The organism is Pseudomonas sp. AC211 (genome assembly GCF_979258055.1).
Map to the genome: position 1 here is coordinate 5,044,216 of NZ_OZ409830.1, position 56,951 is coordinate 5,101,166.

The 56,951-nt window shown below is 60.6% G+C and carries 44 protein-coding genes and 17 pseudogenes (2 of these 61 only partly in view); 36 read left to right on the forward strand and 25 right to left on the reverse strand.

Going from position 1 to position 56,951, the window contains the following annotated elements:
• Positions 1–833 carry the 5' portion of an oxygen-dependent coproporphyrinogen oxidase gene (gene hemF / locus ACZZZP_RS23435; protein WP_463384306.1) on the reverse strand. Its footprint begins 88 nt before the window's first position, so only the first 833 of its 921 coding nucleotides appear in the window; it begins with the start codon at positions 831–833; the stop codon falls past the left edge of the window.
• 181 nt (positions 834–1,014) lie between these two features.
• Between hemF and ACZZZP_RS23440 the strand changes: the two genes are divergently transcribed.
• Positions 1,015–1,992, forward strand: a complete 978-nt coding sequence (locus tag ACZZZP_RS23440; protein ID WP_463384307.1) for an NADPH:quinone reductase — start codon at positions 1,015–1,017, stop codon at positions 1,990–1,992.
• Positions 1,993–1,996: 4 nt separating this feature from the next.
• Here ACZZZP_RS23440 and tsaC read toward each other — a convergent pair whose 3' ends face one another.
• The 3 genes from tsaC to ACZZZP_RS23455 all read right to left on the reverse strand — a co-directional run bounded on the left by tsaC (position 1,997) and on the right by ACZZZP_RS23455 (position 4,818).
• Entirely contained in the window at positions 1,997–2,554 is a 558-nt protein-coding gene (gene tsaC / locus ACZZZP_RS23445) for an L-threonylcarbamoyladenylate synthase type 1 TsaC (protein WP_463384308.1), read from the reverse strand.
• Between the two features lie 50 nt (positions 2,555–2,604).
• Positions 2,605–3,696 carry a DNA-processing protein DprA gene (gene dprA, locus ACZZZP_RS23450; protein WP_463384309.1) on the reverse strand — a complete coding sequence of 364 codons (1,092 nt, stop codon included), beginning with the start codon at positions 3,694–3,696 and terminating at the stop codon, positions 2,605–2,607.
• Positions 3,697–3,792: 96 nt separating this feature from the next.
• Positions 3,793–4,818, reverse strand: coding sequence for a LysM peptidoglycan-binding domain-containing protein (locus ACZZZP_RS23455; RefSeq protein ID WP_463384310.1), 1,026 nt, complete (start codon positions 4,816–4,818; stop codon positions 3,793–3,795).
• A gap of 153 nt (positions 4,819–4,971) precedes the next feature.
• Between ACZZZP_RS23455 and def the strand changes: the two genes are divergently transcribed.
• From def to ACZZZP_RS23480, 5 genes are all read left to right on the forward strand, one after another.
• On the forward strand, positions 4,972–5,478 hold the full coding sequence (def, locus tag ACZZZP_RS23460) for a peptide deformylase (RefSeq protein WP_122492264.1): 507 nt from the start codon (positions 4,972–4,974) through the stop codon (positions 5,476–5,478).
• A 63-nt stretch (positions 5,479–5,541) separates the two neighbouring features.
• A complete protein-coding gene (fmt, locus tag ACZZZP_RS23465) occupies positions 5,542–6,492 on the forward strand; it encodes a methionyl-tRNA formyltransferase (protein WP_463384311.1) in 951 nt (316 codons plus the stop codon).
• Positions 6,489–7,817, forward strand: coding sequence for a 16S rRNA (cytosine(967)-C(5))-methyltransferase RsmB (gene rsmB / locus ACZZZP_RS23470; protein WP_463384312.1), 1,329 nt, complete (start codon positions 6,489–6,491; stop codon positions 7,815–7,817). Before fmt ends, rsmB begins: the two co-directional genes overlap by 4 nt.
• An 84-nt stretch (positions 7,818–7,901) precedes the next feature.
• Positions 7,902–9,275, forward strand: coding sequence for a Trk system potassium transporter TrkA (trkA, locus tag ACZZZP_RS23475; RefSeq protein ID WP_463384313.1), 1,374 nt, complete (start codon positions 7,902–7,904; stop codon positions 9,273–9,275).
• Positions 9,276–9,305: 30 nt separating this feature from the next.
• Positions 9,306–9,626 carry a tetratricopeptide repeat protein gene (locus tag ACZZZP_RS23480; RefSeq protein WP_463384314.1) on the forward strand — a complete coding sequence of 107 codons (321 nt, stop codon included), beginning with the start codon at positions 9,306–9,308 and terminating at the stop codon, positions 9,624–9,626.
• 14 nt (positions 9,627–9,640) lie between these two features.
• Here ACZZZP_RS23480 and ACZZZP_RS23485 read toward each other — a convergent pair whose 3' ends face one another.
• The 3 genes and pseudogenes from ACZZZP_RS23485 to ACZZZP_RS23495 all read right to left on the reverse strand — a co-directional run bounded on the left by ACZZZP_RS23485 (position 9,641) and on the right by ACZZZP_RS23495 (position 11,599).
• Positions 9,641–9,907 carry a PilZ domain-containing protein gene (locus tag ACZZZP_RS23485; protein WP_122449912.1) on the reverse strand — a complete coding sequence of 89 codons (267 nt, stop codon included), beginning with the start codon at positions 9,905–9,907 and terminating at the stop codon, positions 9,641–9,643.
• A 93-nt stretch (positions 9,908–10,000) separates the two neighbouring features.
• The gene (locus tag ACZZZP_RS23490) at positions 10,001–10,888 is read right to left on the reverse strand and encodes a lysophospholipid acyltransferase (RefSeq protein ID WP_463536884.1); all 888 of its coding nucleotides are present in this window, start codon (positions 10,886–10,888) and stop codon (positions 10,001–10,003) included.
• Positions 10,889–11,039: 151 nt separating this feature from the next.
• A pseudogene (locus ACZZZP_RS23495) lies at positions 11,040–11,599 on the reverse strand (DNA-3-methyladenine glycosylase I).
• 88 nt (positions 11,600–11,687) lie between these two features.
• Here ACZZZP_RS23495 and glyQ point away from each other — a divergent pair.
• From glyQ to phoA, 5 genes are all read left to right on the forward strand, one after another.
• On the forward strand, positions 11,688–12,635 hold the full coding sequence (glyQ, locus tag ACZZZP_RS23500) for a glycine--tRNA ligase subunit alpha (RefSeq protein WP_108095231.1): 948 nt from the start codon (positions 11,688–11,690) through the stop codon (positions 12,633–12,635).
• Complete coding sequence (gene glyS / locus ACZZZP_RS23505) at positions 12,632–14,686, forward strand: glycine--tRNA ligase subunit beta (RefSeq protein ID WP_463384317.1); 2,055 nt, start codon at positions 12,632–12,634, stop codon at positions 14,684–14,686. Before glyQ ends, glyS begins: the two co-directional genes overlap by 4 nt.
• Positions 14,687–14,689: 3 nt before the next feature.
• Positions 14,690–15,226: a D-glycero-beta-D-manno-heptose 1,7-bisphosphate 7-phosphatase gene (gene gmhB / locus ACZZZP_RS23510; protein ID WP_122492272.1), complete on the forward strand. Its 537-nt coding sequence runs from the start codon at positions 14,690–14,692 to the stop codon at positions 15,224–15,226.
• Positions 15,227–15,256: 30 nt separating this feature from the next.
• A complete protein-coding gene (locus ACZZZP_RS23515; RefSeq protein WP_463384318.1) occupies positions 15,257–16,030 on the forward strand; it encodes a lysophospholipid acyltransferase family protein in 774 nt (257 codons plus the stop codon).
• Positions 16,031–16,262: 232 nt separating this feature from the next.
• Complete coding sequence (phoA, locus tag ACZZZP_RS23520) at positions 16,263–17,708, forward strand: alkaline phosphatase (RefSeq protein WP_122492274.1); 1,446 nt, start codon at positions 16,263–16,265, stop codon at positions 17,706–17,708.
• Between the two features lie 99 nt (positions 17,709–17,807).
• On the opposite strand, the gene gyrB is transcribed toward phoA, so the two are convergent.
• The 4 genes and pseudogenes from gyrB to dnaA form a co-directional block, all read right to left on the reverse strand.
• The gene (gene gyrB, locus ACZZZP_RS23525) at positions 17,808–20,225 is read right to left on the reverse strand and encodes a DNA topoisomerase (ATP-hydrolyzing) subunit B (protein WP_463384319.1); all 2,418 of its coding nucleotides are present in this window, start codon (positions 20,223–20,225) and stop codon (positions 17,808–17,810) included.
• 4 nt (positions 20,226–20,229) lie between these two features.
• A pseudogene (recF, locus tag ACZZZP_RS23530) lies at positions 20,230–21,332 on the reverse strand (DNA replication/repair protein RecF).
• Between the two features lie 16 nt (positions 21,333–21,348).
• Positions 21,349–22,452, reverse strand: coding sequence for a DNA polymerase III subunit beta (gene dnaN / locus ACZZZP_RS23535; protein ID WP_463536885.1), 1,104 nt, complete (start codon positions 22,450–22,452; stop codon positions 21,349–21,351).
• 36 nt (positions 22,453–22,488) lie between these two features.
• Positions 22,489–23,963, reverse strand: a pseudogene (gene dnaA, locus ACZZZP_RS23540) (chromosomal replication initiator protein DnaA).
• Between the two features lie 534 nt (positions 23,964–24,497).
• Here dnaA and rpmH point away from each other — a divergent pair.
• From rpmH to ACZZZP_RS23650, 22 genes and pseudogenes are all read left to right on the forward strand, one after another.
• Positions 24,498–24,632 (forward strand): 50S ribosomal protein L34, encoded by a 135-nt coding sequence (rpmH, locus tag ACZZZP_RS23545; protein ID WP_002551315.1) that lies wholly within the window; start codon positions 24,498–24,500, stop codon positions 24,630–24,632.
• A gap of 16 nt (positions 24,633–24,648) precedes the next feature.
• Positions 24,649–25,050 carry a ribonuclease P protein component gene (gene rnpA / locus ACZZZP_RS23550; protein ID WP_463384321.1) on the forward strand — a complete coding sequence of 134 codons (402 nt, stop codon included), beginning with the start codon at positions 24,649–24,651 and terminating at the stop codon, positions 25,048–25,050.
• Positions 25,043–25,290, forward strand: a pseudogene (gene yidD, locus ACZZZP_RS23555) (membrane protein insertion efficiency factor YidD). Before rnpA ends, yidD begins: the two are co-directional and overlap by 8 nt.
• A 2-nt stretch (positions 25,291–25,292) precedes the next feature.
• Positions 25,293–27,037: pseudogene (gene yidC / locus ACZZZP_RS23560) on the forward strand (membrane protein insertase YidC).
• Between the two features lie 104 nt (positions 27,038–27,141).
• A complete protein-coding gene (gene mnmE, locus ACZZZP_RS23565) occupies positions 27,142–28,509 on the forward strand; it encodes a tRNA uridine-5-carboxymethylaminomethyl(34) synthesis GTPase MnmE (RefSeq protein ID WP_463384323.1) in 1,368 nt (455 codons plus the stop codon).
• A 517-nt stretch (positions 28,510–29,026) separates the two neighbouring features.
• Positions 29,027–30,920, forward strand: a pseudogene (mnmG, locus tag ACZZZP_RS23570) (tRNA uridine-5-carboxymethylaminomethyl(34) synthesis enzyme MnmG).
• Positions 30,920–31,568 (forward strand): annotated as a pseudogene (rsmG, locus tag ACZZZP_RS23575) (16S rRNA (guanine(527)-N(7))-methyltransferase RsmG). The pseudogenes mnmG and rsmG overlap by 1 nt, the downstream one beginning before the upstream one ends.
• Before the next feature lie 18 nt (positions 31,569–31,586).
• A complete protein-coding gene (locus tag ACZZZP_RS23580; protein WP_122492283.1) occupies positions 31,587–32,375 on the forward strand; it encodes a ParA family protein in 789 nt (262 codons plus the stop codon).
• 9 nt (positions 32,376–32,384) lie between these two features.
• Positions 32,385–33,259 (forward strand): annotated as a pseudogene (locus ACZZZP_RS23585) (ParB/RepB/Spo0J family partition protein).
• 170 nt (positions 33,260–33,429) lie between these two features.
• Positions 33,430–33,835, forward strand: a pseudogene (locus ACZZZP_RS23590) (F0F1 ATP synthase subunit I).
• A 16-nt stretch (positions 33,836–33,851) separates the two neighbouring features.
• On the forward strand, positions 33,852–34,721 hold the full coding sequence (gene atpB / locus ACZZZP_RS23595; protein WP_122492286.1) for a F0F1 ATP synthase subunit A: 870 nt from the start codon (positions 33,852–33,854) through the stop codon (positions 34,719–34,721).
• A gap of 124 nt (positions 34,722–34,845) precedes the next feature.
• Positions 34,846–35,103, forward strand: coding sequence for a F0F1 ATP synthase subunit C (atpE, locus tag ACZZZP_RS23600; RefSeq protein ID WP_002555987.1), 258 nt, complete (start codon positions 34,846–34,848; stop codon positions 35,101–35,103).
• A 52-nt stretch (positions 35,104–35,155) separates the two neighbouring features.
• Entirely contained in the window at positions 35,156–35,626 is a 471-nt protein-coding gene (locus ACZZZP_RS23605; protein WP_122449894.1) for a F0F1 ATP synthase subunit B, read from the forward strand.
• Between the two features lie 14 nt (positions 35,627–35,640).
• Entirely contained in the window at positions 35,641–36,177 is a 537-nt protein-coding gene (locus ACZZZP_RS23610; protein WP_122449893.1) for a F0F1 ATP synthase subunit delta, read from the forward strand.
• A gap of 21 nt (positions 36,178–36,198) precedes the next feature.
• Positions 36,199–37,744, forward strand: a pseudogene (gene atpA / locus ACZZZP_RS23615) (F0F1 ATP synthase subunit alpha).
• A 40-nt stretch (positions 37,745–37,784) separates the two neighbouring features.
• A pseudogene (gene atpG, locus ACZZZP_RS23620) lies at positions 37,785–38,668 on the forward strand (F0F1 ATP synthase subunit gamma).
• A gap of 30 nt (positions 38,669–38,698) precedes the next feature.
• A pseudogene (gene atpD / locus ACZZZP_RS23625) lies at positions 38,699–40,076 on the forward strand (F0F1 ATP synthase subunit beta).
• A 44-nt stretch (positions 40,077–40,120) separates the two neighbouring features.
• Positions 40,121–40,546 (forward strand): F0F1 ATP synthase subunit epsilon, encoded by a 426-nt coding sequence (locus tag ACZZZP_RS23630; protein ID WP_122449889.1) that lies wholly within the window; start codon positions 40,121–40,123, stop codon positions 40,544–40,546.
• Between the two features lie 177 nt (positions 40,547–40,723).
• A pseudogene (gene glmU, locus ACZZZP_RS23635) lies at positions 40,724–42,085 on the forward strand (bifunctional UDP-N-acetylglucosamine diphosphorylase/glucosamine-1-phosphate N-acetyltransferase GlmU).
• Between the two features lie 241 nt (positions 42,086–42,326).
• A pseudogene (locus tag ACZZZP_RS23640) lies at positions 42,327–43,099 on the forward strand (DeoR/GlpR family DNA-binding transcription regulator).
• Between the two features lie 10 nt (positions 43,100–43,109).
• Positions 43,110–44,963, forward strand: a pseudogene (gene glmS / locus ACZZZP_RS23645) (glutamine--fructose-6-phosphate transaminase (isomerizing)).
• 161 nt (positions 44,964–45,124) lie between these two features.
• Positions 45,125–46,030 carry an SdiA-regulated domain-containing protein gene (locus ACZZZP_RS23650; protein WP_463384331.1) on the forward strand — a complete coding sequence of 302 codons (906 nt, stop codon included), beginning with the start codon at positions 45,125–45,127 and terminating at the stop codon, positions 46,028–46,030.
• On the opposite strand, the gene cobJ is transcribed toward ACZZZP_RS23650, so the two are convergent.
• The 4 genes from cobJ to cobG form a co-directional block, all read right to left on the reverse strand.
• Entirely contained in the window at positions 46,014–47,669 is a 1,656-nt protein-coding gene (gene cobJ, locus ACZZZP_RS23655) for a precorrin-3B C(17)-methyltransferase (RefSeq protein WP_463384332.1), read from the reverse strand. The two genes, ACZZZP_RS23650 and cobJ, sit on opposite strands and share 17 nt — an antisense overlap.
• 151 nt (positions 47,670–47,820) lie before the next feature.
• Entirely contained in the window at positions 47,821–48,567 is a 747-nt protein-coding gene (locus ACZZZP_RS23660) for a precorrin-2 C(20)-methyltransferase (protein WP_122492294.1), read from the reverse strand.
• Positions 48,567–49,193: a precorrin-8X methylmutase gene (locus tag ACZZZP_RS23665; RefSeq protein WP_463384333.1), complete on the reverse strand. Its 627-nt coding sequence runs from the start codon at positions 49,191–49,193 to the stop codon at positions 48,567–48,569. Before ACZZZP_RS23665 ends, ACZZZP_RS23660 begins: the two co-directional genes overlap by 1 nt.
• On the reverse strand, positions 49,193–50,521 hold the full coding sequence (gene cobG, locus ACZZZP_RS23670) for a precorrin-3B synthase (RefSeq protein WP_463384334.1): 1,329 nt from the start codon (positions 50,519–50,521) through the stop codon (positions 49,193–49,195). Before cobG ends, ACZZZP_RS23665 begins: the two co-directional genes overlap by 1 nt.
• 113 nt (positions 50,522–50,634) lie before the next feature.
• Here cobG and cbiE point away from each other — a divergent pair.
• The 3 genes and pseudogenes from cbiE (at position 50,635) to ACZZZP_RS23685 (ending at position 53,689) form a co-directional block, all read left to right on the forward strand.
• Positions 50,635–51,839, forward strand: a pseudogene (cbiE, locus tag ACZZZP_RS23675) (precorrin-6y C5,15-methyltransferase (decarboxylating) subunit CbiE).
• A gap of 3 nt (positions 51,840–51,842) precedes the next feature.
• Complete coding sequence (locus ACZZZP_RS23680; RefSeq protein ID WP_463384336.1) at positions 51,843–52,940, forward strand: cobalt-precorrin-5B (C(1))-methyltransferase; 1,098 nt, start codon at positions 51,843–51,845, stop codon at positions 52,938–52,940.
• Positions 52,937–53,689, forward strand: coding sequence for a cobalt-precorrin-6A reductase (locus tag ACZZZP_RS23685; RefSeq protein WP_463536886.1), 753 nt, complete (start codon positions 52,937–52,939; stop codon positions 53,687–53,689). The genes ACZZZP_RS23680 and ACZZZP_RS23685 overlap by 4 nt, the downstream gene beginning before the upstream one ends.
• A 30-nt stretch (positions 53,690–53,719) precedes the next feature.
• Here the strand turns inward: ACZZZP_RS23685 and ACZZZP_RS23690 are convergent, their stop codons facing one another.
• From ACZZZP_RS23690 to ACZZZP_RS23735, 10 genes and pseudogenes are all read right to left on the reverse strand, one after another.
• Entirely contained in the window at positions 53,720–54,607 is an 888-nt protein-coding gene (locus tag ACZZZP_RS23690; protein WP_463536887.1) for an aldehyde dehydrogenase family protein, read from the reverse strand.
• Positions 54,564–54,911: an aldehyde dehydrogenase family protein gene (locus ACZZZP_RS23695; protein WP_463536888.1), complete on the reverse strand. Its 348-nt coding sequence runs from the start codon at positions 54,909–54,911 to the stop codon at positions 54,564–54,566. Before ACZZZP_RS23695 ends, ACZZZP_RS23690 begins: the two co-directional genes overlap by 44 nt.
• A gap of 26 nt (positions 54,912–54,937) precedes the next feature.
• Positions 54,938–55,207: pseudogene (locus ACZZZP_RS23700) on the reverse strand (aldehyde dehydrogenase family protein); the annotation flags it as partial.
• A 50-nt stretch (positions 55,208–55,257) separates the two neighbouring features.
• The gene (locus ACZZZP_RS23705; RefSeq protein ID WP_463536982.1) at positions 55,258–55,950 is read right to left on the reverse strand and encodes an aminoglycoside phosphotransferase family protein; all 693 of its coding nucleotides are present in this window, start codon (positions 55,948–55,950) and stop codon (positions 55,258–55,260) included.
• Positions 55,922–56,257 (reverse strand): hypothetical protein, encoded by a 336-nt coding sequence (locus tag ACZZZP_RS23710; protein ID WP_463536889.1) that lies wholly within the window; start codon positions 56,255–56,257, stop codon positions 55,922–55,924. Before ACZZZP_RS23710 ends, ACZZZP_RS23705 begins: the two co-directional genes overlap by 29 nt.
• Positions 56,258–56,262: 5 nt before the next feature.
• Positions 56,263–56,421 (reverse strand): hypothetical protein, encoded by a 159-nt coding sequence (locus ACZZZP_RS23715; protein ID WP_463536890.1) that lies wholly within the window; start codon positions 56,419–56,421, stop codon positions 56,263–56,265.
• Entirely contained in the window at positions 56,375–56,491 is a 117-nt protein-coding gene (locus tag ACZZZP_RS23720) for a cupin domain-containing protein (protein WP_463536983.1), read from the reverse strand. The genes ACZZZP_RS23715 and ACZZZP_RS23720 overlap by 47 nt, the downstream gene beginning before the upstream one ends.
• The gene (locus tag ACZZZP_RS23725; RefSeq protein WP_463536891.1) at positions 56,488–56,610 is read right to left on the reverse strand and encodes a hypothetical protein; all 123 of its coding nucleotides are present in this window, start codon (positions 56,608–56,610) and stop codon (positions 56,488–56,490) included. The genes ACZZZP_RS23720 and ACZZZP_RS23725 overlap by 4 nt, the downstream gene beginning before the upstream one ends.
• 111 nt (positions 56,611–56,721) lie before the next feature.
• The gene (locus ACZZZP_RS23730; RefSeq protein WP_463536984.1) at positions 56,722–56,892 is read right to left on the reverse strand and encodes a cupin domain-containing protein; all 171 of its coding nucleotides are present in this window, start codon (positions 56,890–56,892) and stop codon (positions 56,722–56,724) included.
• A protein-coding gene (locus ACZZZP_RS23735) for a hypothetical protein (RefSeq protein WP_463537003.1) crosses the window boundary here: on the reverse strand, positions 56,820–56,951 show its 3' portion. 129 nt of this gene lie beyond the right edge of the window; only the last 132 of its 261 coding nucleotides appear in the window; its start codon lies off the right edge, out of view; it ends in the stop codon at positions 56,820–56,822. Before ACZZZP_RS23735 ends, ACZZZP_RS23730 begins: the two co-directional genes overlap by 73 nt.

A 56,951-nucleotide genomic window follows, 5' to 3' on the forward strand; every position in this document is an offset into this window, starting at 1 on the left:
TCATAGCCCCACTGCACATGCGGCGGCAGCGACATCAGAATCGACTCGGTACGCCCGCCCGATTGCAGGCCGAAGAGCGTGCCACGGTCGTACACCAGGTTGAATTCCACATAGCGGCCCCGGCGGAATGCCTGGAACTCGCGCTGCTCAGCGGTGAACGCGGTGTGTTTGCGCCGCTGCACGATCGGCAGGTAGGCGTCGATGTAGGCATCGCCAATGGCGCGGATAAAGGCGAAGCAGGTGTCGAAGTCCCAGTCGTTCAGGTCATCGAAAAACAGGCCGCCGATGCCCCGGGGTTCGTTGCGGTGTTTGATGTGGAAGTACGTGTCGCACCACGCTTTGTAGCGCGGGTAAACGTCGGCGCCGAACGGTGCACAGGCTTGTTCGGCAACGCGGTGCCAGTGCTGGCAGTCTTCGTCGTTGCCGTAGTAGGGCGTCAGGTCGAAACCGCCGCCGAACCACCACACGGCTTCTTCGCCTTCTTTCTCGGCGATGAAGAATCGCACGTTGGCGTGGGACGTCGGCACATGGGGGTTCGTCGGGTGCATCACCAGCGACACGCCCATGGCTTCAAAGCCTCGGCCGGCCAGCTCGGGACGGTGGGCGCTGGCAGACGGTGGCAGGCCAGTGCCGAACACATGGGAGAAATTCACCCCACCTTTTTCCAGCAACGCGCCGTTGGCAATCACCCGCGTACGACCGCCACCGCCCGCCGGGCGCTCCCACGCATCTTCAGCGAACGTGGCGCCGCCGTCTTCGGCCTCCAGGGCGGCACAAATACGGTCTTGCAGGTCGAGCAGATAGGCCTTAACGGCTGCGCTACGTTCACTCACAACATCACCTTCAACACGCAAAATTGGAAACGGTTTGGCGCCCAGAAGCCGCAGCGGGCGGGGCTCATAGCCCGAACAGGGGCGCAAGCATACCACCGCCGCAAGCGGATTCGCTGTTGACGGCCATCGGCTCGGGGCGTTGGATAGAGCCCTTTCGTTCGCGCAGCCACAGGAGTGTGCCATGCCCAAGCGTATTCAATTCGCCCGCCACGGCGGCCCCGACGTGCTCGAATACCTCGACTACCAGCCCGCCGCGTTGGGCGACAACGATGTGCGCGTGGCGAATCACGCCATTGGCCTCAACTTTATCGACACGTACTACCGCAGCGGCTTGTACAGCCCGGCTGCATTGCCCTCGGGCTTGGGTGGCGAGGGCGCCGGTGTGGTGGATGCAGTGGGCACGGCGGTCACCAACGTCAAGGTCGGCGACCGCGTGGCTTATGGCACCGGGCCGTTGGGCGCTTACAGCGAGTTGCATGTGCTGCCTGCCGCGCACGTAGTGAAACTGCCCGACAGCATCAGCTTCGAGCTGGCCGCCAGCGTCATGCTCAAAGGCCTCACCGTGCAGTACCTGCTGCGTCAGACTTTTCCCTTGAAAGGCGGCGAAACCATTTTGTTCCACGCGGCAGCGGGTGGCGTGGGCAGCATCGCTTGCCAATGGGCGAAGGCCTTGGGCGTCAAGCTGATCGGCACCGTTGGCTCCGCCGCCAAAGCCGAGCGCGCTAAAGCGTTGGGCGCCTGGGCGACCATCGATTACAGCCACGAAGACGTGGCCGCGCGCGTGCTTGAACTCACCGACGGCAAGAAATGCCCGGTGGTCTACGACTCGATTGGTAAGGACACGTGGGAAACTTCCCTGAACTGCGTGGCGCCGCGCGGCTTGCTGGTGAGTTTTGGCAATTCATCAGGCCCGGTCAGCGGCGTGAACCTGGGCGTGCTGGCACAGAAGGGTTCGCTGTACGTCACACGTCCAACGCTGGGCAGCTATGCCGACTCCCCGGCCAGCCTGCAAGCCATGGCAGATGAACTGTTCGCCATGCTCGCCAGCGGCAAGATTAGCGTGGACATCAATCAGCGCTTCGCGCTCAAAGATGCCGCCGCGGCGCACATTGCGCTGTCTGGCCGGCAAACCAGCGGCTCGACCGTGTTGCTGCCGTAGACACTTAGCTGGCGCGCAGCACGTTGCCGGTGGCCAGGTCTCGGATCACGCTGGGGTTTTTGCGCCCACCGAGCGACCCGGTCACCACGGCATCGAGCTGGTCGGGGAAGTACTGCTGAATGCGCAGGCTGTTGCGCGCCGGCAGCTTGCCTGCAGGGTTGGCCGAGGTGGACACCAGCGGTCCGACCATGGCGCACAATTCGCGCACCAACGGATGGTCGGACACGCGCAACGCCACGGTTTCATGGGCGCCGGTAATCCAGGCAGGCAACAGATTTTGATGCGGCACTAGCCAGGTGTTCGGGCCGGGCCAGGTGCTGGCCAGGCGGTCGAGCCACAATTCAGGGAAGTCTTCGAGCAGAAAGTCGAACTGGTGAATGGTGTCGGCCACCAGAATCAGGCCCTTCTCCACCGGCCGCTGCTTGAGCGCCAGCAGACGCTCCACAGCTTGCGCGTCCCAAGGGTCGCAACCCAGGCCCCACACCGCTTCGGTGGGGTAGGCGATCACGCCACCGTTGCGCACTACACGTGCCGCCTGTTTCACCCGCCAACTGCTGATCATGGCTAACCCTCGCTGTATTTCGAACTGCGCGCAGTGTACCCAAGCGCCGCTTAACGGCCCACCCAGACCCCGCCTTCGCTGGCGACTTTGCCTTCAAGCTCCAGCTCCGTCAGCGCAGCCAGCACACGCGGCAACGGCCAGCCACTGGCCAGGCTAAGCGCCTCGCTGCTCTGCGGGGCGGCGTGCAGCAATTTGAGAATAGGGTGTTTGGCCGCCTCGGGTTTACGCCGCGCTTTGGGCGCGGGGGCCACGTTCTGCCAACCGCGCAGACCTTCGAGAATGTGCTCGACCGACTCAACCAGTGCCGCGCCATCACGAATCAGCTGATGGCAGCCTCGCGCGCCCGGGTGGTGAATGGAACCGGGGATGGCGTACACCTCGCGGCCCTGTTCCAGCGCCAGACGCGCGGTGATCAACGAGCCGCTGGAGGGGCTGGCCTCGACCACCAACACGCCAAGCGAGAGGCCGCTGATCAGGCGGTTGCGCAAGGGAAAGTTCGCGGGGATGGGCGGACTGTCCAGCGGCAGCTCCGATACCAGCGCGCCTTCGCGAGCAATGTCGGCGGCCAGGCTTTTATGGCGCGGCGGATACAGCTGGTTCAGACCCGTACCCAGCACGGCCACGGTCTTGCCCGCCACTGCCAATGCGCCCTGGTGGGCGGCGCCGTCGATGCCCACCGCCATGCCGCTGGTGATGACAAAGCCGCCGCCGGCCAGGCTGCGCGCGAATGCGTTGGCGGTATCCATGCCGGGTTTCGACGCCCGCCGGCTACCGACGATGGCCAGTTGTGGTTGCTGCAGCAGGTCGGTGTCGCCGGCCACAAACAGCAGCGGCGGCGCGTCCGGCAACTCGGCGAGCAGGGCGGGGTAGTCGGGGTTGTCCCACATCATCAGGTGCTGGTTGGCGTGCTCGAGCCACTGAAGGGTGGCGGTTACGCGTTGGCGAACCGACTCGTCGCGCCGAGCTTCTGCGCAGGCGGCCGGCAACTTGAGCGCACGCCACGCGGAAGCCGGAGCGCTGAGGGCCGACGAGGCATTGCCAAAGGCATTTATAAGGGTGCGAAAGCGCTTGCCGCCCAGATCGGGCAGGCAGTGCAGACGGATTCGGGCTTCGAGTTCGGCGGGCGAGGTGGCGTGTGACATTGCGGATCATCCTTGATCGAAAAAGCTGCTAATTACGGGTCGTTTCCTACAAGACCCCAGAAACAAGAACCCCCGCTTTCGCGGGGGTTCTTGGTGTTACGGATTTCGTACCTTATCCATCGTTTCGAGCTGCCTGGTGGCTTGTAGCACCAGGCCGTAGCTGAGCTTGTCGTAGGTGTGGAACACCATCAACAGACCGGCGCGCTCGTCGGGGATTTTCACTTGTTCGCCAGTAACACGGTCGCGCACGGTTTCGCCGGTTTTGTACACGGCCAACACGTTGCCCTCGACCAGACCGTCACGCTTGCCCTTGTTCAAGGTAACCACGTCGAACTGACCAATCTGCGACACGCCACGTGGAACATCGAGAATCAGACCGCGAATCTCGTTGACCGGCGCGCTTGGCATAAAGGTGGAGTTAACCGGACGTTCTTCGGTGGGGAACAGACGGTCGCCGTTGCGCACTTCCTGAGTGGTACGGCTCAGGGTCAGCGTGGCAACGCCGTCTTCCTCAGCAATCACCTGGCCGGCACCGACGTCGTCGGCGTTGATGCCGAGGAATTCTTTGGTGTCGGGATCGGTGTAAGTACGGCCTTGGCGGAAGATGCCGTAAACCGGGTGCTGTTCATCAAAGGTGCCGCGCGCATAAACGCGATCGCCCGCGCCGCTCACCACGCGCTCGGCCGTACCGGCAACCACGTAGTTGGCTTTGGTGAAATCTTCGTCGCTGTTCACGATGCGGTTTTTCAGCAAGAAGCTGTTGATGGCTTCCAGCGGAATAGTCGGGATCGCTTGCGCCATCGGCGTGCTGCGAACCTGCGGCGACAGTTTGATGGTGCCACGCGATGCGCCACGGTTGAGGGTCAGACGCGGCTGGCCGCCAACGTACGTTAGGCTGAGTTGATCGCCTGGATAGATAAGGTGGGGGTTTTCAACTTGTGGGTTAGCGTGCCAAATTTCTGGCCACTTCCACGGTTCACTGAGGAACTTCCCGGAAATATCCCAGAGGGTATCGCCCTTGACCACGGTGTAGCGGTCCGGATGACCTTCCTTGAGCTGCACTTCGGCCTGAGCCAAGCCAGAGGCGGCTAGGAGTAGCAGGGCGAGTAGTGATTTCCTCATGCGGTGAATCCCTTTATTATGTGTCTTCACGTAGAACGCCCAAGGGCTGCTCCGAAACCCTCGGAAGCCGCGGCCTGAAGCCGTTTTTCAAAGCTGCTCAGCATATTAGCAGCGGATTTTGACTTTATTCCACAAGTGCATCACACAACGCATATGGCAATCCTAAACATCCTCGAGTTTCCCGACCCGCGCCTGCGTACCATCGCCAAGCCCGTAGACGTGGTTGACGACGCCCTGCGTCAGTTGATCGACGACATGTTTGAGACCATGTACGACGCGCCGGGTATTGGTTTGGCCGCCACGCAGGTCAACGTGCATAAACGCGTGGTCGTCATGGACCTCAGCGAAGAGAAAAACGAGCCGCGGGTTTTCATCAATCCCGAGTTCGAATCGCTGACCGAAGAAATGGACCAATACCAGGAAGGCTGCCTCTCGGTGCCCGGTTTCTACGAAAACGTCGACCGCCCGCAGAAGGTCAAAATCAAAGCGCTGGACCGCGATGGTAAGCCCTTTGAACTGATCGCCGAAGGCCTGCTCGCCGTGTGCATTCAGCACGAGTGCGACCACCTCAACGGCAAGCTCTTCGTTGATTACCTGTCTACGCTCAAGCGCGACCGGATCAAGAAGAAGCTGGAAAAGCAGCACCGCCAGCAGGCTTGAAACGCCGATCAAAGGCTTGCTCCGGCAAGCCTTTTTCTTTTCCACGTTTTGAAGTGAGCCCCCATGAGCCAAGCACTGCGCCTCGTCTTCGCCGGCACGCCCGAATTCGCCGCCGAACACCTCAAAGCCCTGCTCGCCAGCCAGCACGAGATCGTGGCGGTTTACACCCAGCCGGATCGTCCGGCCGGCCGTGGCCAGAAGCTCATGCCCAGCCCGGTCAAGCAGTTGGCCCTGGAAAACAACATTCCGGTCATGCAACCGCCGACCCTGCGCGACCCGGCCGCCCAAGCCGAGTTGGCCGCGCTGAATGCCGACCTAATGGTCGTGGTCGCCTATGGCCTGATCCTGCCGCAAGTCGTGCTCGATACGCCGCGCCTGGGCTGCATCAATAGCCACGCCTCGCTGCTGCCGCGCTGGCGCGGTGCCGCGCCAATTCAGCGCGCCGTGCAAGCGGGCGATGCTGAGAGCGGCGTGACTGTTATGCAGATGGAAGCAGGCCTGGATACCGGTCCCATGCTGCTCAAAGTGACCACCGCCATCAGTGCTGACGACACCGGCGGCAGTCTGCATGACCGCCTCGCCGAAATGGGCCCGCCTGCGGTATTGCAGGCGATTGCCGGCCTGGCTGCCGGAACCTTACAGGGCGAAGTTCAGAACAATGAACTGGCCACCTACGCCCACAAGCTCAACAAAGACGAAGCCCGTCTGGACTGGAGTCGCCCAGCCAACGAATTGGAACGTTTGGTGCGCGCCTTCAATCCTTGGCCGATCTGCCACAGCACACTTAACGGCGAAACGCTGAAGGTGCTCGCCGCTCAGCCGGCAGAAGGCCACGGCGCGCCCGGAGAAATCCTTCACGCCAGTCGCGACGGTTTGGTTGTGGCGTGTGGCACCGGCTCCCTTCGCTTGACCCGCCTGCAATTGCCGGGCGGCAAAGCGCTGAATTTCTCCGATTTGTTTAACAGCCGCCGCGAGCAATTTGCCGTGGGCACCGTGCTGGGGGCTGGCGCATGAATCCGCGTCTGGCGGCGGCCAATGCGCTTGCCACCGTGCTGTCTGGCAAAGCGTCCCTGAACAGCTCGTTGCCCAAGCAGCTGGATAAAGTCGAGGCGCGCGATAAAGGCCTGACCCAAGACTTGGCCTTTGGCACCGCCCGCTGGCAGCCACGCCTCAGCGCACTGGCTGAGCGCTTGCTGGAAAAGCCCTTCAAATCTGCCGACCGTGATGTGGAAGCGCTGCTGCTGGTCGGCCTGTATCAACTGCTCTATACGCGCATCCCGGCGCACGCCGCCATCGGCGAAACCGTCGGCGCCGCTGAAAAGTTGAAGAAACCCTGGGCCAAAGGCCTGCTCAACGCCGTGCTGCGCCGTGCCCAGCGCGAATACCAGGCGCTGCTGCCGGAGCTTGACCACGACCCCATGGCGCGGACCGCCCATCCGCGCTGGCTACAAAAAGCGCTGAAGGCGTTTTGGCCCGAGCAGTGGGAGGCCATCTGCGCTGCCAACAATGCCCATCCGCCTTTAATCCTGCGCGTGAACCGCCGGCTCGGCAGCCGCGATGACTACCTCGGCGAGCTTAAACGCGTGGGCTTCGAAGCCAGCGCCTGCCCATTCAGCCGCGACGGCGTGGTGCTGGCCGAAGCCTGCGACGTCACCACGTTGCCGGGCTTCGCTGAGGGACGCGTCAGCGTGCAAGACGAAGCCGCGCAGTTGGCGGCGGACTTGCTCGACCTGGCGCCCGGCCAGCGCGTGCTCGATGCCTGTTGCGCGCCGGGCGGCAAAACCTGTCACCTGCTGGAAGCCGAGCCTGCCTTGGCCGGCGTGGTGGCGATTGATCTGGAAGCCAAGCGCCTCGTCCGCGTGAAAGAAAACCTCGCACGCCTTGGCCTGAGCGCCGAGTTGATAGCCGCCGATGCGCGGCAGACCGACGCGTGGTGGGACGGCAAACGGTTCCAGCGCATCTTGCTCGACGCGCCGTGCTCGGCCACCGGCGTTATCCGCCGCCATCCCGACATCAAGCTGACCCGCCAAGCTGACGACATTCTCGCGCTCGCTGCGCTGCAAGGCGAACTGCTCGATGCCTTGTGGCCCACGCTCGAAGTGGGCGGCGTACTCGTCTACGCCACCTGCTCGACGCTGCCCACAGAAAATACCGAAGTAATCGGGGCCTTCCTGGCCCGCACTCCCGGCGCCCGCGAGTTGGATATCGCCGGTCAACTGGGTAACCCGCCACCGGGGCTGAAACAGCCCCACGGCCGCCAATTGCTGGCGCAAGAGGGCGGTCACGACGGCTTCTATTACGCCAAACTCATCAAGATCGCTGCCGCGCCACGGGCCTAGCCCTGCCTGTGCAGGCGCGGCGCAGGTCTGCTATTTTCGAGGCCGTTTTCGCTTGGCTATCTGCCGCTTTAGGAACGCACACGGATGAAGATCATTATTCTCGGCGCCGGTCAGGTAGGCGGCACGCTGGCTGAACACCTGGCCAGCGAACACAACGACATCACCGTGATCGACACCGACGGCGACCGCCTGCGCGACCTGGGCGACCGTCTGGATATCCGCACCATTCAAGGCAAAGGTTCGTTCCCCACCGTGCTGCGCCAGGCCGGGGCCGACGATGCCGACATGCTGGTGGCCGTGACCAACAGCGACGAAGTGAATATGGTCGCCTGCCAGGTGGCGTACACGCTGTTCCACACCCCGACCAAAATCGCTCGCGTGCGCGAAGCCGCGTATCTCACGCGCTCCGGCCTGTTCGATAACGACGCCATTCCCGTCGACGTATTGATCAGTCCCGAGCAGGTGGTCACCAACTACATCAAACGCCTGATCGAGCACCCAGGTGCTCTGCAAGTCATCGACTTCGCCGGGGGCAAAGCGCAACTGGTGGCCGTGAAGGCCTATTACGGCGGGCCGCTGGTGGGCCAGCAATTGCGCCAATTGCGCGAGCACATGCCCAACGTCGACACCCGCGTGGCCGCCATTTTCCGGCGTGACCGGCCGATTCTGCCGCGCGGCGATACTGTGATCGAAGCGGATGACGAAGTGTTCTTCATTGCCGCAAAGGCGCACATCCGCGCGGTTATGAGTGAAATGCGCCGGCTCGAAGACAACAACAAACGCATCGTGATCGCTGGCGGCGGCCACATTGGCGAACGCCTGGCCGAGGCGATTGAAAGCCGCTACCAAGTCAAAATCATCGAGATGAACCCGGCGCGCTGCCGGTATCTGTCCGAGACGCTGGACAGCACCATCGTGCTGCAGGGCAGCGCCTCGGACCGCGATTTATTAGTGGAAGAAAACATCAGCGACGCCGACATCTTCCTGTCGCTGACCAACGATGACGAAGCCAACATCATGTCCTCGCTGCTGGCCAAGCGTCTGGGCGCACGCAAGGTGATGACGCTGATTAACAACCCGGCGTACGTCGACCTGGTGCAAGGCGGCGAAATCGATATCGCCATCAGCCCGCAGCTCGCCACCATCGGCACCTTGTTGGCGCACGTGCGCCGCGGCGATATCGTCAGCGTGCATTCCCTGCGCCGAGGTGCAGCGGAAGCCATCGAAGCCATCGCCCATGGCGACGCGAAGTCGAGCAAGGTGATCGGCAAGGCCATCGGCGATATCGCCTTACCGCCGGGCACCACGATTGGTGCGCTGGTGCGCGACGAAGAAGTGCTGATCGCCCACGACGCGACGGTGATCGAATCCGGCGATCACGTGATTCTGTTTTTGGTGGACAAGAAATACATTCGCGACGTCGAGCGGCTGTTCCAGGTTGGCTTGACGTTCTTCTGATTGCTTGATGGCGAATAAGCCGAGGTCCGCGTGCTCGAATCTCTCGAAAAAATGCTCGGCAAAGGCATCGACAATGCCTTGCTGCGCTTTGGTCTCGGCAAGGGTTATCTGGACCTCAACGAGTACGCCAAGGCAGCCGAGCACCTGCAACGCTGCGTCGAATTCGACCCGAAGTATTCGGCGGCGTGGAAGCTCTTGGGCAAAGCCCATTCGGGCTTGGGCGACGCGGCGGCAGCGCGTGCGGCGTGGGAGCACGGCATCGCCGCCGCGCAGGCGCACGGCGATAAGCAGGCAGAAAAGGAAATGACCGTGTTTGTGCGAAAACTGGATAAAGCGCTGGGTTCGGAATAAACGGCCCGAGGTTCTCAGTCTTCGCGAATAAACCGCAGCCCCACCCCATCGCCGTTCACACGCATCACTTCCATCTGCAACACGGGCGCTTCGATGGGCAGGTCTTGCACCTGCCCGGTGACGATGTCGCCGAGAACCAGACTGGTGAGTTCGTCGTGTTTAACGAATACGCCACCATCTGAAAGATCGCGGGTTTGGGCGAGCAGCTCACCGAAGCTCGGGTGGCTGATTTTGATCCGGCACTTCAGTGAGGTGCGTGGCGATTGTCGCTGGTTGGACATAGGGCCCGGCTTCCTGGTCAACGGTCCCTGTTAATAACGCAAATTGCTGCGCTCGCCTAGTGTGGCGAGCCTTCGCAGCGCGCAATTGGCCGGTTAGTACCAGCGCTCTTCGCCTTCGGGGCGTTTCTTGAAGCGCTTCATCGTCCACATGTACTGACTTGGGTAAGCGCGCACATAGCGCTCGACGACCTGACTCATAGCAGCGACCGCCTCGCGGGTGTCTTCGCTGTAAATGCCTTCGGGTGCGGCTTCGAGAATCACTTTGTAGCCCGACCCGTCATCCAGGCGCAGCGCGTGAAGGAACACGCCGACCGCCTTACCGCCGGCGAGCATGCCGGGAACGAATTTGCTGGTGAGCGCTTCGATTGCGCAAAACGGCACGAACAAGCCAGCGGACAAACTCGGCTCGGGGTCGGCAGGAATGCCCACCGCGCCGCCTCGGCGAACTTCTTTGATGACGCTGAGGATGCCTTCTTTGGTCGACGGCGCCACGCGGTTGCCCAGCTGCACGCGCTGCTTGCGCAGCAAATCGTCGACCGCTTTGAGCTTCGGCGGACGGTAAAAAATGATGGGTTTGCACTGGTTGCGGTAGAAGTGATTGAGCACTTCCCAGTTGCCGAGGTGGCTGGTAATGCCAACCACGCCTTTGCCGGACGCCAGGGCCGCTTCGAGCACATCCAGGCCTTCGACTTCACGCACCAGCTTGAGTGATTTCTGCGCAGGCCAAACCCAGGCGCAGGCACTTTCGGTCAGCGTTTTGCCAATGTCCATCAGCGCTTTGCGCAGCAAACGGTCGTGGGCAGCGGCGTCCAACTCGGGAAAACACTTGCGCAGATTGATATCGGCAACAGCGCGGGAGCGGGTGGGGAAGCGCCACATGCACCAGCCGATCAGGTTGCCCAAGGCCTGCACCGCACGCCAAGGCAACAAGGCGAACAGACGCAGAAAGCCTACGATCAACGCACCTTTGAACTTCTCCACCATGTACTCCACGAATTCGAACAGGCGCGCATTGTAACCACCTTGAGCCGCTTCGGTTATGGCCCGGCAATTCCACGACCTGTAGGAGCCAGCTTGCTGGCGAACCCTGCGAACCCCGAAGCGCTGCGTTGCACCGCCAGCAAGCTGGCTCCTACCGATGGGGTGCGGTGAGTTCGGCGTAGCGGTCGCAATCCTGCGTGTGGTCCATGACCATGCCGGTGGCCTGCATAAAGGCGTAGCAGATGGTTGGCCCCACAAAGGTAAAGCCGGCTTTCTTCAGCGCCTTGCTCATGGCCTCGGCTTCCGGCGTTACGGCGGGCACCTGGCTGCGGCCCGGGAAGTGGTTGACCTTGGGCACGCCGCCGACAAATGACCACAGCAGCCCAACCGGATCGGGCAACCGCAACCAGGCCGCCGCGTTTTGCCGTGCGGCTTTGAGTTTGAGGCGATTGCGGATGATGCCGGGGTCTTGCATCAGCGCGTCTATTTCTTCATCGCTCAGTTGCGCGAGGCGCTGGGGGTCGAAACCAAACAGCACTTGGCGATAGCGTTCGCGCTTCTTTAATACGGTGATCCACGACAGCCCGGCTTGAAAGCCTTCGAGCAGCAGCATCTCGAACAGCGGCTGCGCGTTGCGTTGCGGGACGCCCCATTCCTGGTCGTGGTAGGTGATGTAAGGGGGTCTTCATTGCACCAGAAGCAGCGTGGCATAGGGCTCCGAGGGGAGGGCGAGGGTGGTTTGTAGGGTGAATCGGGTATACTCCCGCCCTTTCTGTCGCCCTCAGTACAGGTGAAATTAGTGAGCCAGCCTACGCCTGCCGTGCGCACCTTCCAAGATCTGATCCTCGCCCTTCAACAGTATTGGGCAGAGCAAGGTTGTGTGGTGCTTCAGCCTTACGATATGGAAGTCGGCGCCGGCACCTTCCACACCGCCACGTTTCTGCGCGCCGTTGGCCCGGAAACCTGGAACGCCGCCTACGTGCAACCCAGCCGCCGTCCCGGTGATGGCCGCTACGGCGAAAACCCCAACCGCTTGCAGCATTACTACCAATTCCAGGTAGTGCTCAAACCCAACCCGGACAACTTCCAAGAGCTGTACCTCGGCTCGCTCAAACGCATTGGCCTCGATCCGCTGGTGCACGACATCCGTTTCGTTGAAGACAACTGGGAATCGCCGACCCTCGGCGCCTGGGGTCTGGGCTGGGAAATCTGGCTGAACGGTATGGAAGTCACCCAGTTCACCTACTTCCAGCAAGTAGGCGGCATTGAGTGCTACCCGGTGACCGGCGAGATCACCTACGGTCTCGAGCGCCTGGCCATGTACCTGCAGGGCGTGGATTCGGTCTACGACCTGGTTTGGACCGACGGCCCGTTCGGCAAGGTCACCTACGGCGATGTGTTCCATCAGAACGAGGTGGAGCAGTCCACCTACAACTTCGAACACGCAAACGTCGACAAACTGTTCGAGCTGTTCGACTTCTATGAAAGCGAAGCCAATCGCCTGATCGAGTTGCAGCTGCCGCTGCCGACCTACGAAATGGTGCTCAAGGCCTCGCACACCTTCAACCTGCTCGATGCTCGCCGCGCGATTTCGGTGACTGCCCGTCAGCAATACATCCTTCGTGTACGAGCCCTGGCTCGCTCGGTAGCCCAGAGCTACCTGCAAGCGCGCGCGCGCCTCGGCTTCCCGATGGCGGCACCCGACCTGCGCGATGAAGTATTGGCCAAGCTGGAGGCAGCAGAATGAGTGCACGTGATTTTCTGGTTGAACTGGGCACCGAAGAGCTGCCACCCAAAGCCCTGAAAACCCTCGGCGACGCCTTTCTGGCCGGCATCGAGAAAGGCCTTAAAAGCGCGGGTCTGAGCTACAGCGGCAGCCGCGTATATGCCGCGCCACGTCGTCTGGCAGTGATCATTGATCAACTGGCCGAACAGCAGCCGGATCGTAGCGTCAATCTGGACGGCCCGCCCGTGCAAGCGGCCTTCGACGTCGACGGCAACCCGACCCAAGCCGCTCTTGGCTTCGCGAAAAAGTGCGGCGTCGATATTTCTGCCATCGACCGCAGCGGTGCCAAGCTCAAGTTCAGCCAAAGCATTCCCGGCCAACCTGCCGTGGGCCTGTTGGCCGGCATCGTTAGTGCCTCGCTGAATGACCTGCCGATTCCCAAACGCATGCGTTGGGGTGCGCGCAAAGAAGAGTTCGTACGCCCAACCCAATGGCTCGTCATGCTGTTTGGTGACGACGTGGTGGACTGCGAAATTCTGGCGCAAAAGGCTGGCCGCGAATCGCGCGGGCACCGCTTCCATCATCCCGAAAGCGTGCGTATCAGCTCGCCGGCCGGTTACCTGGAAGACTTGCGCAGCGCCTACGTGCTGGCTGACTTCGCCGAGCGCCGCAGCCTGATCAGCAAGCGCGTCGACACGCTAGCCGCTGAGCAGCACGGCACCGCCATCGTGCCGCCCGCGTTGCTCGACGAAGTCACCGCGTTGGTCGAGTGGCCGGTACCGCTGGTGTGCTCGTTTGAAGAGCGCTTCCTGGCCGTGCCGCAAGAAGCCTTGATCACCACCATGCAGGACAACCAGAAGTACTTCTGCCTGCTGGACACCAACGGCCTCTTGCTGCCGCGCTTTATCACCGTGGCCAACGTTGAAAGCAAAGACCCGGCACAGATCATTTCCGGCAACGAGAAAGTGGTTCGCCCACGCCTGACCGACGCCGAGTTCTTCTTCAAGCAAGACAAAAAGCAGAAGCTCGACAGCTTCAATGCGCGCCTCGCCAATGTGGTGTTCCAGGCGCAGCTGGGTTCGGTGTTCGACAAAGCCGAACGCGTTTCGCTGCTGGCCGCGTTTATCGCCGCCCGCATCGGTGGCGACAGCCGCTGGGCTGCCCGCGCCGGTTTGCTGAGCAAATGCGACCTGGCCACGGAAATGGTCGGTGAGTTCCCGGAAATGCAGGGTATCGCCGGCTACTACTACGCGCTGAATGACGGCGAGCCGCAGGACGTTGCTCTGGCGCTGAACGAGCAGTACATGCCACGCGGCGCAGGCGCCGAGTTGCCGACCACGCTGACCGGCGCGGCGGTGGCGATCGCCGACAAGCTCGATACGCTGGTAGGTATTTTCGGCATCGGCATGCTGCCCACCGGCAGCAAAGACCCCTACGCCTTGCGTCGTGCTGCGCTGGGTATTTTGCGCATCCTGATCGAGAAGAAACTCGACCTCGATCTGGTCGCCACCATCGGTTTTGCCATCGAGCAATTCGGCGCCAAGGTCAAACCGGCCGGCCTCGCCGCTCAGGTGCAAGACTTCATCTTCGACCGCCTGCGCGCCCGTTATGAAGACGAAGGCGTGGAAGTGGCGGTGTACCAGGCCGTGCGTGCAGTGGCGCCGGTGTCGCCGCTGGACTTCGACCAGCGCGTACAAGCGGTTCAGGCGTTCCGCAAACTGCCGGAAGCCGAGGCCTTGGCCGCGGCCAACAAGCGCGTGTCCAACCTGTTGAGCAAGGCCGAGGGCGCCGTTGCCGCGGGCATCGAAGCGCATTACTTCGATTCGCCTAGTGAGTTCTCGCTTTACGCCGCAATTCAGCAAGCTGACCACGCCGTGCAACCGTTGGCCCAGGCCCGTTTGTACAGCGACGCGCTGGCACAATTGGCGTCGCTGCGTGACCCGGTGGACGCGTTCTTTGCGGCCGTTATGGTCAACGCCGAAGACCCGTCGGTGCGTGCCAACCGCTACGCCCTGTTGGCCAAATTGCGCAGCCTGTTCCTGGGCGTCGCCGACATTTCGCTGCTGGGGTAAACCGTGAAGTTGCTGATACTCGACCGCGACGGGGTGATCAATTACGACTCCGACGCCTACATCAAAACGCTGGAGGAGTGGATTCCGCTCCCCGGCGCCGTCGAGGCCATCGCGCAACTGAGCAAGGCCGGCTGGACGGTGGCAGTGGCCACTAACCAGTCGGGCCTGGCGCGCGGTTATTACTCAGAAGCGGTGCTCGATTCCATGCATGCGCGGTTGCGTGCGCTGGTGGCCGAGCAGGGCGGTGAACTGGGACTGGTGGTGCATTGTCCACATGGGCCGCACGACGGTTGTGACTGCCGTAAACCCAAACCCGGCATGCTGCGAACTATCGCTGCGCATTACCACACAGATCTTGCAGGCGTGTGGTTTGTCGGCGACAGTCGAGGTGACCTGGACGCCGCGCTGGCCGTCGATTGTCAGCCTGTTCTGGTGAAGACCGGCAAAGGCGAAAGAACCCTGGGCAGCGAGCTGCCGAAAGGGACGTTGATATTTGACGATTTGGCGGCGGTTGCCGCGCAGTTACTCCACACCCAATAGGCGGGGATTGCCCGCGACGGATAACGCTAAATGTCGATCGTGCTGGCCATCAGAATCTTCCTCTTCTATATCCTCCTCGGCGGCAGCGCCTTGCTCTGGTGCACCCTGAGTTTCTTCGTCGCCCCGTTCCAATCGTTTGAAGCCCGCTACCGCTTTATCAACGTCAACTGGTGCCGCTTCGCCGTGAAGCTCACCGAAGTGATGCTCGGTATTCGCTATGAAGTACACGGCGCCGAGAACATGCCTACGCAGCCCTGCGTGATCCTCTCCAAACACCAAAGCACCTGGGAAACCTTTTTCCTCTCGTGCTACTTCGCGCCGCTTAGCCAGGTGCTCAAGCGCGAACTGCTGTACGTCCCGTTTTTTGGCTGGGCCATGGCCATGCTCAAGCCCATCGCCATTGACCGTAACAACCCGAAAGCTGCACTCAAAGAGTTGGCCAAGCAGGGCCATGAACGCTTGCAGCAGAATATTTGGGTGCTAATTTTCCCGGAAGGCACGCGCGTGCCGGCGGGGCAGATTGGCAAGTTCTCACGCGGTGGCGCCGCGTTGGCGGTCAATGCGAACCTGCCGGTGTTGCCAATTGCCCACAATGCCGGTGAGTTTTGGCCCAAACAAGGCTGGGGCAAAAAGCCTGGGACCATTCAAGTGATGATCGGCCCGGTGATGCACGCCGAGGGCACCGGGCCACGCGCCATTGCCGCATTGAACGATCGCGCCTTCGCCTGGGTGGAGCAGGCGCAACGGGATATGGGCGCGCTGTACGGCGAGCACCCGGTGACCGAGACGCCGGTTCAGCTTTAGCCTTAACCGCCTCGATCAAAACCCCGGCCACCGCGCCGGGGTTTTTGCATTCAGGGCTGCCAAAAGGATGGGCATGGCGCACAACGTTGCCGTTCGCTCGCGCGCTGTAACGCGACGTTAATCAAGCATCCCTACTCTCGGTTTGCTTGATTTTTTCTCGTCGGTCCAGCGTCGCTGGCAGTAGTCGCGAGAAGCAAATTCTCTCCTGCCCATCTGCATAAGGATTCTTCAGATGACTACCGCCTTACCGCTGGCTTTGTCCCTCGCCGTTTCCGCTGCCTTGCTGTCCTTCTCTGGCGTCAGCGCCGCCCATGACCATGACGAAAAAGAAAAGGTCAGCAAGAGCCTCTACAACCGTGAGGCCCGTGGCGACATTACCGAGTACGCCGGCGCTCGCCGCGTAGGCCGCGACCTGACTGATTCGATCAAAGCCTCGCTGTCCGACCGCAAAGCCAAGAACGTGATTCTGCTGATTGGCGACGGCATGGGCGACTCGGAAATCACCCTGGCGCGCAACTACGCCGAAGGCGCCGGTGGCTACTTCAAAGGTATCGACGCGCTGCCGCTGACCGGCCAGTACACCCACTACGCCTTGCACAAAGATACCGGCAAGCCGGACTACGTGACCGACTCGGCGGCCTCTGCCACGGCGTGGTCTACCGGCGTGAAAACCTACAACGGCGCGCTCGGTGTCGACATCCATGAAAAGCCGCACCAAACCATTCTCGAGCTGGCGAAACTGCGCGGCATGGCCACTGGCAACGTGTCCACCGCCGAACTGCAAGACGCCACCCCAGCCGCGTTGTTTTCCCACGTGACCGGCCGCAAGTGCTATGGCCCGGTGGCGACCTCGGTTCAATGCCCAAGCAACGCTTTGGAGAAGGGCGGCGCTGGGTCGATCACCGAGCAACTGCTGAACGTGCGTCCAGACATCACCCTCGGTGGTGGCGCAGCGACCTTCGCTGAAGTGGCTAAGGCAGGCAAATGGTCCGGCAAAACCCTGCGCGACCAGGCGGCCGCCCGTGGTTTCGTCCTGGTAAGCAATGCCGCCGAACTGAAGAAAATCCGCGTGGCCAACCAGAAGCAGCCCGTGATCGGTCTGTTCTCGCCAGGCAACATGCCAACCCGTTGGATCGGCCCAACCGCCACTTACCACGGCAACTTGACCCAAGCGCCGGTAACCTGCCAACCGAACGCCGCACGTACCGCCAGCACACCCACGCTGGCTGAGATGACGGTTAAGGCCATCGACTTGCTCAAAGACAACCGCAATGGGTTCTTCCTGCAAGTAGAAGGCGCTTCGATCGACAAGCAAGACCATGCCGCCAACCCGTGCGGCCAGATCGGCGAAACCGTCGACCTCGACGAAGCGGTGCAGATGGCCCTGGCATTCGCCAAGGCCGATGGCAACACCTTGGTTATCGTCACCGCCGACCACGCGCACTCCAGCCAGATCGTTGCTTTGGATACTTCGGCGCCAGGGCTTACCCAAGCACTCAACACCAAAGACGGCGCAGTAATGGCGGTCAGCTACGGCAACTCGGAAGGCAGCTCTCAGGAGCACACCGGCTCGCAACTGCGCGTTGCAGCGTATGGCCCGCATGCCGCAAACATCACCGGTCTCACTGACCAAACCGATCTGTACTTCACCATGCGTAATGCCCTGGGCTTGAAGTAACAGCCTCGGTTAAACCGCTAGGGAAGGCGGATTAGCGCGCTAAAAACAAAAACCCCAGCGATGTGCTGGGGTTTTTGTTTGTCGTGCGTAAAACCGGGCTTAAAAGTCCAGGTTCGACACCGCCAAGGCGTTGGCTTCGATGAACTCGCGGCGCGGTTCGACTTCGTCGCCCATCAGGGTGTTGAAGATCTGGTCGGCGCTGATGGCGTCTTCGATGGTTACCTTGAGCATGCGGCGCGCATCCGGGTCCATGGTGGTTTCCCACAGTTGATCCGGGTTCATCTCGCCCAGCCCTTTGTAGCGCTGAATGCTGTGGCGTTTGGTGCTCTCGGTGAGGAGCCAGTTAAGCGCTTCTTTGAAGGTGGTGACCGGCTTTTTGCGCTCGCCACGTTTCACATAGGCGCCTTCTTCCAGCAAGCTGTTCAACTGCTCGCCCAGCGAGGTAACGGTTTTGTAGTCGTTACTGGCGAAGAAGTCGCGGTTGAAGGTGACGAAGTTGGAAACGCCGTGGGAGATCAGTTCGACCTCTGGCAGCCAGAGGTGACGTTCCGGGTCTTCACGCAGGTTAGTTTTGTAAACCAGACCCGACTTTTCCATGGTGCGCAGACGCTCGTTGAGCTTCTCGAGCCAGGCTTGCATGCCCGCCTGGTTACCCAGATCGTCCAGGCTCACGGCTGGCAGATAAACGAAGTGCTCGGTGAGCTCTTGCGGGTAGATACGCGATAGGCGCTTAAGCGTCTTCATCACCATGCGGTAGTTGTTAACCAGACGCTCCAGCGGCTCGCCGCCGATGCCTGGGTCGTTTTCGTTAACGTGCAGGCTGGCATCTTCGAGGGCTGACTGGGTCATGTATTCCTCCATGGCCTCGTCGTCCTTGATGTACTGCTCTTGTTTGCCTTTCTTGACCTTATACAGCGGTGGCTGAGCGATATAGATGTAGCCGCGCTCGACCAGCTCCGGCAATTGACGGAAGAAGAAGGTCAACAGCAGCGTACGGATGTGCGAGCCGTCAACGTCGGCGTCCGTCATGATGATGATGTTGTGGTAGCGCAGTTTGTCGATGTTGTATTCCTCACGACCGATACCGCACCCGAGGGCGGTGATCAGCGTGCCGACTTCCTGCGACGAAATCATGCGGTCAAAACGCGCACGTTCCACGTTCAGAATCTTGCCCTTGAGCGGCAAAATCGCTTGAGTCTTACGGTTACGTCCCTGCTTGGCGGAGCCGCCAGCAGAGTCCCCTTCCACTAGGTACAGTTCGGAGAGGGCAGGGTCTTTCTCTTGGCAGTCCGCCAACTTGCCAGGCAAACCGGCGATGTCCAACGCGCCCTTACGGCGGGTCATTTCGCGTGCCTTACGAGCGGCTTCACGCGCGCGCGCGGCGTCGATCATTTTGCCGACGACGGCTTTGGCTTCGTTGGGGTTTTCCAACAGGAAGTCGGAGAAGTACTTGCCCATTTCCTGCTCAACCGCAGTTTTCACTTCGGAGGAAACCAGCTTGTCTTTGGTCTGCGAGCTGAATTTTGGATCCGGGACTTTTACCGAAATGATCGCCGTCAGGCCTTCGCGGGCATCGTCACCGGTGGTGGCGATTTTGTGTTTCTTGGCCAGGCCTTCCTGCTCGATGTAAGCATTCAGGTTACGGGTTAGTGCCGAGCGGAAACCAGCGAGGTGGGTACCACCGTCGCGCTGTGGAATGTTGTTGGTGAAGCACAGCAGGTTTTCATTAAAGCTGTCGTTCCACTGCAACGCCACTTCAACGCCCACGCCATCGTCACGCTGAACGTTGAAGTGGAACACCTGGTTGACCGGGGTTTTGTTGGTATTCAAGTACTCAACAAACGCACGCAGACCACCTTCGTACTTAAACAACTCTTCCTTACCACTGCGCTCGTCCTTCAGAACAATGCCGACGCCGGAGTTCAGGAACGACAATTCGCGCAGACGCTTGGCGAGAATGTCCCAGCTGAAGTGGATGTTTTGGAAGGTTTCAGCCGAGGGCTTGAAGTGAATCTCGGTACCGGTTTTATCGGTATCGCCCACGGTGCGCATGGGTGCCTGAGGCACTCCGTGCACGTAGGTTTGCTCCCATACTTTGCCGCTACGGCGAACGGTCAACAGCAGCAGCTCGGAGAGGGCATTTACAACGGAAACACCTACGCCATGGAGGCCGCCGGAAACCTTGTACGAGTTGTCGTCGAACTTACCGCCAGCGTGCAGCACGGTCATGATGACCTCAGCCGCCGATACGCCTTCTTCTTTATGCACGTCCACTGGAATGCCACGGCCGTTGTCGCGAACGGTGATGGATTCGTCTGGGTGGATAATGATGCTGATGTCGTCACAATGCCCGGCGAGTGCTTCGTCGATAGAGTTGTCGACCACCTCAAAAACCATGTGGTGCAGGCCGCTGCCGTCATCGGTGTCGCCGATGTACATACCGGGCCGCTTGCGTACGGCGTCCAAGCCTTTCAGCACTTTGATGCTGGACGAATCGTACGTTTGATTTTCGCTCATGCCTTCACTCCCGATGGTCGTGGGTCTGGGTGATACGGCCATGTTCCACGTGGAACATGGCGACCGGCGTATCCGTGCGCCAGCTACCCCGCAACAATTCATGGTCTACACAGGTGATAAATACCTGGCAGTTCAAATCTTCTAATAAACGGCACAACGCGTTTCGGTGCTGCTTCGTCCAACTCAGACGGCAAGTCATCCACCAGATAAATGCACTGGCCGCGCCGTGCCTGACTAACCAAATGCCCTTGGGCAATTCGCAAGGCACAAACCACTAACTTCTGTTGGCCTCGCGACAGAATTTCAGCCGCGTTGTGAGCGCCTAAGCGCAAACGTAAGTCGGCTCGCTGAGGTCCCGCCTGGGTATGGCCGAGTTGCTGGTCGCGCTGCAGTGTCGAGCTGAGCACCGTTTGCAAATCCCGGTCTTTGTCCCAACCTCGGTAATAACTGAGTGTCAGTCCTTCAAGCTCTACAAGCTCACGAAGTACTTCCTCGAATACCGGCTTCAGGGCATGTATGTAGCTGCGCCGATAGGTATCGATTTCGTCGCCTGCGAGACACAGCTCGCGGTCCCAAGCCGCCTGCGAAGCGGCGTCAAGTGTACCATGCCGCAGCCACGAGTTCCGCTGCCGGAGGGCCTTCTGGAGCCTCTGCCACGCGGGCATAAAGCGAGGTTCCACGTGGAACACTCCCCAATCCAAGAACTGACGGCGTATTTTCGGAGCACCTTCAAGCAAGCGAAAACTGTCCGGATTGATCAATTGCAGCGGCAACGCTTCAGCAAGCTGAGCAGCGCTACGCGCATTCTGACCATCAATTCGAATGTGAAACTCTCCCTGGCGGTCGCGTGAAACGCCCAAGTTGCTGGAGCCACCTTCCGCCAGTTCTACCTGGCCAAACACGGTGCACGCTTCCTTCTCGTACTGAATAACCGGCAATAGCCGCGCACTGCGAAACGAGCGCGCCAAACCAAGCAGGTGAATGGCTTCGAGCAGGCTGGTTTTACCGCTGCCGTTTGCGCCGGAAAGGATGTTGATGCGGGGAGGGAGAGAGTGTCACCGGGTGCAAGTTGCGCACCGCGGTGACCGTAACGCGGCTGAGGGACATCTAGACTCGATTCAGGTCAGAGGCGCATCGGCATAACGACGTATGCCGAATCATCGTTGCCAGACTCTTGCACGAGTGCGCTACTGTTCGAATCAGACAAAATCAGGCGAACCTGCTCAGTGGTCATCACGCCCAACACGTCGAGCAGATAGCTCACGTTGAAGCCAATTTCCAGCGAGCCACCGTTGTAGTCGACAGCTACTTCTTCTTCCGCTTCTTCCTGTTCAGGGTTGTTCGCCTGAATCTTCAGCAGACCGTTAGCCAGCTGCAGACGGATGCCGCGGTACTTTTCGTTAGAGAGAATTGCAGTACGGCTGAATGCTTCACGCAGGGCTTGGCGATCACCCAGTACCAATTTGTCGCCACCTTTAGGCAGCACGCGCTCATAGTCAGGGAACTTGCCGTCAACCAGTTTGGAGGTGAAGGTGAACTCGCCTGTTGTCGCGCGGATGTGATGCTGACCCAGCACGATATCGACGGTGCCGTCTTGCTCGGTAAGCAGGCGCGCCAATTCTAGAATGCCTTTGCGCGGAACGATCACTTGGTGACGGTCAGCCTGTTCGATACCCGCTTCCATCGAGCACATTGCGAGACGGTGGCCGTCGGTAGCCACGGCACGCAATACATCGGTTTGTACTTCGATCAGCATACCGTTCAGGTAGTAGCGAACGTCCTGCTGAGCCATCGCGAAACTGGTGCGCTCAATAAGGCGACGCAGCTTGCTCTGAATAAGCGTGAAGGTGAATGAGCCTGGGCCTTCTTCAACGGTCGGGAAATCGTTGGCAGGCAGAGTGGAAAGGGTGAAGCGGCTACGGCCGGCCTTTACGACCAGTTTCGTTTCATCGACGCGGATATCGATCAACGCATCGTTAGGCAGGCTTTTGCAGATATCCATGAGCTTGCGCGCCGGAACGGTGATTTCGCCCGATTCTGCCGGCTCCTCCAGCGTTACACGGCCGACCAGTTCGACTTCGAGATCCGTACCGGTCAGCGAAAGCTGCTGGCCTTCAACAACTAACAACACGTTAGACAGCACCGGCAATGTCTGCCGGCGTTCAACCACGCCAGCGACCAGTTGCAACGGTTTCAACAGGGCTTCGCGTTGAATAGTGAAATGCATGGTCTAGTCCCTTTGCCTCGTGGGCTGCGTAATAGGTCAGGTGGTCAGCGTGCGCAGCAGATTCTTGTAGTCCTCGCGGATATCCGCGTCGGATTCCCTAAGTTCAGCAATCTTACGGCAAGCGTGCAATACCGTGGTGTGATCACGACCGCCGAACGCGTCGCCGATCTCCGGCAGGCTATGGTTGGTCAATTCTTTGGACAGCGCCATAGCCACCTGCCGAGGACGCGCCACGGAACGGGAGCGCCGCTTGGACAGCAGATCGGAAATCTTGATCTTGTAGTACTCAGCGACGGTGCGCTGAATGTTGTCGACGCTAACGAGTTTGTCTTGCAGCGCCAACAGATCCTTCAGCGACTCGCGAATCAGCTCGATGGTGATATCGCGGCCCATGAAGTGGGCATGCGCGATTACGCGCTTCAACGCCCCTTCGAGTTCGCGTACGTTGGAACGGATGCGCTGAGCGATAAAAAAGGCGGCGTCGTGCGGCAGGTCCACTTTGGCCTGGTCTGCTTTCTTCATCAGAATCGCTACGCGCGTTTCCAACTCCGGCGGCTCGACCGCGACCGTCAAGCCCCAGCCAAAGCGCGACTTCAAACGCTCTTCCAGGCCCTCGATCTCTTTCGGGTAACGGTCACTGGTGAGAATCACCTGCTGGCCGCCTTCTAAAAGCGCGTTGAAGGTGTGAAAGAATTCTTCTTGGGAGCGCTCTTTTTTTGCGAAGAACTGAATGTCGTCGATTAGCAGCGCGTCGACGGAACGGTAGAACCGTTTGAATTCGTTAATGGCATTTAGCTGCAGCGCTTTCACCATATCGGCTACAAAGCGCTCGGAATGCAGGTACACGACCTTGGCGTTAGGGTTCTTCTTTAATAGGTGGTTGCCCACCGCGTGCATCAAGTGCGTTTTACCCAAACCAACGCCGCCATATAGAAACAACGGGTTGTAACCATGTTTCGGGTTATCCGCTACCTGCCACGCCGCCGCGCGCGCCAGCTGGTTGGACTTGCCCTCAACAAAGTTCTCAAAGGTAAAGGTGCGGTTCAGATAGCTAGTGTGCTTGAGCGCTCCTTCAATCCTGAACGGAGCGTTCATTACGAACGGGGGCGGTTTGCGAACTGGCCCCGGCCATAGGGTCGAAGCTTGCACGCGATGGCTCGCTGCTGACAGCCGCTGACATCGCTTCCTCGCGCACCGGCGCGGCAATTGGCGCGCTGGATAGGCTGAGGTGCAGGGGACGACATGCTCGCCCGCGGAACCGCGGCGCGTTTGCTGCCTATTAATAAGGAAATGGCCGGCGCCATGCCTTCGCTGCGCTCATTCAGCAGCTCCAACAGACGGCTCATGTATTTTTCATTCACCCAATCCAGCACAAACCGGTTGGGTGCGAACACGCGCAATTCATCGCTGGAGGCTTCAACCTGCAGTGGACGAATCCAAGTATTGAATTGCTGGGCCGGCAGCTCGTCGCGTAGAAGCTCTACGCACTGCTGCCAAAGTTCCACCGACACAAACATCCCCTAGCCAAATAGGCTGCAACGCCCAAAACAGGGTGCATTGTACCCGCAGCCCAACCTACTTATCCACATGAGACGAAAGTTTTCGACGCGTAAAATCAATGCCTTACTCCGTTTTAACCGACGAAGCGGCGAATCACTAAAGTCTGTGGATAACTAGCTTTTGAGGTCGTGGGACAAGCCGCAGGAAAAAGCCGTGCATAACTGGGCTGTGGATAAAAACGCGTTCCATCCCCAGCTTATACGCAGCTTGGTACAGCCTACACACGCCTTCTAGACAGGGTTATCATCCGCTGTAGGCCAGGTGCAGCAAGCGGCGCAGCACTTTATCCACAGAATCTCAGCTGCTAAGAGTAGTTAACATTTTAAAAAAGATTAAATCTCTTTTCTTAATATTCTTTATCTACGCGCTTTCCATCAGAGAAATGCTGGTTGGAATTGACCTGACCGCCTGGTTTCTCTAGAATCGCCGGTCTCTTAAAAACGGGGGCCATTCCGGCCCGTTGTCGACCACCCAGGTAACGCACCATGAAACGCACTTTCCAACCCAGCACTATCAAGCGCGCTCGCACCCACGGTTTCCGTGCCCGTATGGCTACCAAGAACGGCCGTGCTGTTCTGTCCCGTCGTCGCGCCAAAGGCCGTAAGCGTCTGGCCGTCTGATAATTCGGCATCGGTGGTGAGTCAAGACTTCAGTCGGGAAAAGCGCCTGCTAACCCCTCGACAATTCAAGACAGTCTTCGACTCCCCCAGCGGTAAGGTTCCGGGTAAAAACGTCCTGCTTCTAGCGCGCAACAACGATCTTGATCATCCCCGCCTGGGTCTGGTCATCGGTAAGAAGAGCGTCAAGCTCTCTGTTGAACGCAACCGCCTCAAACGCGTCATCCGCGATTCATTCCGCCTCAACCAGGACAATCTGGTGGGCTGGGATATCGTGGTTGTCGCGCGTAAAGGCCTAGGTGATCTGGAGAATACTGAATTGGCAAACCAGTTCGGCAAACTCTGGAAACGCTTGGCACGCAGCAAGCCGAGCCCGGAAGCTATCCCGCAATCAGGGGTTACCGACAGTCCCCATGCGTAAACTGGCCCTCGCGTCCATTCAGGTTTATCGCTACGCCATCAGCCCTTTGATGGCCAGTCACTGTCGTTTCTATCCCAGCTGTTCCTGCTACGCGTATGAAGCCATTGAACACCATGGTTTTATGCGCGGTGGCTGGCTGACTCTGCGTCGGCTTCTGGCCGTTGTCACCCGTGGAATCCCGGCGGTTACGATCCGGTTCCAGGCGCTCCCATTTCCCGACCCCCTTCGATGGCCGAGTAATCATGGATATTAAACGCTCGATCCTGATCGCCGCGCTCGCAATCGTGTCCTACGTCATGGTTCTCAAGTGGAACGAAGACTACGGACAAACGTCCTTGCCGACTGCGAACACAGCCGCTGCGACCAGCAACACTGCTGCGCTTCCCGACGTTCCTGCTGCTAACAACACGGCCAACAGTGATGTTCCAAGCGCCCCGTCCAGCCAACCGGAAGCCGTTGCCGCCGCCCCTCAAGCGAGCAAAGACCTGATCCGCGTTAAGACCGACGTGCTTGAACTGGCCATCGATCCAAGCGGCGGCGACATCGTCCAACTGACGGTGCCGCAATACCCGCGCCGTCAAGATCGTCCGGACGTACCGTTCCAGTTGTTTGACAACGGCAACGAGCGCACCTACCTGGCACAAAGCGGGCTGATCGGCGCGAATGCGCCGGACTCGGCTAACGGCCGTGCCGTTTGGCAGAGCGCTCAGAAAAGCTACCAGCTGGCGGACGGCCAAAATAGCCTGACGGTCGATCTGACCTTCAGCCAAGGCGGCGTCAATTACATCAAGCGCTTCAGCTTCAAACGCGGTTTGAACCCAGAATGCTCGGTTAAAGAACAAGAGCTGAAGAAACCCGGTTGCGTTGATCCGTCGTCCTACCAGGTTGATGTGCGTTACCTGATCGACAACCAGAGCGCTGAAGTCTGGGCCGGCAACATGTATGCCCAGCTCAAGCGCGACAACAGTGACGACCCGTCGAAAACCGCTGCCACCAGCACCGCGACCTACCTCGGCGCGGCAATGGCCACTCACGATTCGGCCTACAAAAAAGTGTCGATGAGCGATATCGACAAGGCGCCTGCCAAAGAAACCGTGAAAGGTGGCTGGGTTGCCTGGTTGCAGCACTATTTCGTCGACTGCTTGGATTCCAAGCCAGGACAACGACAACAGTGTTCAAACCCGTAAAGATTCCCAGGGCCGCTACATTGTTGGCTTTACCACCCCAAGCGTCAGCGTAGCGCCGGGCAGCAAAGGTGAAGTGTCGGCAATACTGTATGCCGGTCCGAAAATCCAGAAGCACCTTGGCTCGCTCGCTCCGGGTCTGGAGCTGACCGTCGATTACGGCATTCTGTGGTTTATCGCTCAGCCGATTTTCTGGCTGCTGCAACATATCCACAGCATCCTGGGCAACTGGGGTTGGTCGATCATCGTGTTGACGATGCTGATCAAGGGCTTGTTCTTCCCCCTATCCGCCGCCAGCTACAAGTCGATGGCCCGTATGCGCGCCGTGGCTCCGGAAATTAGCGGCCTTGAAAGAGCAGCATGGCGATGACCGGCAGAAAATGTCGCAAGCCATGATGGAGCTCTACAAGAAAGAGAAAATCAATCCACTCGGCGGCTGCCTGCCGATTCTGGTGCAGATGCCGGTTTTCCTGGCCTTGTATTGGGTGCTGCTGGAAAGCGTCGAGATGCGTCAGGCGCCCTGGATGTTCTGGATCACGGACCTGTCGATCAAAGACCCGTTCTTTATTCTGCCGTTGATCATGGGCGCCACCATGTTCATCCAGCAGCAGCTGAACCCCGCACCGCCAGATCCGATGCAGGCCAAGGTGATGAAAATGATGCCGATCATCTTCACCTTCTTCTTCCTGTGGTTCCCGGCTGGTCTGGTGCTGTACTGGGTCGTCAACAACTGCCTGTCCATCGCGCAGCAGTGGTACATCACTCGCAAGATCGAAGCCGCAGCCAAGACGGCCAACGCCTAAGTCTGGCTTGCTAAGCTGAAACAGCGCCCCGCCCGAGCAATACGTGGCGGGGCGTTTTGCTATCTGCCCTCCGGCCATGAGGGCTCAATCATGAGAACCGCGCCATGAACACTGCACGAGAAACCATCGCCGCCGTTGCCACTGCCCAGGGCCGCGCCGGCGTGGGAATCGTCCGCGTTTCCGGTCCATATGCCCAGGCCATTGCCGAAGCCATTGCGCAGCGCACCCTCAAGCCGCGCTATGCCCACTACGGACCGTTTCACGGTGAACAGGATCAGGTACTCGACGAAGGCTTGGCCCTGTACTTCCCCGGTCCGAACTCCTTCACCGGCGAGGACGTTCTTGAATTGCAGGGGCATGGCGGACCTGTGGTGCTGGACCTGCTGTTGCGTCGCTGCCTCCAACTAGGCGCCCGTCTGGCAAGACCCGGCGAATTCAGCGAACGCGCCTTTCTCAACGACAAGCTTGATCTGGCCCAGGCAGAAGCCATTGCCGACCTGATTGAGGCCAGCTCCGAGCAAGCGGCGCGCAACGCCCTACGGTCCTTGCAGGGCGAGTTCTCACGCCGGGTTCATGGTCTGACCGAGCGCCTGATTGCGCTGCGTATTTATGTGGAAGCTGCCATCGACTTCCCGGAAGAAGAGATCGACTTTCTGGCCGACGGCCATGTACTGAGCATGCTCAACGAGGTGCGCAGCGATTTGACTGCTGTCCAGCGCGAGGCCAACCAGGGCGCGTTGCTGCGTGACGGAATGACGGTGGTGATCGCGGGTCGCCCCAATGCGGGAAAATCCAGCCTGCTAAACGCTCTGGCTGGTCGGGAGGCAGCGATCGTTACGGAAATCGCCGGCACGACCCGCGATGTGCTGCGCGAACATATCCATATCGACGGTATGCCGCTGCATGTCGTCGACACGGCGGGTTTGCGTGACACCGATGATCAAGTAGAAAAGATAGGTGTAGAACGCGCGCTAAAAGCGATTGGCGAAGCGGACCGCGTGCTGCTGGTGGTGGATGCCACTTCACGCGAGGCGGCAGACCCCTTTGCGCTCTGGCCGGAATTTCTTAGCGCTAGGCCGGATCCTGCCAAGGTCACGTTAATCCGCAACAAAACCGACCTGTCGGGTGACGCGATCGGACTGGAGGTCAGCGAGGACGGCCATGTCACCATCAACCTGTCCGCTCGTTCGGCAGATGGGTTGGACTTGCTACGTGAACATCTCAAAGCGTGCATGGGCTACGAGCAGACCGCTGAAAGCAGCTTCAGTGCCCGGCGCCGTCACTTGGAGGCGCTGCAGCATGCCAGCCAATCACTGGAGCACGGTTACGCGCAGCTGACCCTGGCCGGCGCAGGCGAGTTGCTGGCTGAAGACCTGCGCATTGCCCAACAAGCATTGGGAGAAATCACCGGCGCGTTCAGTTCCGACGACTTGTTAGGACGAATCTTCTCGAGCTTCTGCATCGGCAAATAAACGCGACCGTTCCAACCAGCCCTGTTCACGTAGTGACGTCGACAGGGCTTTTTTTATGCCCGCAGGATTAACCACAGCCCTTATTTAAACCCTGTGCATAACCGCCCCTAAGCCCAGTCGATAAGCTAGGGGCAAAGCTGGGGATGAATCGCCCTGTGCACAACATGCGCTTCCATCCACAGGTTTAAGGACGTTATCCAGAACCCTCCCGTGTACCTGACCGACCAGGCTTATACAATTCTGTCCACGCCGCTGTGCTTGGCCTGTAAAGCGTTCTATCCACAGAAAAGACCTGCATAAGTAATAAACATAAAAACAAAGCTTTAAAAATTCTCTCTTCTCTCTATTTATTAACAGGCCGGTGTACGACCAGCACGACCACCCAAGAAGGTTGGCTATTTTTTGTTCAAAAGGCTTCTTTCGGTTCGGGTAAATCCCTATACTTGCCGGCTTTCCGCTTTTCCCTTTTCGGGTCAGTTAAAAGCCTCCCCAATTCTCAACAGGCACGAGGTGCGTGGTGGATTTCCCTTCCCGTTTTGATGTCATCGTTATCGGCGGCGGCCATGCCGGCACCGAAGCAGCGCTTGCTGCTGCACGGATGGGCGTCAAAACCTTGCTGCTCAGCCACAACGTCGACACGCTCGGACACATGAGCTGCAACCCGGCGATTGGTGGCATCGGCAAGAGCCATCTGGTGAAGGAAATCGATGCACTGGGCGGCGCCATGGCAGAAGCCACCGACAAAGGCGGCATTCAGTTCCGAGTACCTCAACAGCCGCAAAGGCCCAGCGGTACGCGCCACCCGGGCCCAGGCCGACCGCATGCTGTACAAAGCAGCGATTCGTGAAACCCTGGAAAACCAGCCCAACCTGTGGATATTCCAACAGTCGTGTGACGACCTGATCGTCGATCAAGACCAAGTTCACGGCGTTGTTACGCAAATGGGCCTGCGCTTCTTCGCTGAATCCGTGGTGCTGACCACGGGCACCTTTCTCGGCGGACTTATCCACATCGGCTTGCAGAACCACTCCGGTGGCCGCGCAGGCGACCCGCCTTCAATCGCGCTGGCCCAACGTTTACGCGAACACCCGTTGCGGGTCGGTCGCCTGAAAACCGGCACGCCGCCACGCATTGATGGCCGCTCCGTCGACTTCTCGGTGATGACCGAACAGCCAGGCGACACGCCCATTCCGGTGATGTCCTTCCTCGGCAACAAGCAACAGCACCCACGCCAGGTGAGTTGCTGGATTACTCACACCAACGCCCGCACCCACGAAATCATCGCCGCGAACCTCAACCGGTCGCCGATGTACTCGGGTGTGATCGAAGGCATCGGTCCACGCTACTGCCCGTCGATTGAAGACAAGATTCACCGCTTTGCCGACAAGGACAGCCACCAGGTGTTTATCGAGCCCGAAGGCTTGAACACCCACGAGTTGTATCCGAACGGCATTTCGACCTCCCTGCCGTTTGACGTGCAGCTGGAGCTGGTGCGTTCGATCCGCGGCATGGAAAACGCCCATATCGTTCCGGCCGGGTTACGCCATTGAGTACGACTACTTTGACCCGCGTGATCTGAAATACAGCCTCGAAACCAAAGTGATTGCCGGGCTGTTCTTTGCCGGCCAGATCAACGGCACCACCGGCTACGAAGAAGCCGGCGCCCAGGGCCTGTTGGCCGGCGCCAACGCTGCATTGCGTGCGCAGGGCAAAGACAGTTGGTGCCCGCGCCGCGATGAAGCCTACATCGGCGTGTTGGTCGACGACCTGATCACCCTCGGCACCCAAGAGCCGTACCGCATGTTCACCTCCCGTGCCGAGTACCGCCTGATCTTGCGCGAAGACAACGCCGACCTCCGCCTCACCGAAAAAGGCCGTGAGCTGGGCCTGGTCGACGACCGTCGCTGGGCGGCGTTCTGCGCCAAGCGCGAAGGCATTGAGCGCGAGGAGCAACGGCTGAAGAGCACGTGGTGCGCCCGAACACGCCGCAGGGCGACGCGATTGCCGCGCGCTTCGGTACGCCGCTGACCCACGAATACAACCTGATGAGCCTGCTGACCCGTCCTGAAGTGGACTACGCCGGCTTAATCGAGGTAACCGGCCCCGGCCACGACGATCCGCAGGTTGCTGAACAGGTGGAAATCAAAACCAAGTACGCCGGCTACATCGACCGTCAGCAAGACGAAATTGCCCGCCTGCGTGCCAGCGAAAACACCAAGCTGCCAGCGGATATCGACTACACCGCCATTGCCGGTCTTTCCAAAGAAATTCAGAGCAAGCTCAGCCAAGGTCGCCCGGAAACGCTGGGCCAGGCCTCGCGAATTCCCGGCGTAACGCCGGCGGCGATTTCCCTGTTGATGATCAACTTGAAAAAGCGCAGTGCCGGTCGTGAGCTGGAGCAAAGCGCCTGATGTCATCGGTTACTGCGCAACATGCTGAAGAATTGTCCCGTGGCGCCGCCGAGCTGGGCGTTGCACTGACCGAACAGCAACACGCCTTTCTTTTGGGCTATCTCGCATTGCTGATCAAGTGGAACAAGGCTTACAACCTGACCGCCGTGCGCGACCCAAACGAAATGGTTTCCCGCCACCTGCTCGACAGCCTGAGCGTGGTGCCTTTTGTCGCAGAAGGCGGAACCTCGTGGCTGGACGTCGGCAGCGGCGGTGGAATGCCGGGCATTCCGTTGGCAATCATGTTCCCAGACCGCCAATTCACTCTGTTGGACTCCAATGGCAAGAAAACGCGGTTTCTCACGCAGGTGAAGCTCGAGCTCAAACTGTCGAACCTGGAAGTTATCCACAGCCGGGTCGAGGCGTTCACCCCAGCCCAGGCATTTTCCGGAATCTGCTCACGCGCATTCAGTTCGCTGCAGGATTTTTCCGGAGTGGACTCGGCATCTAGGCGACACCGAAACGCGCTGGTTGGCCATGAAAGGCGTGCACCCCGACGACGAGCTGCAAGCGCTGCCCGCCGACTTTGAATTGGCTGCAACGCACGTGCTCAAGGTTCCCGGTTGCCAAGGTCAACGGCATCTGTTGATACTGCGCCGCATCATATGATCGGGACCGACGCTGACCATGGCTAAAGTAATCGCCATCGCCAACCAGAAAGGCGGTGTGGCCAAAACCACCACGTGCATCAACCTCGCTGCATCGCTGGTGGCGACCAAGCGCCGTGTGCTGCTCATCGACCTGGATCCACAGGGCAATGCCACCACCGGCAGCGGTGTGGATAAGTTGGCTTTGGAGCACTCGGTGTATGACGTGCTCATTGGCGAATGCGACCTGGCGCAAGCCATGCAGTTTTCCGAGCACGGTGGTTATCAGCTGCTTCCGGCGAACCGCGACCTGACCGCCGCCGAGGTGGCGTTGCTGCATATGCCGGCGAAGGAACACCGTCTACGCGAAGCGCTGGCACCGATCCGCGAAAATTACGATTACATCCTCATCGACTGCCCGCCTTCACTGTCCATGCTGACGGTCAACGCCTTGGTGGCCGCTGACGGCGTGATCATTCCGATGCAGTGCGAGTACTACGCGCTCGAAGGGCTGACTGATCTGGTCAACTCGATCCAGCGCATCGGCAAGCTGCTTAATCCTTCGCTGAAAATCGAAGGTCTGCTGCGCACCATGTACGACCCGCGCATCAGCCTCACCAACGATGTGTCCGCCCAGCTAAAAGCGCATTTCGGCGACCAGCTCTACGACACCGTTATTCCCCGCAACGTGCGCCTGGCCGAGGCGCCGAGTTTTGGCATGCCTGCCTTGGCGTACGACAAGCAATCCCGTGGCGCCCTCGCCTACTTAGCACTGGCCGGTGAATTGTCCCGGCGTCAGCGCAGCGCCACCCGAACCGCAAAAGCATAAGGATTATCCATGGCCAGCAAAAAACGAGGTCTCGGACGCGGACTGGACGCCCTGCTGGGCGGAACCAGCGTTAATGCTTTGCAAGAAGAAGCCGCGCACGTCGACACCCGTGAGCTGCAATACCTGCCACTGGATCTGATTCAGCGCGGCAAATACCAACCGCGCCGTGACATGGACGCTACTGCCCTCGAAGAGCTGGCGCAGTCCATCCGCGCCCAGGGCGTGATGCAACCGATTGTGGTGCGCCCAATCGGTAATGGCCGGTTTGAAATCATCGCCGGTGAACGCCGTTGGCGTGCCAGCCAGCAAGCCGGACTGGACAAGATTCCGGCCATGGTTCGCGAAGTGCCGGATGAAGCGGCCATTGCCATGGCACTGATCGAAAACATCCAGCGCGAAGACCTCAACCCGATTGAAGAAGCCGTAGCCTTGCAGCGGTTGCAGCAAGAATTCCAACTGACCCAACAGCAAGTCGCTGAAGCGGTCGGCAAATCGCGCGTCACCATCACCAATTTGCTGCGTCTGATCTCCCTTCCCGGAGGAAATCAAAACGCTGCTTTCCCACGGTGATCTGGAAATGGGCCACGCCCGCGCGCTGCTCGGTTTACCGGCAGAACAGCAGGTCGAAGGGGCGCGACACGTTGTCGCACGAGCGCTAACCGTGCGCCAAACTGAGGCACTGGTTCGTCAGTGGATGAGCACAAAAAGAGAAACCGACTACAGCTCCTAAAGCCGATCCTGACATCAGTCGGCTTGAACAGCGCCTCGCAGAGCGGCTGGGCTCGCCGGTACAGATCAAGCATGGACAGAAGGGTAAGGGTCAGTTGGTCATCCGCTACAACTCGTTAGACGAGTTACAAGGCGTCTTGGCCCACATCAAGTGAAGCCTTTCCCGACATAATTAGTCATGTAGCGTGTAGTCGGAAATCACTACCGGGCAGTTGAATAGGGGGGGAACGCCCCCTATACTCTGCGCGCATTTTGTCGGCACAAACTATGCCAAGTCGTTGATTTACAGCGGCAGACACCAGAGGCCGAAAGCCGGAGATAGTTGATGGACGCCCGCACGCCCACCCGCCTGCCCTTCCATCGTTTGCCGGTGTTCCCCGTGTTGTTGGTTCAACTCGTCGTATTGCTAATCGCAGCCGTCGTTTTATGGCAATGGCGCGGCGCGGTAAGTGGTTACTCTGGCGCGCTCGGCGGTTTGATTGCCTGGTTACCGAATATTTACTTTGCTCATAAGGCCTTCCGATTCACCGGAGCCCGGGCAGCCCAAGCGATAGTCCGGTCTTTTTATGCCGGCGAAGCGGGCAAGTTGATTCTGACGGCAGTGCTGTTTGCACTGACCTTTGCAGGGGTGAAGCCTCTGGATGCGCTGGCGGTATTTGGCGTTTTCCTTCTGACCCAGTTGGTCAATTGGTTTGCTCCCCCTGCTTACAACAAGATTTTTGAGACCTTAGGGCGTTTGAGGCACACATGGCAGAACAGACCGCTTCGGGCTACATCCAGCACCACTTGCAGAACCTGACCTTTGGGAAACTGCCAAGCGGCGATTGGGGCTTTGCCCACACTGCACAAGAAGCCAAAGAAATGGGCTTCTGGGCTTTTCACGTAGACACCCTGGGCTGGTCCGTAGCCTTGGGTCTGATCTTCATCCTGTTGTTCCGCATGGCTGCAAAGAAAGCCACTTCCGGCCAGCCTGGCGGTTTGCAGAACTTCGTTGAAGTGATGATCGAATTCGTCGACACCAGCGTTAAGGACAGCTTCCACGGCCGCAACAAGGTTATCGCGCCCCTGGCTCTGACCATTTTCGTCTGGGTGTTCCTGATGAACGCCGTCGACCTGGTGCCTGTGGACTGGATTCCACAACTGGCCATCTTGATCTCCGGCGATCACCACATTCCTTTCCGCGCTGTATCCACCACTGACCCGAATGCCACCCTCGGCATGGCGTTCTCGGTGTTCGCGCTGATTATTTACTACAGCATCAAAGTCAAAGGCATCGGTGGCTTCATCGGTGAACTGACCCTGCACCCATTCGGCAGTAAGAACATCGCCGTTCAGATTCTTCTGATCCCGGTTAACTTCCTGCTGGAGTTCGTCACCCTGATTGCCAAGCCTATTTCGTTGGCACTGCGGTTGTTCGGCAACATGTACGCCGGTGAGCTGGTGTTCATTCTGATCGCTGTGATGTTCGGCAGTGGTCTGTTGTGGCTGAGCGGCCTGGGTGTGGCGCTGCAGTGGGCATGGGCGGTGTTCCACATTCTGATCATCACCCTGCAAGCGTTCATCTTCATGATGCTCACCATCGTTTATCTGTCGATGGCGCACGAAGACAACCACTGATAGCGCGCAAGCGCTGGCAGTGAGCGGCCTCTGCCTGGGGCCGCAGCCCGCAAGGGCGAGCAAGTTTGCTTTACCGCTTTACCTTAAAAACTAACCAATACGACATAAAAAGTCGGGAGGAAAGATGGAAACTGTAGTTGGTCTGACCGCGATCGCCGTAGCTCTGCTGATTGGCCTGGGTGCCCTGGGTACCGCCATTGGTTTCGGCCTGCTGGGCGGCAAATTCCTGGAAGGCGCTGCGCGTCAACCGGAAATGGTTCCGATGCTGCAAGTTAAAATGTTCATCGTCGCTGGTCTGCTGGACGCCGTGACCATGATCGGTGTTGGTATCGCACTGTTCTTCACCTTCGCGAACCCCTTCGTTGGTCAACTTGCAGGCTAATCACTCTTTTGAGTGATTGGTTTGACGGACAACGAACGAGCGAGGTGTTGGCGTGAACATTAATGCAACCCTGATTGGCCAGTCCGTTGCCTTCTTCATCTTTGTGCTCTTTTGCATGAAGTACGTGTGGCCTCCGGTCATCGCGGCTTTGCAAGAGCGTCAAAAGAAGATTGCTGATGGATTGGACGCTGCAAGCCGTGCGGCTCGCGATTTGGAGCTCGCCCACGAGAAAGTGGGTCAGCAACTGCGCGAAGCCAAAACTCAGGCAGCTGAAATCATTGAGCAAGCCAAAAAGCGCGCTACCCAGATCGTCGACGAAGCTCGCGATCAGGCCCGTGTCGAAGGTGAGCGCCTGAAGGCTCAGGCTCAGGCCGAGATCGAACAGGAACTGAACAGCGTCAAAGACGCCCTGCGTGCCCAACTGGGTGGCTTGGCGATCAGCGGTGCTGAGAAGATCCTGGGCGCCACTATCGACCAAAACGCGCATGCGGAGCTGGTTTCCAAACTGGCAGCCGAAATTTAAGCGAGGGCGCGATCATGGCAGAACTGACCACGTTGGCCCGACCTTACGCCAAGGCAGCTTTTGAGTACGCTCAGGCCCACCAGCAACTGGCCAATTGGTCAGCCATGCTCGGCCTGGCTGCGGAGGTGTCGCAAGACGCCACCGTACAGCGCGTGCTCACGGCCCCGCGTTTGACGAGTACAGACAAGGCCACCGCCTTCATTGAGGTGTGTGGTGACAAGTTCGATGCCAAGGTACAGAACTTCATCCAGGTATTAGCCGAGAACAATCGTCTCGCGCTGCTGCCGCAAATCGCCGAATTGTTCGAGCTGTTGAAAGCCGAGCAGGAAAAATCGGTCGATGTGGATGTAGTCAGTGCTTTTGCATTGAACGACGAACAGCAAGACAAACTCGCCAAGGTTCTCAGTGCACGGCTCGGCCGGGAAGTGCGCCTGCACGCTGCGGAGGATGCCAGCCTTATTGGTGGCGTCGTAATCCGCGCCGGCGACCTGGTTATCGATGGCTCAGTTCGCGGCAAAATCGCGAAACTAGCCGAAGCATTGAAACTTTGAGTTTGAAGGGGCAGCAGAGCAATGCAGCAACTCAATCCTTCCGAAATTAGTGAAATCATCAAGGGTCGCATCGACAAGCTCGATGTGGCCTCCCAAGCCCGTAACGAAGGCACCATCGTCAGCGTTTCCGACGGTATCGTGCGTATTCACGGTCTCGCCGACGCTATGTACGGTGAAATGATCGAGTTCCCGGGCGGCGTCTATGGCATGGCCATGAACCTTGAGCGCGACTCCGTCGGCGCCGTGGTTCTGGGTCAATACCAGTCGCTGGCTGAAGGCATGAGCGCCAAGTGCACCGGCCGCATCCTGGAAGTTCCGGTTGGTCCGGAACTGCTGGGTCGCGTAGTCGATGCCCTGGGTAATCCTGTCGACGGTAAAGGCCCGCTGAACAACGTCGCTACCGACGCGGTTGAAAAGGTTGCACCGGGCGTGATCTGGCGTAAATCGGTCGACCAGCCAGTGCAAACTGGCTACAAGGCCGTCGACGCCATGATCCCGGTTGGTCGCGGTCAGCGTGAGCTGATCATCGGTGACCGTCAGATCGGTAAAACCGCTCTGGCCATCGACGCCATCATCAACCAGAAGAACAGCGGCATCCGTTGCGTATACGTAGCGATCGGTCAGAAGCAATCGACCATCGCCAACGTGGTTCGCAAACTGGAAGAAAACGGCGCGTTGGCTAACACCATCATCGTCGCGGCCAGTGCTTCCGAATCCGCTGCGCTGCAATTCATTGCGCCGTACGCCGGCTGCACCATGGGCGAATACTTCCGTGACCGCGGTGAAGACGCGCTGATCGTTTATGACGATCTGTCCAAGCAGGCTGTGGCGTATCGCCAAATCTCCCTGCTGCTGCGCCGTCCGCCAGGCCGCGAAGCCTACCCAGGTGACGTGTTCTATCTCCACAGCCGTCTGCTGGAGCGCGCATCCCGCGTATCCGAAGAGTACGTAGAGAAGTTCACCAACGGCGCCGTAACGGGCAAAAACCGGTTCCCTGACTGCTCTGCCGATCATCGAAACCCAAGCTGGCGACGTTTCCGCGTTCGTTCCGACCAACGTGATTTCCATCACCGACGGTCAGATCTTCCTGGAATCGGCAATGTTCAACTCCGGCATCCGTCCGGCAGTGAACGCCGGTGTATCGGTATCGCGTGTTGGTGGTGCTGCTCAGACCAAGATCATCAAGAAGCTCTCCGGTGGTATCCGTACCGCTCTGGCTCAGTACCGTGAATTGGCGGCTTTCGCCCAGTTCGCTTCTGACCTGGACGAAGCCACCCGTAAGCAGCTTGAGCATGGTCAGCGTGTTACCGAGCTGATGAAGCAGAAGCAATACGCGCCGATGTCCACCGCCGACATGGCGTTGTCCCTGTATGCCGCTGAACGTGGCTACCTGGTCGACGTCGAGATCGCGAAAATCGGCAGCTTTGAACAGGCTCTGATTGCTTACTTCAACCGCGACTTGGCCGATCTGATGGCCAAGATCAACGTGAAGGGTGACTTCAACGACGAAATCGACGCGGGCATGAAAGCCGGTATCGAGAAGTTCAAAGCCACCCAAACCTGGTAAGTGCGATGGGGGCTGCGGCCCCCATCCTGCTAGCCGATAGGTGTACCTATATAGGTGTTGCACGGCAGGCGCAAAAGAGATTCGCAGCAAGATTGCGAGCATCAAAAGCACGCAAAAGATCACCAGCGCCATGGAAAAGGTCGCTGTCAGCAAGATGCGCAAAGCACAAATGCGCATGGCTGCCAGCCGTCCTTACGCGGAGCGTATCCGCCAGGTGATTGGTCATCTGGCCAACGCTAACCCGGAATACCGCCACCCGTTCATGATCAACCGCGAAGTTAAGCGCGTCGGTTATGTGGTAGTGAGCAGTGACCGTGGTCTGTGCGGTGGCTTTGAATACCAACCTGTTCAAGGCCTTGGTCAAGGACATGGCGGTAAACCGCGAGAACGGCGTAGAGATCGATATCTGCGTAGTAGGCAGCAAGGGTGCGGCGTTTTTCCGCAACTTCGGCGGTAACGTCGTCGCTGCAATCAGCCACCTGGGCGAAGAGCCGTCGATCAATGATCTGATCGGCAGCGTCAAGGTGATGCTGGATGCCTACCTGGATGGCCGTATTGATCGCCTGTCCGTGGTTTCCAACAAGTTCGTCAACACGATGACGCAGAAGCCGACAGTGGAGCAGTTGATTCCGCTGGAAGCCGATCCGGATCAAGATCTCAAGCATCACTGGGATTACCTCTACGAACCCGACGCCAAAGAGCTGCTTGACGGCCTGATGGTGCGCTACGTGGAGTCGCAGGTTTACCAGGCGGTGGTCGAGAACAACGCTGCTGAACAAGCAGCCCGGATGATCGCGATGAAGAATGCGACTGACAACGCCGGTGATCTGATCAGCGATTTGCAGCTGATCTACAACAAGGCACGTCAGGCGGCGATCACCCAGAGAGATCTCGGAAATCGTTGGCGGCGCTGCCGCGGTTTGATACCGGTTCAAATATTCAGAGGATCCAGCTATGAGTAGCGGACGTATTCGTACAAATCATCGGCGCCGTGATTGACGTGGAATTCCCACGTGATCAGGTTCCGAGCATCTACGACGCCTTGAAGGTTCAAGGCGCCGAAACCACTTTCGAAGTTCAGCAGCAGCTGGGCGACGGCGTGGTTCGTACCATTGCGATGGGCTCGACCGAAGGCTTGAAGCGCGGTCTGGACGTCAACAACACTGGCGCAGCCATTTCGGTACGGTCGGTAAAGCGACCCTGGGCCGCATCATGGACGTACTGGGCAACCCAATCGACGAAGCCGGCCCGATCGGCGAAGAAGAGCGCTGGGGCATTCACCGCCCGGCTCCTTCCTTCGCGGAACAAGCTGGCGGCAACGACCTGCTGGAAACCGGCATCAAGGTTATCGACCTGGTTTGCCCGTTTGCCAAAGGCGGTAAGGTTGGTCTGTTCGGTGGTGCCGGTGTTGGTAAAACCGTAAACATGATGGAGCTGATCCGTAACATCGCCATCGAGCACAGCGGTTATTCCGTGTTTGCTGGTGTGGGTGAGCGTACTCGTGAGGGTAACGACTTCTACCACGAGATGAAGGACTCCAACGTTCTCGACAAAGTAGCCTTGGTCTACGGTCAGATGAACGAGCCACCAGGCAACCGTCTGCGCGTAGCGTTGACCGGTCTGACCATGGCCGAGAAATTCCGTGACGAAGGTAACGACGTTCTGCTGTTCGTCGACAACATCTACCGTTACACCCTCGCCGGTACCGAAGTATCCGCACTGCTGGGCCGTATGCCTTCTGCAGTAGGTTACCAACCGACCCTGGCCGAAGAGATGGGCGTTCTGCAAGAACGTATTACTTCGACCAAGCAAGGTTCGATCACCTCGATCCAAGCGGTATACGTACCAGCGGACGACTTGACCGACCTGTCGCCAGCGACCACCTTCGCCCACTTGGACGCCACCGTCGTTCTGTCCCGTGACATCGCCTCCCTGGGTATCTACCCAGCGGTCGACCCACTCGACTCGACTTCCGCGCCAGCTGGATCCGAACGTAATCGGCCAGGACCACTACGACACCGCTCGCGGCGTTCAGTACGTTCTGCAGCGCTACAAAGAGCTGAAAGACATCATCGCGATCCTGGGTATGGACGAGCTGTCGGAAACCGACAAGCAGTTGGTATCCCGCGCTCGTAAGATTCAGCGCTTCTTGTCGCAGCCGTTCTTCGTGGCTGAAGTCTTCACCGGTGCTTCGGGCAAATACGTTTCCCTGAAAGACACCATTGCTGGCTTCAAAGGCATCCTCAACGGTGACTACGACCACCTGCCAGAACAAGCGTTCTACATGGTCGGCAGCATCGAAGAAGCTATCGAGAAAGCCAAGAAACTGTAATCCCAGCGCCCGGAAACGGGCGCTAATCAGGTTGAGGCAAGCAAATGGCTATGACAGTCCATTGCGATATCGTCAGCGCAGAAGGCGAAATCTTCTCCGGTCTGGTGGAGATGGTGGTTGCGAGCGGTCTCTTGGGTGATCTTGGTATCGCCATGGGTCACGCCCCGCTGATCACTGCTTTGAAGCCGGGCCCGATTCGCCTGATCAAGCAAGGCGGCGACACCGAGGTGTTCTACATCTCCGGTGGTTTCCTGGAAGTGCAACCGAACATGGTTAAGGTTTTGGCCGACACCGTGCAACGTGCAGACGACCTGGATGAAGCTTCCGCTCAAGAGGCCGTTAAGGCCGCTGAGAAAGCATTGCATGAGAAAGGCGCGGAGTTCGACTACGGTTCCGCCGCTGCCCGTCTGGCCGAGGCTGCAGCTCAGCTGCGCACCGTTCAGCAAATTCGCAAGAAGTTCGGCGGCTAACCCCGCAGCGCTTCATCGCGATCGAGTAAAAGGGTAGCCTTGGCTACCCTTTTTCTTTTTCTGAAATCGGCTTTTCGCCCTACCGGGCACGCTCATGGCTACTGATAGTTCTTGCGCACTTCTCGCTGAACACCCCGTTCGCCGAACCCATTTTCAACCTGCTCAGGACCCCGCCCCATGTCACTCGATATCGTCATCCTCGCCGCCGGCCAAGGCACCCGCATGCGTTCGGCGTTGCCGAAAGTGCTGCACCCCATCGCCGGTAAATCCATGCTCGGACACGTTATCGACACCGCCCGCCAGCTGCAGCCCAGCAGCCTTCAAGTGGTGATTGGCCATGGCGCCGACAAGGTTCGCGAGCAGTTGGCCGCCGCCGACATCTCTTTCGTGCTGCAAGCCGAACAACTCGGCACCGGCCATGCCGTGGCCCAGGCTCTGCCCAAACTCAGCGCTGAAAAAGTGCTGATTCTTTACGGCGACGTGCCGCTGATTGAAGAGCAGACCTTGCAGCGCCTGCTGGCATTGGTCACCGATCAGCAACTGGGCCTGCTCACCGTTGAGCTCGCCGACCCCACCGGCTACGGCCGTATCGTGCGCAACGCGCAGGGCAGCGTGCGAGGCCATCGTTGAACACAAAGACGCCAGCGACGCCCAACGCGCGGATTCGTGAAGGCAACACCGGCATTCTCGCCGTGCCCGGCAAGCGTTTGGCCGAGTGGCTGGGTCGTTTATCCAACAGCAACGCCCAAGGCGAGTACTACCTCACCGACGTAATCGCCATGGCCGTCGCCGATGGGCTGGTGGTCGCCACCGAGCAAGCCAACGACGAGATGGAAGTACTCGGCGCCAACGACCGCATCCAGCTGGCTCAACTGGAGCGCCACTATCAATACCGTGCCGCCCGCCGCGTGATGGCCCAGAGGCGTCACGCTGATCGACCCGGCTCGTTTCGACGTTCGCGGCGAAGTCACCGTCGGCCGCGACGTGCTCATCGACATCAACGTCATCCTCGAAGGCCGCGTCGTCATCGAAGACAACGTGCACATCGGCCCCAACTGCGTGATCAAAAACAGCACGCTGCGCAACGGCGCGATTGTCAAAGCCAACAGCCATTTGGAAGGTGCCGAGATGGGCGAAGGCGCCGACTGCGGCCCCTTCGCCCGCCTGCGTCCCGGCTCGGTGTTAGGTGCCAAGGCCCATGTGGGTAACTTCGTCGAGCTTAAGAACGCCGTGCTGGGCGAAGGCGCCAAAGCCGGCCACCTGAGTTACCTGGGCGACGCTGAAATCGGCGCCCGTACCAACATTGGCGCCGGCACCATCACCTGCAACTACGACGGCGCCAACAAGCACCGCACCGTGTTGGGCACCGACGTGTTTATTGGCTCCAACAGCGCACTGGTAGCGCCGGTCACCCTCGGCGACGGCGCCACCACTGGCGCAGGCTCCGTGATCACCGCCGACATTCCTGCCGAAACCCTCGGCGTTGGCCGTGCCAAACAGCGCAACATCGAAGGCTGGAAGCGACCTACCAAGAAATAACGCCGGTCCGTGGATCCCCGCCTTCGCGGGGATGACGAAAGACTCCGGCCCGCTACCTGTCATTCCCGCGAAAGCGGCGGTCCGACGGTTCGAATCCAGTATTTCGAGACGAGCTCGGACCTGAGGACTGAAGAACCTGGCTGCAGCACAAGAAATTGGATGCTTGTTTTATCCTTGCTTGACGCAAAACCTTCGTTTTGTTTTGATTCGCGCACTTATCTTTCGAATCGAAACTTAACGCATGTCAAAACGCAACACACCGCAACGTCGCCACACCATCCTCTCCCTGCTTTCCGAGCACGGCGAGGTGAGTGTCGATGAGCTGTCCAAAGCGTTCAGCACGTCCGAAGTCACCATTCGCAAAGACCTCGCGGCCCTTGAAAGCAACGGTTTGCTGCTGCGCCGCTACGGTGGCGCGATCCCCATGCCGCAGGAATTGATTGCCGACAGCGCGCAGCCCGTTTCCCAGTATCAAACACGCCATCGCCCGCGCCGGCGTCGCCTGTATCAAAGAACACGCGCGCATCATCATCGACAGCGGCACCACCACTGCCGCCATGATTCCCCAGCTCGGTCACAAGCCCGGTCTGGTGGTCATGACCAATTCCCTGAACGTCGCCCGCGCCCTTAGCGAGCTTGAGCACGAACCCGTGTTGCTGATGACCGGCGGCACCTGGGACCCGCACCTCCGAGTCGTTCCAGGGCCAGGTCGCCGAGCAGGTGCTGCGCTCTTACGATTTCGACCAATTGTTTATCGGCGCCGACGGCATCGACCTGGCGCGCGGCACCACCACGTTCAACGAATTGCTGGGCCTGAGCCGCGTGATGGCTGAGGTGGCCCGCGAGGTCATCGTCATGGTCGAGTCCGACAAAATCGGCCGCAAGATTCCCAACCTGGAACTGCCCTGGAGCAGCGTCCAAACCCTCATCACCGATGACCGTCTCGACCTTGAGACGCGCGCATCCATCAGCGCGCGTGGGGTCAATGTGATCTGCGCGGGGTTGCAAGCTTAAGGAGAAATGTATGTGTGGCATCGTCGGCGCAGTGGCTGAACGCAACATCACCGCCATCCTGCTGGAAGGCCTGAAACGTCTGGAATACCGCGGCTACGACAGCGCAGGGCTGGCCGTTTTCAGCAACGACAACGTGCTCGAACGCCGCCGCCGAGTCGGCAAGGTTGGCGAGCTGGAACAAGCGCTGACCGCCGAACCGCTCGCCGGCCGCCTGGGCATCGCCCACACCCGCTGGGCCACCTATGGCGCGCCAAGCGAGCGCAACGCCCACCCGCACTTCTCCGGCAATGACTTGGCCGTGGTGCACAACGGCATCATCGAAAACCACGAAGAAGCTGCGCAAACAGCTGCAGGAACTGGGTTACGTGTTCACCTCGGACACCGACACCGAAGTGATCGTCCATCTGCTCGACCACAAATTGAAAGCGCTGGGCGACCTCACCGTGGCGCTCAAAGCCACCGTTAAAGACCTGCACGGCGCCTATGGCCTGGCCGTGATCAGCGCCAAGCAACCCGACCGCCTGCTTGCCGCCCGCAGCGGCAGCCCTCTGGTGATCGGCTTGGGCCTGGGGGAAAACTTCCTGGCGTCCGACCAATTGGCACTGCGCCAGGTCACCGACCGTTTCATGTACCTGGAAGAAGGCGACATCGCTGAAATCCACCGCGACAGCGTGCACATCTGGAACGTCGCCGGCGAGCCCGTGGTGCGCGAAAGCGTGCAGTACCACGAAGGCGCCGAAGCGGCCGACAAAGGCGCTTACCGCCACTTCATGCTCAAGGAAATTCACGAACAACTCTGGTGGTGGTGCAACGCACCCTCGAGGGTCGTCTGGGCACCGATCACGTGCTGGTCCAGGCGTTTGGCCCGCAAGCCGCCGAGTTATTTGCCAAGGTTCAGAACGTACAGATCGTCGCCTGCGGCACCAGTTATCACGCCGGCATGGTTGCCCGTTACTGGCTCGAAGAGTTTGCCGGCATCCCGTGCCAGGTCGAAGTCGCCAGCGAATTCCGCTACCGCAAAGTGGTGGTGCAACCGGGCACCTTGTTTGTCAGCATCTCGCAATCGGGCGAAACGGCCGACACGCTGGCCGCCCTGCGCAACGGCAAAGCCAAACCGGCAGACGCGGGCGGCTACCTGGCGAGCCTGGCCATCTGCAACGTCGGCATAAGCTCTTTGGTGCGCGAGTCCGATCTGACGCTGCTGACCCAGGCTGGCCCGGAAATCGGCGTCGCCTCCACCAAGGCGTTCACCACTCAGTTGGTTGCGCTGATGCTGCTGACGCTCTCCCTTGGCCAAGTTCGCCGCACCCTGGCGCCCGGTGTCGAAGCCAGCCTGGTGGACGACTTGCGCCGCTTGCCAACCCGCCTCGGTGAAGCCTTGGCCATGGATGCCACGGTGGAGAAAATCTCCGAACTGTTCGCCGAAAAACACCATGCCCTGTTCCTCGGCCGTGGCGCGCAATACCCAGTGGCGATGGAAGGTGCCTTGAAGCTCAAGGAGATTTCGTACATCCACGCCGAGGCTTATCCGGCTGGTGAGCTCAAACACGGCCCGTTGGCGCTGGTCGACAGCGACATGCCAGTAGTGACCGTGGCGCCGAATAACGAGTTACTGGAAAAGCTCAAATCGAACCTGCAGGAAGTGCGCGCCCGTGGCGGCGAGCTGATCGTGTTCGCCGACGGCCAGGCCGGCATGAGCAATGGCGAAGGCACGCACGTGGTGAACATGCCGCACATCTGCGACGCGCTGGCGCCGATTCTCTACACCGTGCCGCTGCAACTGCTCTCGTACTACGTGGCGGTGCTGCGCGGCACCGACGTCGACCAGCCGCGCAACCTGGCAAAAAGCGTGACGGTGGAATAACCGAAAGCGGCTGTGGATAACACTTATCCACAGCCGCTTCGTCCCGCACAACGAACTATTCGGCCCGCTTCGCCTCTGAAACCTGCGGTTAACTATTACAACTCAACCTGTAATAGCCGCCCGCCATACTCGGCGGCACTTCAGCTAGAGCGGAGCGTGAAATGAAAGGCCTGTTTGCTTCCCGAGCGGTGCGAGGCTGTTTGGCCTTGGCGCTGGTCAGCACTGCGGCAATGGCCCAGCACAACCGTTACTTCGAGCGTGTCTGGTTTCAGCTTGAACAAGCGGAAAACCCCGCCAGCGCGCAACGGCTGCCGGGTTATTACGTCGACATCGAAGGTCGCACCATTGGCAGCGAAACCAATGTGTCGGCGCTGTCGTACGACCCCGAGCGCAACACCCTAGTCAGCGTCACCAATCAACGGCCGCACTTCCTTGAACTGTCGCTGGAAGGCGACGTGCTGCGGCGCATTCCCCTCGAAGGTTTCAAAGACCCGGAAGCCATCGAGTACATCCGCCCCGGCGTGTACGTGATCGTCGAGGAACGCCGACGCCGGCTCACCGAAGTGCATGTGAACGCCGACACCACGGTTATCAACATCAACGATCCCATCAACGCCCACCAGCTCGACCTCAGCAGCGTCGGCGAGGAAAACAAAGGCTTCGAGGGCCTGGCATACGACTCGGCCAATCAGCGCCTGTTCATCGCCAAAGAACGCGACCCCATGCGAATCTTTGAGATCAGCGGCTTTATGCAGCACGGCCCCGGTCCGCTGCGCCTGCAAGTGCGCACCGATCCCGAGCGCGACAAGCGGCTGTTTCTCACCGACCTGTCCAGCCTCTATTACGACGCGGGTAGCCAACACCTGTGGGCGCTGTCGGACGAATCGAAAATGGTCGTCGAGCTGGATCAGAAAGGCGAGCCGCTCAGCAGCCTCAACCTGCGCGCCGGCAATCAGGGCCTGAAAGCCGACATTCCCCAGGCCGAAGGAATGGCCATGGGCAGCAATGGCGATCTGTTTCTGGTCAGCGAGCCGAACTTGTTCTATCGCTTCAAGAAGAGCGAGTAGCCGGATACGACCGCGGCGTATACACCCAATCCACCGTGCTGCCGGCCTTGGCGAAGCGGCGGGTGGTGCTGGAACCGATGATGACCATGGTGCGCATGTCGACCATTTCCGGAGTCAGCTCGCCGAGTGTGGTCACGCTCAGCGCTTCGGCGGGGCGACCGATGTCGCGGCCGAGCACCACCACCGTTTCGGGGCTGCGTTGTTCGCGCACCACATCCAGCGCACGGCCCAACTGCCACGGGCGGGCGCGGGAAATCGGGTTGTAGAAGGCCAGCGCCAGGTCGGCGAGGGTGGCGTGCTTCAGCCGTAGCTCGATCACCTCCCACGGCTTGAGGTTGTCCGAGAGCGAGATCATGCAGAAGTCATGACCCAATGGCGCGCCGGCTTTCGCGGCGGTGGCCAGCGAGGCGGACACGCCGGGCAACACCTGCAATTCAACGGCATGCCAGTGCGCGTCACTGCTGGCTTCCAGCGCTTCCAGCACGGCGGCGGCCATGGCAAATACGCCCGGGTCGCCAGACGACACCACCACCACCCGCCGCCCGCTCGCGGCCAATTCGAAGGCGTGGCGTGAGCGCGCGAGTTCTTCGCGGTTGTCGCTGTTGTGCAGCACCTGGTCCGGGCGGAACGGGCCGGCCATGGTCACGTAGGTTTCGTAGCCGAGCACGTCTTCGGCTTCTTCCAGGGCACGCTTCACCGCCGGCGCGGTGAAGGCGGCGGCGCCGGGTCCAAGGCCTACCACGGTAAGCCGGCCACGGGGCTGGCCGAGACTGTGGATAACCACGGGTTGGTTGGCGACCGCCAGCCGCAGGCCTTCGCTTTCCACCAGACGGTGCGCGTCGCTCAGGGCCAGGTCGTCACTGAAGCGCAGGGGCACACCGAGCTGTTCGGCGGTGGCGTGCAGGGCGCCGTCGGTCATTCGTTCGCGGGTGCAGAGCAGGCAGGCGAGGGCATGGGCGCTGATGCCGGCTGCGCTCAGGCTGTGTTCGATTGCTTGCGCATTAGCCGGCGGGTTGAGCGCCACCACGCTGCGCGGGTGAATCAGCAATTCGTCGGCGCCGCCATTGGCGTCCGTGCTGATACGAATGCGCAGCTGAGCATCGCCGGCCAGTGGCAGGCGCGCGTGTTCCAGCCAGGGCGCGTCGCCCTCGATACGCACGTTTTCCCCGCCGAGCAGGGAGGAAACAAAGCGCTTGCCCTGCTCGATATCGCCCAGCACATAGCCACTTGGCGGGTTGAGCACGCAGGTGTCGAAGCGCAGCTCGCCGCTGGTGGTGATGGCCGGCGCCACGGCCAGCTCAGCGGCAATCTCGCGAGCCAGCGTGTTCACGCCAGCGAGGCCGCCCAGCAGCGGCACCACGGCGCTGCCGTCTTCGGCGACGGCCAGCACAGGCGGTTCGGCACCTTTGGTTTGCAGCAGTGGCGCCAGGCAGCGGATGACGATGCCGGCGGCGCACAGGGCGATGATCGGGCGGTTGCTTTGGTACAACTCACGGAGCGTGATGCCGAAATCGCTGTAGCCGATATCGGCGCTTACGCGCTCGTTCAGGCCGTACACCTGCGCGCCGGGATACAGCGTTTGAATGCGCCGTGCGGTGGTCAGGGCGCCGGTGCCGAGGATGATGATGGCGGGGGACATTGGGGCTCCGGTGGGGTGGGATTCGTAGGAGCGAGTGGGCGGCGTTCCGTCTTGCTCGCGAAGGCTGTTACGCGATTCATCTGATGAACTTCGTTTCCAGGGTTCGCGAGCAAGCTCGCTCCTACAGGGGCGGAAGGTGCGGGCTGTTAGATCACGCCTGCCACTTCTCCCCCGGCACGATAATCAACGAGAAATACGGCGAAGCCATCGGCTCCACTTCATCGAGCGGCACGATCCGTTGGTTCTCCATGGTCGCGCGCTCCACGTATTTCGCCCGGCCAGCCAGGCCCAGTTCTTCGAGCACGCCACGCACTTTGTCGAAGTTGCGCCCCAGCTTCATCACCACGGCGGCATCGGTGGCGGCCAGGCGTTGTTTCAGCTCGTCGGCCGGCAACACGCCGCTCAGTACCGCCAAACTCTGGTTGCGATACACCAGCGGAATGCCCAGCACCGAGGCGCCGCCCAGCATGGAGCACACGCCCGGCACCACTTCAGCGGGGTAGCGGCTGGCGAGGCGGTCGTGCAGGTACATGTAGGAACCGTAGAAGAACGGGTCACCTTCACAAATCACCGCCACGTCGCGGCCGGCTTCCAGGTGCTCGGCAATCTGCTCGGCGCAGGTGTCGTAGAAGTCACTGATGATGTTCTCGTAGCTCAGCGGCGGGGCGAGCTTTTCGGTGGTTACCGGATACACCATCGGCAGGCGCTGCTGCGCCTCGGTCAGGTGCCCGGCGATGATGCCGAACGCGTTGCCATGCTGGCCGGCGGCGACCTTGGCCTTGGCCACGAAGTAGCCAATCACCGGCGCGGCTTGTAACAAGCGCAAGGCTTTGAGGGTGATCAGTTCCGGATCACCCGGCCCAACGCCAATGCCCAGCAGGCGACCTTTTGCGAGCATCACTCCACCTCCGTGGCCAGGGCGTTGACGGCGGCGGCGGCCATGGCGCTGCCACCGCGGCGGCCTCGCACAATCACATACGGCACGCCACGGCTGTCGGCGGCGAGCAGGTCTTTCGATTCTGCGGCACCGACGAACCCGACCGGAAAGCCGAGAATCAGCGCGGGCTTCGGCGCGCCGGCATCGAGCATTTCCAGCAGATAGAACAGCGCGGTCGGGGCGTTGCCGATCACCACCACGGCGCCTTCCATATGCGCGCGCCAATGTTCGAGTGCCACGGCCGAGCGGGTGTTGCCCAGCTCGCGGGCGAGGTCATGCACGCCTTCGTTATTAAGAGTGCAGATCACCTGATTGTTGGCCGGCAGACGAGTGCGCGTCACGCCTTCAGAAACCATGCGGGCATCGCACAGAATCGGCGCGCCGGCGGCCAGGGCCTTGCGCCCGGCGGTGCCCGCGCCTGGGGAGAAGCGCAGGTCTTGCACCACATCGACCATGCCGCAGGCGTGAATTACGCGCACAGCGAGTTTTTCCAGGTCGGCTGGAATGCCGCTCAGGTCGGCTTCGGCACGGATGATGGAAAACGAGTGGCGGTAAATTTCCTGGCCATCGCGGATGTACTCAAGCATCAAAGGGCTTCCATGGGGTCGGGCAGCGCGGCCAGTGTGTCGGCGGCTTCAAGAATAGTCAGATGACGGGCCAGCACGCGGCCGAAACCGCTGAGGTGAGTGTCCCGTTGGTAAAGGTCGTAACGGCCAGGCGCGACGGCCAGCAAGGTGTGCGGCGCGGTGTGAGCGGCGGCGCAGGAGCGGCTGCATGCGCTGAGGTGCACCTGCTCGATGGCAATGTGGCGCTGGGCGAGGGCGCTGGCCAGCAGCAGGGCGTCGCCTTTGCTGTCGGCCAGGCCTTTGCTGCAATCGGTAGAGCCGCTGCAGGCCACTAAGCGCGCCAACGGGGCGGCGCTGTCGGTGAGTAAACCCAGCGCGTTCAACTGCTGGGCCAGGCCTCGCGCCTCGTTGTGCGGCACATCGCGCAGCAACAGGCTTTGCCAGGGCGTGAGGTAAACAGAATCGCTGGCCAGCGTGGCGACGGCGGCGAGCTGTTGCGCCGAGATTCGCCCCAGCGTGGGCGCGGCGCCGACCATCACCAGCCCCGGCTGCCGTTGCGGGCGAACGCCGAGATGCGCCCAGGCCTCGGCAGGCGCGCGACGCCAGCTGCTGACGGCGGCGTCTTGCTGCAAGGCGAACGGCAAACGCTGTTGCAGCTCGGCGATAAAGGCCGCCGTCGGCCACGCCGCCAACAGATGGCGCATCCGCGTGTGCTCGGCGCTGGCGCGTTGCAGGAACAGTTCGAGACACGCATGCACCAGCGCCGGCGCCTGTTCGGCATTTACCGCCGCCAGGGCGCCTTCGGGTTTGCCAGCCAGGCCGAAAACAAAACGGCCGTCAGCCAGCGCGCTTAGCCACAGGTCGTGGTGATGCTCAAGCATCGCCATGCCCTCGCCGCCGTCCAGTTGCACGGCGAATTTCGCTGAAAGCTGGTGCAGCGATTCCTCGGTTTCCAGCAGCGTGAGTAGCCGGTCGGCGAGGGGACGAACATCGAGCAGTTGCTGAGCATCGACGCCTGCGGCCGGGCTGAGCATCACGTTGCGCACGTCATCAGCGCCAGCGCTGCGCGGGCCGAGTTCAGCCGCCAGCAATGCGGCGATCAGCGCCTGCTCTTCACCGGCACGCACGCCGCGAATCTGCAGGTTGGCGCGGTTGGTGATCTCCAGCACGCCGCTGGCATGACGTTCGGCGGCGGCGCTAATCGCTAGCGCCTGAGCCACGCTCAGCCGCCCGCCCGGTAATTTCACCCGGCAAATGCCACCGTCGAGCGCCTGCACAATGCGCAGCAAACCCGGGCACGCGGTATGGCGTGGCAGGGGCGCGTTGGGCATGGGCTGGACGTTATTCAAAAAGGCTCACTGGTTCGCTGTGGCTGGCTGTGGGTGCCGACGAACGCGCTATTATGCCCGCTTTGCCCGACCCCAGGAAAAGCCTGCTTGTCGGCGGTTTAAAAGGAGTGCCCATGGCGGCGTGGCTGACAGTGGTGGGAATCGGCGAAGACGGCTACAGCGGTCTGGGCAAGCCTGCGCGCCGGGCCTTACTGGAGGCGCGCCTGATCATCGGCAGCCCGCGTCAGCTGGAGCTGCTGCCGCACTGCCTGAACGCTGAACGTCAGGGTTGGCCGAGTCCGTTCAGCCTTGGCCCGGTGCTTGCGGCGCAGGGCACGCCGGTGTGCGTGCTGGCCAGCGGCGACCCGATGCTATTCGGCGTCGGCGCCAGCCTGGCGCGCCAGGTGCCGGCTGCTGAGATGCAGGTGTACCCCGCGCCGTCGTCGTTCTCTTCTCGCGGCCGCGCAGTTGGGCTGGGCGTTGCAAGAGGTCACCTGCTTGTCTGTGGTTGCCCGCCCCGTTGCCGCCTTGAACGCTCATATCCATCCCGGCCAGCGTCTGCTGGTGCTGAGTAACGACGGTTCCAGCCCGGCGACCATCGCTCAATTGTTGGTACAGCGCGGTTTTGGCGGCAGCCGGTTGCGCGTGCTGGAGCGACCCGGGCGGCCCGTTGCAGCGCGCTGTCGATGGCTCTGCCAGCGCCTGGGCCTTGCCAGAAGTCGCGGCGCTAAATGTGCTGGCCATCGACTGCATTGCCGATACCGATGCCCGCCTGCTGCCGTTGACGCCAGGGTTGCCCGACAGCGCCTTCGCCCACGACGGCCAATTGACCAAGCGTGACGTGCGCGCTATCACCCTCGCGCGGCTGGCACCTATGCCCGGTGAGTTGCTGTGGGACGTGGGCGCCGGCTGCGGCTCCATCGGCATTGAATGGATGCGCGCCCACCCCAGCTGCCGCGCGATTGCCGTGGAAGCCAATGCCGAACGCCAAGGCTTGATCGCGCACAACCGCGACGCCCTCGGTGTACCGAGTCTGCAATTGGTCGCCGGCCATGCACCCGAGGCGCTGCAAGGCTTGCCGCAAGCCGACGCCATTTTCATTGGCGGCGGCGTCACCATTCCCGGCGTGCTAGACCACTGTTGGGCCCATGTGCGCCCCGGCGGCCGCCTGGTCGCCAACGCCGTCACCTTGCAAAGCGAAGCGGCGCTGGTGGCCTGGCGCGAACAGCATGGCGGCGAGTTGACCCGCATCACCGTGGCCCAGGCGCTACCCTTGGGTGACTTCGACACCTGGCGCGCCGCGCTGCCCATCACCCTGCTGCATGCCGTGAAGCCCTGAGCCATGCGCGACGAAACCCCCGAACAACCCGCGCCGCTGCGAAGCGGCTACACCACCGGCAGTTGCATCACCGCAACCAGTCTGGCGGCGGCGCGGTTGTTGCTCGCGGGCACGGTCAGCGATGCCGTGGAAATCGTGCTGCCCAAAGGCCGTGAAGTGCTGATGCGTTTGGAGTTCTGCCGGCCCTTCGAAGACGGCGCCGAAGCCGGCACGCGCAAAGATGCCGGCGACGACCCCGACGTTACCCACGGCGCCCTGGTGTTCGCCCGCGTGCGTCTGCGCGCCGAACCTGGCGTGGCGTTTTTCGCCGGCCCTGGCGTAGGCACCGTGACCAAACCGGGCCTGACCCTGGCCGTGGGCGAGCCGGCAATCAACCCGGTGCCACGGCAGATGATTACCAGCCATCTGTTCAGCCTGGCCATCGAACACAGCTACGGCGGCGGCTTCGAAGTGACGGCCTGCGTGGAAAACGGTGAAGCACTGGCGCTGAAAACCATGAACCCGCGCTTGGGCATTTTGGGCGGCCTGTCCATCCTCGGCACCAGTGGCATCGTGCGGCCGTTTTCCTGCGCGGCGTACATCGCCTCCATTCACCAAGGCATCGATGTCGCCCGCGCCAACGGCTTCACCCACCTGGCCGCCTGCACCGGCAACGCCAGCGAAGACCGCATGCGCCAGCACTACCAACTGGACGACACCGCACTGGTGGAAATGGGCGACTTCGTCGGCGCCGTGCTCAAGCATTTGCGCATCGCGCCCGTCGACAAACTGAGCCTGTGCGGTGGCTTCGGCAAAATCAGCAAATTGGCCGCCGGGCATATGGACCTGCACAGCCGCCACTCCAGCATCGACCTGCCGCAGCTGGCGAAGTGGGCTGCTGCCATTGGCGCCAGCGCCGAGCTGCAGCACGCAATCCTCTCCAGCAACACCAGCCAGCAAGCCCTGGCGCTCGCCAGTGCCGAAGGCATCGAACTGGGCAATGCGGTGTGCGCCCATGCGCTGAAATTCGCGCAAAGCATTGTGCCGGCCACGGTGCAGGTGGAAGTGTTCGCCATCGACCGCCAGGGCGGTGTCGTCGGTTACGCGGGCGCCGGGCAATGAGGCCGAAGGTGCTGCTGCTCGGCGGCGTGGCCGAGGCGCTGGCGCTGGCTCGGCAGTTGAACGCCAATGACATTTACAGCCTCGCAGGTCTTGGCCGTGTGCCGGATGACTTGCCCTGTCAGGTGCGCGTCGGCGGCTATGGCGGCGCCGAGGGGCTGGCGCAATTCATCACCGCCAACGGCATCGGTTTGCTAATCGACGCCACTCACCCGTACGCCGCGCAAATCAGCGCCAACGCTGCGCGCGCCGCCCAGCTTGCTGGTGTCCCATGCTGGGCGCTGCGCCGTCCCGGTTGGCAGGCGCAGGCCGGTGATGATTGGCGTGAAATGGCCGACTGGAACAACCTTATCCACAGCCTCGCGCCGTTCAAGCGCCCGCTGTTCACGCTGGGCCGCGAACCGCTGGAACACCTCGACGAAATTCCGGACCACCAGCACTGGACCGTGCGCTGCCTGCACAGCCAGCCGCCGACCCCGCGCGCCGACATCATCGGCGCGCGCGGACCGTTTTCCCTGGAAAGCGAGCGCGAGCTGTTTGCGCAGTTGAGCTGCGACGTGTTGATCAGCAAAAACAGCGGCAGCCAGAGCACCGAGCCGAAATTGCAGGTGGCGCGCGAGTTGGGTGTACCGGTGCTGGTGCTGCGGCGGCCGGTGTTGCCGGCGGTGGAGCGGGAATTTAGCGAGGGGTGGGCGTTGCTGGAGGCGCTGAAGAGCATCGCGGCTGGAAGCCGCTCCTACAGGAACGCGTAGTCTGTAGGAGCGGGTTTAGCCGCGATTTTTTCAGCCTTCGCGGTAAAAAACCTCGTCTTTATACGGGTACCACCATTCGTGAATCTGCGGTTGGTGGTCGATGATCACCATCTTCGAGCGGCGGAAGGCGTCGAGGCCCTGACGGCCGAGTTCGCGGCCCATGCCCGACATTTTCCAGCCGCCAAAGGGCAGGGCGTCGTTGTCGATCAGCGGGTTGTTTACCCACACCATGCCGGCTTCCAGGCGGTCGGCCGCTTCCATGGCTTCGCCCAAATCGGTGGAAAACAACGAGGCGCCAAGGCCGAAGCTGGAGTCGTTGGCCAGGCGCACGGCTTCGTCGAAGTCGGCCACTTTGCAGATCGCCGCCACCGGGCCGAAGCATTCTTCGTGGAGGATATCCATGGCCTGGGTGACGCCGGTGAGAATGGTCGGCTCGTAGTACCAGCCCACTGGCTGGCTCGGCGGAATTTTTCCGCCACAGACCACGGTGGCGCCCTTGGCCACTGCGTCGGCGACCAGCCGCATCACTTTGTCGCGCGCCGCCTCGCTCACCAGTGGCCCAATTTCGCTGTGTTCCAGGCCATGGCCGATGCGCAGTTTTTGCGTCATGGCGGCGAAGCGTTCGACGAACGCATCGTGAATGTCATCGACCACAAAAAAGCGTTCGGCCGACGTACAAATTTGCCCGGTGAGGTGAAACGCCGCCGTCACCGAACCGGCCACGGCCACGTCCAGCGGCGCGTGTTTGGAGACGATCAGCGCATCGCTGCCGCCCGCTTCGATCACGCAGGGTTTCAGCTGGCGCTCGGCGCAGGCCATGGCCACCGCTTTACCGGCCGCCACGCCGCCGGTAAACGCCACGGCGTGGGTGCCTTCAGATTGAATCAGCAACTGCGCGGTGGTCGCATCGCCCGCCACGCAGCTGACCAAAACCGGCCGGCAATACGCGGAAATGCTCCATGAATTTCAGCGTGCACAGGGTGGTGGCTTCGGCGGGTTTGATGATGCAGGCGTTGCCAGCGGCGAGCGAGGCGGCGACGGTCCAGCACATCAGCAGCACCGGAAAGTTGAACGGCATGATGTGCACGCTCACGCCCATGGCGTCGTACCGCACGTGCTGGAACGAGCCCAGTTGCGTGGTGCCGGCGACTTTGCCGGCATCGTCGCGGGCCATCTCGGCGTAGTAGCGGAAAATCGGTGCGCAGTTGGCCAACTCGCCCATGGCTTCCGGGAAGGGTTTGCGCCCATCTCCAGCGTCATCAAACGGCCGGCTTCGCGGTTGACCGCCTCCTCGCTTTCAATGGCGTTGGCCAGTTGGCGCAACAGCGCGGCGCGGCTTTTTGCATCGACCTTGCGCCACTGCTTTTGCGCGGCATTGGCGGCTGCGATGGCGGTGTTTACATCGGCCTCGTCGCCCAGGGCGATCTGGCCCACCTTCTCCAACGTGGCGGGGTTGATGATGTCGCGCAGGCGTTGGCTGTGCGGCGTCGTGAAGTCGGGATTGATGAAGTGATTCATAGCGGCTCCAGGCGGGGCGGTAGACGGGTTATCCACAGCCCGAGGAAAAGTCAGTGGGCGGGCAGCGGTTGTGCCCAGCCGGGTAACTCACGGTCGAGAAATTCACGCAGAGGCAAGAGCGCTGGCGTGCGCAGGGCGCGGTCCAGCAAACCGATTACGCGCGGTACATGGGCCAGGTAATGCTGCTTGCCGTCGCGCTGTGCCAGGCGCACAAAAATGCCGGCCACCTTAGCGCGGCGCAGCGCCGCTAATACCGGGTAATCCGCGCCAAACTGCTCGGCGTCTACTTCCGGGCGCTGGGCCAGGTAGCGAGTGAGCAGGTGGTCGCGCAGGGTTTCCGGTACGTCGCGGCGCGCGTCCTCCAGCAGCGACATCAGGTCGTAGGCGCAGGAGCCAATCAGGGCGTCCTGGAAATCCAGTAATCCACAGGCCTTAACGCCGGCCTGGCCGTCCAGCCGCATCAAGTTATCCACATGGAAATCGCGCAGCACCAAGGCCTCGCGGCATGTCGCCACGGCGCTGGCGAGTTGGGCACAAACCGTCAGAAACGGCTGTCGCAAGGCCAACGCTGCGGTTTTGTCCACAAGCAGCGGCGCGTACCAGTCGATAAACAGCACCGCTTCGTCCAGCAGCGCATCGAGGTCATACGCGGGCACATTCACCGCCAGCGCTCGCGGCGCCTGGTGCAGGTGCACCAAGGCATCCACCGCCAATTCATACAGCGGTTGTTCGGCGTAACCCATGCCCAGCAGGCGTGTGTAGGTGGCCTGGCCGAAATCTTCGATCAACGCCAGACCGGCTGCCGCGTCGCTGGCCAGCACATGGGGCGCCGACAAACTCCAGCTCGCGCAGGTGCATGGCCACGGTCAGAAACGGCACGATGGGTTCCAGGCCGGGCGGCGAATCCATCAGCAACAAGTTGGCCTGGGGCAGACGGAAATAGCAGCGCCGCGACGCGTCCATCGGCAACGCCTCAAGGCGACTGCTGGCGTACCCGGCGCCGGCCAGAAAGACGCGGCGTTGTTCGGGGCGGGCGTAGGTTTCGGCCATGGTGATCACCGGATCATGTAAACCTTTTTGATGGTTTCGTGGACCGTGCAGGTGCCTTTCCAGTCCTTAGGAAAGAACGCTGCGGTGTCCGGTTTAATCTCGATCACTTCGCCGTTTTCATGCACATAGGGTGCTGCTGCCTTCGAGGAAATGGCAGAACTCATCGCTGGTGACGTGGCAGAACCACTTGCCCGGCGTGCAGACCCAGATGCCGCACTCCGGATTGGCCTTCAGGGCCTTTTGTGCAGCACTACGCCAGAGACTTTCGACTCGCCTTCAAGCATGGTCGGGATGGTGCCCCTGTCTTTGAGGTCGGTGATTTCGAGCGGGTTGTAGAGGTGTGGGGTGGTCATGGTTGGGTCCTTGATAAGGGCTTGTGTAGGGAGCGGCTTTAGCCGCGATGTTCTTGATCTGGGTTCCAGCCCATCGCGGCTAAAGCCGCTCCTACAGGGTTCTTCGTTGGCTTACGCCAGCATGTACAAATTACGAATGGTTTCCTGCACGTGGCATTCGCCGGTCCAGCCGGCGGGAAACAGCACGAGGGTGTTGGGTTTCACTTCGATCACTTCGCCGTTGTCTTCGCGGTAGGCGCGGCCGCTGACGAAATGGCAGAGCTCGTCGCGCGGAATCGACAGGCGCCAGCGCCCAGGCGTGCACACCCATAAGCCGGTTTCCGGCTGTTGTTCGGGCCTTT

What these genes read in the sequence shown, in the direction of transcription:
- ACZZZP_RS23455 (WP_463384310.1), bottom strand. Translation starts at nt 4,818, where the DNA reads ATGAGGAAATCACTACTCGCCCTGCTACTCCTAGCCGCCTCTGGCTTG.
- ACZZZP_RS23440 (WP_463384307.1), top strand. Translation starts at nt 1,015, where the DNA reads ATGCCCAAGCGTATTCAATTCGCCCGCCACGGCGGCCCCGACGTGCTC.
- mnmE (WP_463384323.1), top strand. Translation starts at nt 27,142, where the DNA reads ATGAACACTGCACGAGAAACCATCGCCGCCGTTGCCACTGCCCAGGGC.
- ACZZZP_RS23610 (WP_122449893.1), top strand. Translation starts at nt 35,641, where the DNA reads ATGGCAGAACTGACCACGTTGGCCCGACCTTACGCCAAGGCAGCTTTT.
- ACZZZP_RS23680 (WP_463384336.1), top strand. Translation starts at nt 51,843, where the DNA reads ATGCGCGACGAAACCCCCGAACAACCCGCGCCGCTGCGAAGCGGCTAC.
- phoA (WP_122492274.1), top strand. Translation starts at nt 16,263, where the DNA reads ATGACTACCGCCTTACCGCTGGCTTTGTCCCTCGCCGTTTCCGCTGCC.
- ACZZZP_RS23650 (WP_463384331.1), top strand. Translation starts at nt 45,125, where the DNA reads ATGAAAGGCCTGTTTGCTTCCCGAGCGGTGCGAGGCTGTTTGGCCTTG.
- ACZZZP_RS23485 (WP_122449912.1), bottom strand. Translation starts at nt 9,907, where the DNA reads ATGTCCAACCAGCGACAATCGCCACGCACCTCACTGAAGTGCCGGATC.
- tsaC (WP_463384308.1), bottom strand. Translation starts at nt 2,554, where the DNA reads ATGATCAGCAGTTGGCGGGTGAAACAGGCGGCACGTGTAGTGCGCAAC.
- trkA (WP_463384313.1), top strand. Translation starts at nt 7,902, where the DNA reads ATGAAGATCATTATTCTCGGCGCCGGTCAGGTAGGCGGCACGCTGGCT.
- atpE (WP_002555987.1), top strand. Translation starts at nt 34,846, where the DNA reads ATGGAAACTGTAGTTGGTCTGACCGCGATCGCCGTAGCTCTGCTGATT.
- ACZZZP_RS23715 (WP_463536890.1), bottom strand. Translation starts at nt 56,421, where the DNA reads ATGAGTTCTGCCATTTCCTCGAAGGCAGCAGCACCCTATGTGCATGAA.
- ACZZZP_RS23705 (WP_463536982.1), bottom strand. Translation starts at nt 55,950, where the DNA reads ATGGGTTACGCCGAACAACCGCTGTATGAATTGGCGGTGGATGCCTTG.
- def (WP_122492264.1), top strand. Translation starts at nt 4,972, where the DNA reads ATGGCAATCCTAAACATCCTCGAGTTTCCCGACCCGCGCCTGCGTACC.
- ACZZZP_RS23660 (WP_122492294.1), bottom strand. Translation starts at nt 48,567, where the DNA reads ATGCTCGCAAAAGGTCGCCTGCTGGGCATTGGCGTTGGGCCGGGTGAT.
- ACZZZP_RS23665 (WP_463384333.1), bottom strand. Translation starts at nt 49,193, where the DNA reads ATGCTTGAGTACATCCGCGATGGCCAGGAAATTTACCGCCACTCGTTT.
- ACZZZP_RS23710 (WP_463536889.1), bottom strand. Translation starts at nt 56,257, where the DNA reads ATGGCCGAAACCTACGCCCGCCCCGAACAACGCCGCGTCTTTCTGGCC.
- ACZZZP_RS23695 (WP_463536888.1), bottom strand. Translation starts at nt 54,911, where the DNA reads ATGGGCGAGTTGGCCAACTGCGCACCGATTTTCCGCTACTACGCCGAG.
- glyS (WP_463384317.1), top strand. Translation starts at nt 12,632, where the DNA reads ATGAGTGCACGTGATTTTCTGGTTGAACTGGGCACCGAAGAGCTGCCA.
- atpB (WP_122492286.1), top strand. Translation starts at nt 33,852, where the DNA reads ATGGCAGAACAGACCGCTTCGGGCTACATCCAGCACCACTTGCAGAAC.
- dnaN (WP_463536885.1), bottom strand. Translation starts at nt 22,452, where the DNA reads ATGCATTTCACTATTCAACGCGAAGCCCTGTTGAAACCGTTGCAACTG.
- gyrB (WP_463384319.1), bottom strand. Translation starts at nt 20,225, where the DNA reads ATGAGCGAAAATCAAACGTACGATTCGTCCAGCATCAAAGTGCTGAAA.
- ACZZZP_RS23725 (WP_463536891.1), bottom strand. Translation starts at nt 56,610, where the DNA reads ATGACCACCCCACACCTCTACAACCCGCTCGAAATCACCGACCTCAAA.
- rpmH (WP_002551315.1), top strand. Translation starts at nt 24,498, where the DNA reads ATGAAACGCACTTTCCAACCCAGCACTATCAAGCGCGCTCGCACCCAC.
- cobJ (WP_463384332.1), bottom strand. Translation starts at nt 47,669, where the DNA reads ATGTCCCCCGCCATCATCATCCTCGGCACCGGCGCCCTGACCACCGCA.
- ACZZZP_RS23580 (WP_122492283.1), top strand. Translation starts at nt 31,587, where the DNA reads ATGGCTAAAGTAATCGCCATCGCCAACCAGAAAGGCGGTGTGGCCAAA.
- ACZZZP_RS23630 (WP_122449889.1), top strand. Translation starts at nt 40,121, where the DNA reads ATGGCTATGACAGTCCATTGCGATATCGTCAGCGCAGAAGGCGAAATC.
- ACZZZP_RS23685 (WP_463536886.1), top strand. Translation starts at nt 52,937, where the DNA reads ATGAGGCCGAAGGTGCTGCTGCTCGGCGGCGTGGCCGAGGCGCTGGCG.
- rsmB (WP_463384312.1), top strand. Translation starts at nt 6,489, where the DNA reads ATGAATCCGCGTCTGGCGGCGGCCAATGCGCTTGCCACCGTGCTGTCT.
- fmt (WP_463384311.1), top strand. Translation starts at nt 5,542, where the DNA reads ATGAGCCAAGCACTGCGCCTCGTCTTCGCCGGCACGCCCGAATTCGCC.
- dprA (WP_463384309.1), bottom strand. Translation starts at nt 3,696, where the DNA reads ATGTCACACGCCACCTCGCCCGCCGAACTCGAAGCCCGAATCCGTCTG.
- ACZZZP_RS23515 (WP_463384318.1), top strand. Translation starts at nt 15,257, where the DNA reads ATGTCGATCGTGCTGGCCATCAGAATCTTCCTCTTCTATATCCTCCTC.